Here is a 43653-nt window from a genome sequence, read left to right as displayed (position 1 = left end):
TATACTGTTTGAACGTATTGGCCCAGTTGAACACGAATAGCGATCGAAGTTATCTACAAATTAGCCGCTATTTAAAAGCCGCTTTATGGAAATCCGCAAACATTTGGTTACGCAAAATCAAAGAAAAGTGCGTGCCATAAGGGCTGTAACAATCGTTGTTGGATAAGTCACAGGTTATAGTAAAAAAATGGATGTTTACTACCTTAGTTTTGGTGTTTTCATTTTTTCTTAAAAATATGGAAAATGCAAAACTGAAAATTCAGAACTTATTTATGCGACACTAGTGATTTTTTCTGTATATTATTAATTAGGGCGCCTCAACCTAAAATAATTAAAAATCTCATAAGAAAAGCAAAGGTAGGGTGCCTGTCAGTAGGTAACTTTGTTGTGATAATTCAATATAGTTTTAGTTATATTAATTAATTTTCGGTTCTTTTAACGACTCTCTTTTTATAAGCATAGAATAAATAATTTGGAGCATTCGGGTCCAACAATGCCTCCTTGCTACAATTGACTAGTATTTTGTGATTAACCAACGATTCTTACACCTCGAAACAGCCCTTAGCAAAATTACATATAGCTTGTATTACCAGGAGGATTTCTTTTTTTATGTCTTAGCTTTTACCTGCACTTTCTTTTTTTCTGGTGAATGAAATAACAGCCCAAGTGGCTAACTGATTGAATGGTAGAATTATTCATATATACACCAATCTCAGCAAAGAAAAATCGTAGAAGTATCTCATGGTTAAGTACTATTACCTCACTTTAAGCTTTTGTAACCCTACTCATTTTATTGAACAAGATCATGTCGATGTAATACAAGAATTTTTATTGGCATTTTTAAATTATCATATGTTTTATCATACGGACTCTTACATAAAATTTCAGATGTTTAAATTGGTAATGGCAACATTTTTAATGGCTCTTTGCTGTAAAGCGTCAAAAGGACATGTACATAGAGAAAATCTAGTTCGAACAATTTTCATGCAAACCTGGCATTGTAATAACCTGAATCTAGAACAATTACCTTCGCATTTTTTACAAATTCATTGTTTAAACGATGGACTTGTCAAATCAATATGCGTTACCTTGGCACATTGGCAGCTGTAGCATACGACGCAATAAAAAAGTTATGAAGGAGATCCAATACGATGTTTAGAAAATCTTCCAAATTCATCATGTTGGATGCACAACGTTCATTATTTTTGGCTATTTCTTTCTTTCTTTTCCTCAATCTTCTTCTGTTCTATTTTTAACTTGTTTACACTTTTATCCCATGGGCTTTAAGTCTTTTATCTCATTGACAATCCTTGTTTCACTCACAATAAATCCTTCCTTGTAAATGAATCAAATGTAAACAATGATGATAAAGCCCCTCACATAACGTTGTACCTTGTAGAAATTGCGAAAGAATTTAGAGATAATAGAGTGATTTGGGATTTTTTCTTGTGAAGAGATTCCTACATCTAACAATAGGTTGCACTTTGTACTAATAATTACATGTAAATTGAAATGATAAAAACCTTCTAAATAATGACTCAATAGGATTTTCACTAATGATCAAAGCATCATACGTCATTTCATAGCTCTTTCAATTTTCTACTAATTCTACAATTAAATAGGTGAAGTGCATACAAAAATCGATCGTTTCCATTGATTTCACGAGGGATTTAAATTATATTTTCACATTTTATCCACATATAATATTGTTTTTCAATAGTATGCCTAGGGTATTCTTTCCTATACTATAAAATTCAACTCTATAGATACACCTTCCCCTGTAATAAAGTCTTATTTAAATCATGACATATAATTTCAATCAGTTTCATAATTAATAAAAAAAAGGTTAAAATAATGACTAGATATAGTAATACTATATCTGATTGCCTAGCTTAAGCTTATTATTAGAATGCTAATTCAAACTTAATCATTGATTTTCTAGAAACTGCCAGCTAAATTTCTTTAAAAATCATTGATTTTTGCGTCTAATTTTTGTTTACTTAGATTAGAAGTAAATTCATTATTTATTGAATAGCTATTAGTACCTAACCAAACTTATTGTTCTAGATAATTTTTGTGATGACTTTCTATTTTCTATAGTAAGTTAAAGATTGAAAGTATAAGCTAATTTTTTACCTAGTACAAGTTGTTACAAAAAATTACAATAAATTTAAAAAATACAATAACAGCTAATATTTTTTTTTATTTATGGTATAATGCTATAGGTTAGCATTATTCTTTAATCCTGAAGAAAGACGAAAATCTGATTTCTAACATACCAACAATAAACATACAAACATTATTAATTAATACCGAAAGGAAGTATAGTAAATATGACAGAACTTGCAAGAGCGAACGTTAACAATAGATATCATGTAAGCGAACCTTTTAAAGAAAAAAAGTTTTATAATATATATAAACGAACATTTGACATTTTTGCCTCTATATTAGCTTTAATAATCCTTTTCCCTATATTTTTTATTGTAGCAGTTTTAATAAAGATTGAAGATCCTAAAGGCCCAGTATTCTTCTCGCAAGTGCGTGTTGGAAAAAATGAAAAATTGTTTAACATGTATAAATTTAGATCAATGGTTACTGATGCCGAGGATAAACTTCAGGAATTACTTAAATACAATGAAGTTAATGGTGCTATGTTTAAAATGAAAGATGATCCAAGAATTACAAAAATTGGGAAGTTTATCAGACAAACTAGTATTGATGAGTTTCCTCAATTAATTAACGTCCTCAAAGGTGAAATGAGTTTAATTGGTCCAAGACCACCTCTTGTTAGAGAAGTAGAAGAATATACAATTTTTGATAAACAACGTTTATATATAAAACCTGGTTGTACTGGATTATGGCAAGTTAGCGGAAGAAGTAACTTAAGCTTTAAAGAAATGGTAGAACTTGATTTAATATATATTGAAAAAAGAAGCTTTCTTTTTGACCTAAAAATAATTTTAAAAACCTTTGTTATATTACTGAAAAAGGATGGAGCTTTCTAACATTACTATTTTTTCTCTAAAATAAGTTATATTTCTTAACTGAACACACCTATAAGTAAGCACATGAATATGATAATTTTTCATACTCCCTTAAGGGGAGTATTTTTGCATCAAAAAGAGGCTTTACAACATAATAATCGTTGAATGTAGTAAAATTATCTAAAAAATATTCATGCTTCACTAATACTCTTTATGTAAAGTGATTTTTTTTACTAACTTATTTATTTAGAGAAAGAATGATTATTAATAATATATCAACTACCCATTTTACTTTACACTCTCTTAATTTTTAAGCAAGCATGGAATAGACCCACCCTATTAATTATATGGAACCTAGGTTATTATTTTGTTAACTTTTCAAAAGAAATAAAAAAACTGGTAAAGATATCGACCAAGAAAACTTTTGGTATAGGTCAATCTTATTTATCCAATTAATCTAGAGACTTTTCTAACTTCGCATATAGCCATCTAGGAAGCATAAAATCAGCGCTTCACCACAGAGAATGAAATGGGTTCAGAACTGTCAACTGGTTCTACGGCTGAGTTTGAAGAAGATTGGTCAAATGACCTTTTGTGCGTGAGAGCCCGTCCTATGGCTTACTCCAACTGCCATGGTGCACTATTGACTGTTGGCTCCCTTACTGAAAACACACATGGTAGAGATTATTCCTATCTCTGTACTGCACCAGCCTCCAATAATAATGAGAACCATATAAGGAGGTTTTCGCTAGACATAGTCATAAAAGAGCGTATGGTTTGGATATTCATATGGACAATTTTCTTCATGTATTTTGCCACCAGAAGAAAATGCAGTCAAACGTTTTCTAATAAAACTGTTTTTCTATTTCAAGTTGCTGGACTAGATAAACAACACAGAATAATACCCATCCACGGAGAGCAAGAGTGTTTACTGGAAACCTATTGTGAATATTACTAGAGGCTGAATGTATTGAGTCTTTATAATGCCCAACACATATGAAGAAGTTTCCAGGATGTAAAACAGATGTCAAGGATGCTGAATGAATTGCCAAACTTCTTTGTCATGGGAACTTAAAAGCTAGTTTCACCCCAGATTGGAACCAACGGGGACTCTTTGTACTAGTTCGGTACCTTACTTCATGCAGTATTCCTCCAACATAAATGAATATACTTACTTCTTTTTCTTTAATGGATTCTGTCATTTTTCAATAGCCTCCACTGTTTTTTAAACTGCCTTATATTCTCTAACTTTCTCATCCAGTAGTGAACCTGGATTTAGTTAAGATTATAAAATTTACATCTCTCCTTTTGAGTCTTGTTACTAGATCGGTAATGGATGAATCTTTCTTCCCGATCGATTCTCTTTTGATTTTCTATACATCAAAAGAGAATCCTTAATCTATAATTCAGGGGATTATCGCATTAAGAGAATTTCTTTAATAGATGGAGTGTATTTGACGCTTACAATACTACTTAAAGAAATTTTCTGCGAAAGATGGCTGATTGGGTTTCCTTAAATCAAAACTACTATAGAATCTCATCAAGAACAAATGAAGCAATTAATTACAAAAGTAAAATGGTGTAAGGGAAAATTCAATAAATTTGAGTCTAATAGCGAAAAGACACCTGAAAAGCAACTAGCTTTGAATCTGTTGAATGAAGTAGAACAAGAATCTAATTCACATATTCCCTGAACCAACTTTAGAAATGATTACCTATAAAAGAAAAATGAAACTTGTTTATAGAGAAATAATCCAACAGAACCTGGTTACAGAAACGAATGAATATCGATTGTCTCATGAGGTCCAGGTTTACCTTCAATATCTATTTGGGAAACTTATTTATATCGATATATTACCGATGAAGCAGCTTTCGATAAGTTACTCCCGCGGTCACCAGTACCAGTACCACCTAATTTTTTTAAATCTTTTCATAATAAGTAACTACGTCATAACAAATTCCCGTCTATGTTTTTTACCCTTATGTATATTGTACGATTGTTTGTAAAATCCTGATTCTGGCGCCTTGTAATTGGCTAAATCCTTGTTTAATTAATTTTAATTGCGTATTCCATTTATATTTACCATTGATGAGAAGTACTAAAAAAATCAAAATTTCATTAGAATTTTTAGGTAAAATAAAACAATGTAATTTATTTTTATTATAGTTATTTCATGTGTCTATATATGTAAGATAGCTACTAATTACAAGTTTTCTATAAAAAAAATCCTCAAAATTATATTTTGAGAGATGGTTATCCTTTAATGGGTACGTATTTATTCTTGTCTCTTATAAGATATATTTAGCAATAAAAGATAATATTTATTGCTAAATATAATTAATTTCTTTCTTATTATAGTCTGTCCTTGTTTCCCAAAAATAATGAGATTTAGATATAATAATAACTTACAGATATAAAAATATAAGATACATATCTATTAAGACTAAACTTATTAATTCATTATCCTAAAAGTTGACCAATGAGTATCCAACTCATATAAAATAATTAATTAATTTCCCCTAGTTTGAAAAAGGGTCGAAGTCAACTTTATATTTTTAAGTTTAATAGCAGGTTTTTCAATGATGTGCCAAGAAAATATAGCAAATATTAGAGTTAATGGTAATGCAATAATAAAATTAAAGTAAGGGCTAATCTCATTATTAAATGTCATAGTTATCAATTGTTGTATAGGAAAAGCATAGATGTACAATCCATATGAAAAATCTCCATACTTACTAAAATTATGAAAAACATTAGTATATGAAAAAGCTAAATACATGATCAAATAGGTTCCAAAGACACTAAATGCTATCTGAAAATAATCAAAATATGTTAAAACTATAAGAGAAACTAAACTAATAATTGCACTATAATTATTAATATATATTTTATCCCTAAATAGATAAACTAACATACCAGCAGCATAAAATGCAAACAAATATATAAATCTTACATCTATAGGAAAATACTGTAAAAACAGAGCTACTAAAGTTATTAAATATAATGGTAATACAATTCTCTTTTTCAATAATCTCAATACACCCAGCATAGCTACTACTAAATAAAAAATGAACTCAAAATAGAGTGTCCACAAAGACCCATTAATTCCCCCATGTATATTGTTCTCAAAAACTCCTGGTAGAATATCTCCCCAATATACTAGGGTAATATTCTTAAAATAATTGTAAGTTTCTGGATTATTAAAGTATGCATTTAGTGAATATGATGTAGTTAAAGGTCCTAACACAAATACAGTTAACAAAATAACTACAATCAATCCCGGGAAAATTCTTAGTATTCTTGCTTTTAAATAAGTAAGAGTGTTCTTAGATTTATCATAACTCATGGTAATTAGAAATCCACTTACTATAAAAAAGATGTATACAGCTATTGAACCAAAAGTAGATTGACCATTGGTTAATTTTACAAAAGGTTCATTCATGTCATTACCTAATGTTAAAGGAAAAGCATGAGAAAATATGACTAATGTAGCAGCGAAGAATCTGATTATATCTAGATTATTTTTCCTCCCTTTAAATATTTCATCTATGGAAAAACCTTTATTCCACATTACTATTCCACTCCCGCTGATTATATTGAAGTTTTTTGAAATTAACAAAACGATCACTTACTTTACTAAACTTACTAATAACTAATTTATACCTACATCAAATTAAATGCATAAAATAAGAACCCTAGTTTATATCTCAAATAACAGTTCTGCTTTTATACTTATCCCTTGTCACTTTTCTAATAAAGCATGCGAAATAAAATATTTTATACATGGTAAAAGTCTATACAATCTTTTCATTACATCAATGAAAGGTTGTCACTTATCTATGTGACAACCTTTTAGAGTTATCTATTCTGAGAAGAAGAACTAATAAATGAATTTATTTCTTCCCATGAAGAAACTTCTCTATAAATATCTTCATTAGTAATTTCACTGCCTGTCTGAACTTCAATAATTTCTAGATCAGATAACGCCTTAATTGAATGTCGTGAGTTAGGTGGTAACTTCACAACATCTCCAGCATTAACTATTTCCTTTTTTCCATCCAATATTAAAATACCAGTACCTTGTATAATATTCCACAACTCACTGCGTTTTTTATGATAGTGGTAACTGAGATTTTCTCCCTCAAAAATACAAATTCTTTTTGTAATGACTTCTCTTTCTCGATCATATTTATTGAAGTCCAGTATCTTATACCATCCCCACTTCCGCTCTTCATACATTGGAATTTGATCGTATTCATGAATATAATCTTTTAATCTTGGACTAGCGGACTTATCAGAAACTAAAATTCCATCTGGTGATGCCGCAACAATTATATCTGAACAACCTATAATCGTTACCGGAATATCCAATTCATTAACAAGATGTGTATTTATAGAATCTTCACTAATTTTCCCCTTACCTGTAATTGATGTTGCTACTTCTTCAGTCAGAGTATTCCAAGTACCTAAGTCTTTCCAATAACCTTTGTATGGTAGAGCAACAATCTTTTTAGACTTTTCAACTACTTCATAATCAAAGCTATTTTTTGGTAAAGAGTGATACTGGTTAACTAATTCATCGTATACAGTTGGTAGACCTTGACTTTCAAGTAAGGAAATAATATATCCTAATTTAAATGCAAAGACCCCACAATTCCATAATCCGTTTTCAAGGATAAGTTGCTTGGCTATTTCTTCAGTGGGTTTTTCTCTAAAATGACTCACTTGAAAATACTCTTTGTTATCGTTCGAATCGGTAGGGATAATATACCCATACTTTGATGATGGATATGTGGGTTCTACTCCTATTAAAGCTATTTCAGCATCTGTCTCTTGGAGAACTCTTTCCAGATTACAGACACTTTCAAAAAAACTATTCTCTACATATGAATCTACCGGAAGAATACAAACAACTTCATCTAGGGGTATTTTCTTATTAGAGTATAAATAAACTGCTGATAAAGCAATAGCAGCAAATGTATCTCTTCGTTCAGGTTCTATCACTATAGGAACATTTTCTCCGATTTGATTGTAAATCATATCCACTTGAGACTCACTAGTTGCTATAACAGTATCTTTGTCCAAGTTCAAAGAATTAAGTTGCATAAATACCCTCTGAACCATTGATATACGTTCTTTATTTTCGTTTTCAAGTACTTTTAAGAATTGTTTAGACCTTGAATCATTCGATAGTGGCCATAATCTTTTACCTGATCCACCGGATAATAAAACTATATTCAAATTAATACCTCCTTTTATTCGGCACCAATAATTTTTTCAATATAATTCATCTGACCTTCAATGCTGAAGAGTTCTTTTGCAAATACAAATCCTTCCTTTGCAATAACTTTTGACATATCGTTATCATGAAATACGTCTATACACTTCTGTGCAAACTCCTCATCATTATCAGCAACTAATAAATGTATATTATCTTTTAAATCTGTACCCTCTATTCCCTTCGAAGTTGTAATAATTGTCTTGTTCATTAATAAAGATTCCACTAACTTTATTTTGACACCAGCCCCCTCTAATAAGGGGATAATAATAGTTTGAACTTCATTGAATACTGCTTTTAAATCTTCAACATAACCTAATACTTCAATTTGATCACTTTTGAAATCTTTAAAAGCTTCAGCACCATTTCCTACTATTTTAAGACGAATAACCTTATTTTCTTTTACGATTAATGGCCAGACATTTTTTAAAAACCATAATAAGCCACTTTTATTAATATCTAAAGTGAAATCCCCAAAAGCTAGAAATCCATTATTACTACTTTCTACATTGGGAAGCAATCCAGCCGTCGATATCGGTACACTTGCTGGTAAGAATTCCACTGTATCTTCACCGTATTTTTTAGCGAATTTTTCCTTTTCACTCTCTGAAATGAATAAAAGTTTCTCAAAATAATCATTAAGACTTTTTTCAATTTTGTTTAACCTTTTCGAATCAAAAGTAAATAATACCTTCTTTAAATAGCTTCTCTCTGTCTTAGCAAGTTCCAAATAGTACTCACTTTCTATATTGTGCATTCTCAAATAATTTTTCTTTGACTTAACATTCTTATTTGTCCAAAATGGTAGCATAAATTCAGACTCTGCAAAAGCAATGTCATACTCTCTTTCAGATAAAAAGTAACAGATTTCTTTTTTATATCTATTTGCTGAAGCTATAGGATATTTTAAACTATTTTTTAGATTTGTTCTCTTTTTGTATAAAAATAAGTTAACATTCTCTGGGAGGTTTGACGGTACTTGTAATTGGTCTTCATCATCAATTGCAATAACATCCACAGTATAACCCAAGTAACTTAATGCAATAATTCTTCCTAAAATGTCTTGTGAACCACCAATTTTATTTTTTCTCCATGGGTTTTTCAAGGACATAATTAATATTTTTTTCATACTTTCTCCTTTTTAACAAAACTCTTAAACTTAGCACCTATACTTAAAATCCTTCTTGGGATAGTTTCACCATATTCCTCAAAAAATACAAAGGCCATTGCTATAAATACATAATAATTAGTGACCCTAAATGTATCTATGTTAAAACCAATGAAAAGTAAACCAATTAATACTGTAAGTATAAAAATTAGATCGTACTTCTTTTCAAATTCACTATTATTAAATCTTTTTAACAGATTCCAACCAGTTACGAATAATGATCCCCAAATAGATAACCATAATAGTAATCCGATTAGCCCAGTCTCTGCAAATATTCTTGCATATAAACCATGCACTGGTGGCCAAGGGGATCCTATTTCTTTACTTGCCCATTGTGCGATCTCCGTACTTCTTTCCACAGCATTTTCAGAAACAAAATCTGGCATATAAAATCCATATTGCCCTAATCCTATTCCAGTAATAAAGTTTTGTAACCCCATTTTAATTGCTGCAATTTGGGAAGATAATCTAGCGGTATTTGAAAGATTATTATTATCAAACAAAGATACAATAATTTGAAACGGCTTTATTCCAATCAAAATTAAAATCAGTAGTAATACTAGAAGTAGAATAAATGTAATAGCTTTTCTTTTTTTCATAAAGTTAATAGTTTCATTTATTAACATGTTAAGACTATATTTTTGACTGTTTTTTAAAATTAAGTAAATAAAGAAAATTATCTGTATAAGTATAATAATGTATACTGTTCTAGAAAATGTTAAATACGTAAGGACCAAACTATACGCTAACAAAAATTTATAAATAAGTTTTTTTGTAAAAAAAGAATTTCTAATTAGCCAAGGAATAATAAGTACTAAATAGGTGGCAAACCATGAGGCTTCTCCGGATACTGATCTTATTCTAAATTCATCTTCACTGAGTAGATAGTTCAATATTCCAAATGCATGTATATACTTATCTATTGAGATCAAGAAGTCCGTAACTATTTGAATTTTTAATCCATGAAGAATTTCTAGAAAAGAATATATAAACGGTAATATTAAGGAGATGGATAATACTTTTTTGATTTTACCAATCCCATTTTTTTTCATTAAGTTGTATAAGAAAGTTAATATAATTATCGAAAAAAATATAACTATAATTTGTCCAGCAAATTTAGAAATACCTGTTCTTCCTTTAAAAGTGTTTGAGAGAATATCATCCAAGTTTACTAATCCACCAACTATGACCCAAACTATAAACAGAACAAAAAATATATATGAATAATTTATAGGTATATATAACTTTCTTCTTAATACTAAGGATAAAATTAAATATAGTGGAATGGAAAAAAATAATACATAGAAAGGTCCTTCAAAAGCCATTTCACCGAATATGCCTATTTTATATGGTAAGCCATTAATAGGAATACCTACAAAAATTAAGGCTAAAAGAATAAATTCTAATATAATAATTTTCTTCGAAGAGTCTTTATTTTTCATTAATATCCCCCCCCTCTTCGCTGCTATTTCATATAGGCTGATAGTTTTTGTTTTATGTGATGTGGAAAAATGGTATGTCTTTTACCTAAATTATACGAAATGAACTTAATCCCACTTTCAACTATGCTATATGGTATTAAACTAATTTTTTTATTCTTATAAAGATATTTTATCTGGTTAAAAACCATTTTAATTCCTTCTTTTTCATTAGACGCCATACTCAAAAGATGTTCAGTTTCTTGAAATGCCATTCCTATGTCAAAATATCTTTTGGACTGTTGTTTAAGATTATAATTATGAGAGTGGTACACTTTTGCTTCTGCGTTATAATATACATAGTAGTCATTTAATATTGCCTCAGAAGCTAAAATCATATCTTCGTTTAAAATAATTTTTTCTCGAAACCCCTTAAATTTTGTAAATAAGCTTCTTCTATACATACTGCAGACATTTGAATTGAAAAAGGTTTTAATTCCTAATTCCTTAATTTTCTCTTTGCTTTTTAATATTGATACTGAAGGATAATTGAAATTTCTTGCAAAAACTTCAAGTGGAGCTGCATCTGATTTTGGCAGTTGTCTTGCAAAACTAATCATGACTTTTTCATCTTCAAAAGAGGAGATCAAGTTCTCAATTAGGTACTCATCAGCTGGTATTGCATCTTGCGTCATATATAACAAAAGTTCTCCAGTTGATAAGGTATATAGTGCGTTTCTAGTTCCTCCATGATCAAACTCTTTATTTGGAATAACAATTACCTTTGTCTTTGGAAATTTTGTCTTCACAGTTTCAACTGTATGATCAGTTGAACTTGAGTCAATAATTATTACTTCTAATTCATTTTGTTGTTTTAACTTTTGGTTGTATATTGCCCTTAGTAAATCAATTATATCTGTACCCGCATTATAAGTAGGTATTAGTACTGATACTTTCATAATTCCACACCTTTAATTTCTTATTTATGTTAATTATAACTTTCCAGTTTTCATTATAATCCCATCAAAAAACGCCTTTATTATTAATTTACTTCTATTTATTTTATTGTCCTGTTTTTTAATTAGTATTTTCAAATGACTCTTAATAAGTTTTAAAAACAATAATAATGTAGCAGTTATTATCTTAGCCATCGACTGTGTTCTTCTTATCATAATATATGAATTTCTTATATAATAGTATTCTACGTAAGGAGATAGATTATCTTCACCACCAGATGAAATAGATACTTTGTGATAAACTACTGAGTCTGGAACGTAGACTATTTTCCAATTTTCTTGCTTAGCTCGTATATTCCAATCAGTCTCTTCATAATATAAAAAGTAATCTTCCTGCATTAGTCCTATAGAGTCAATTAACTCTCTTTTAAACAATAAACTACACCCTGTTACATAATCCACTTGAAAAGAACTATTATATTGTCCAATATCTCTTTCTTTATAACCTAAATGCTTGGTTTTCCCCGTCCAAGTATTAATTGTACCGCCTGCATACCAAATCAAATCAGTATCGTAATACAATATTTTTGATCCAACAATACCTGTCTTGGTATCTTTACTAATAGCTTCTACTAATGTACTTAATGAGTTTGCCTCTACAACAGTATCGTTATTTAACATCCAAATGTAGGGATAGCCCATTTCATAAGCTTTTTTAATAGCAACATTATTCCCACCAGCAAACCCTAAGTTAGCACCTGACTGCATGAATGTTATTGGCAAATTAAATTTATTCATCATATAATCTTTTTTTAAATCCTCAAATGAACTGTCTTGTGAATCATTATCAACTATAAAAATGTGATAATCTGGATAATTAAGTTTTTCCAAAGATTCAAGACATTCTACTGTTAATTGATAACTGTTCCAATTAAGAAGAACAATAGCTACAGAACTATTTCCCATCATACTTTTCTCCATTATTTTACTTTCCCCTTATTTCTTAGTAAAGCTTACAGCTGATTTTCCCCTTGTTCTATATTTAAGATATAAATAATACCCTGAAAAATAGAGAAAAACGTAAGCTAATCCCACAACCAATATATATACATAAGGATTATTTATTTTTATAAACTGGCATATTAAAACTGCAATTATAGCAATTACAGCTAAAATAGATATCCTGTCCCACTTAATTTTCCATTTAATAAGCTTTTTTGTTGATTTCCAAACAAGTAAACAGTATATGAAATAGCTTAGAAGAGTAGTCCAAGCTGCACTTTCATATCCAAATTGCGGAACAAGTATAATATTTAACGTAATTTTAACAACCGTCGCGATTCCTAAGAAAACACTCATTTTTTTTGTTTGCTCAAATAGTTCTAAACCTTTATGACCTAGAGTAGAAATATTCATTAGCACTAAGCCTAATACAACTGGAGTAAGTATTTTATAACCTGCTAAATACTCCTCTCCTAATGCAATTGATGCAAATGGTTTTGCAACTAAATAAGTGCCTCCTATAATGCAAATTGCGATTATTGCAAAGATATATGTCATATTTTCTATTGTATCCTCAATTTTATTAATATCTCTATCCTTACTCGCCCATATTTTATAGATAACTGGGAATGCTGCCAATGTTATTGGTGCATTCAATATAGATGAAAATCCTGAAATTAACATATAATTAGCAGTATAAACTCCTACATCATAGCTTCCTAAAAAGAATTGAATAACAAATCGATCTCCTACAACAAGTAATTGAGAGAATAAAAACCAAAACATCATGGGGATACCATATCTAGAAAACCTTTTAATATGACTATTTAAAGTCTTTTTATCAGTTACTTCTTTTTTTATACTTGAACTTAATACCATATTTACTTTCTTATATAAAGGTAGGAAGAATAAAAAAGAGGCTATAGCATCCGCCCATATTAAAAAAACAATATTTTTTTCTAATGTAAATACTAGAATACATGCTAAAATTAACCTAAAACTATTTCTGAGTACTTCAAGACGTCTATAGGAACGCATGTCCATACTAGATGGTAAAATAGGTGTTAATAATAAAGTTAGAGAATTAAAAATTAGATAAACTACAAGAGCCAACACAACTAAAATAAATTTATTAAAAAATAATGCTGTAATTATTATACTCATGAATCCTATCGTTAAAGCTATGATTGAAATTATCTTAGTAATCTTTTTTATTATTTCAAAATATAGACCTGGTTGTTTCTTTTCTATATATTCAGCATAGAAACGACCAATAGGTTGACCTGCCCATTCTACCATCATGGTCATTAATGGCATAATAATTGCAGTTGCTAAACTGTAAATACCATACTCATCAGGTGTAAATACCCTTGTAAATATATACGACCATAATAAAGCAATAAAAGCTGGTATTAGTTTTGAGGGAGCATATCCAATTATATCCTTAACGAATTTCTTATTATCATTACTTTTAATGCTAGTTGTGTCCAAAATAAAATTACACTCCTTAATAAATTAAAAAATTCATCCTACTTTAATAAAAATCATTGTACGCACTTACGAATTATATCAGACAAAATTCAACATTTCACTATAAATTATGTCTATAAATTGCAAATTAGAATTATTACTTTGATTACGGCATAACATTATTTCATTGAAAAAATTGCAATTAAGTAGTACTTATTAGATTATAATATCTATTGGAAAGACTGAAAAAACAACTCGCTTTACTAATTTTCTAAATATCTCTTGACATCTAGTAACTTTCAACTTAACTTGGTAAAGATAGGATAATTTGAGACAAAACTTATCATAATATAATTATCCCTTATAATAGAGAAATTAGTATTTTTCAACTTACATTATACAATAAAGGAGAAACACTATATGAAAGGTATAATCCTAGCTGGTGGAAGCGGAACAAGGCTCTATCCACTAACCCTAGTAACAAGCAAACAATTATTACCAATAAACGACAAACCAATGATTTATTATCCACTTTCCACATTAATGTTAGCTGGTATCAATGATATTCTTATCATTTCTACCCCGGAGGATACTCCTCGGTTTGAAGCATTACTTGGTGACGGTTCACAATTTGGAATCTCCATACAATATAAAGTCCAACCTAATCCAGATGGACTTGCTCAGGCTTTTATTATTGGAGAAGATTTTATTGGTGAAGATTCAGTTGCTATGATTTTAGGAGATAATATATATTATGGAAGCGGCATGCGTAAAATATTACAGCGAGCTGCACAGAAAGAAAAAGGTGCTACAGTATTTGGTTATCATGTACAAGATCCTGAAAGATTCGGTGTTGTTGAATTTAATGAAGATGGAAAAGTTTTAAGTGTAGAAGAAAAGCCAGAAGTTCCAAAATCAAACTATGCCATCACCGGTCTATATTTTTACGATAACCGCGTTGTAGAAATTGCCAAAAACGTTAAACCCTCTCATCGTGGTGAGCTAGAAATCACTTCTATAAATGAGGCATACCTTGAGTTAGATGAATTAGAAGTTGAACTACTTGGAAGAGGATTTACTTGGTTAGATACTGGAACACATCAGAGTTTATTAGATGCTGCTAATTTCGTTCGTACCATTGAAGATCATCAAGGTATTAAAATTGCAGCTCCAGAAGAAATTGGTTATATAAATGGTTGGATCTCAAATGATAAATTAGTGGAACAAGGAAATCTATATTCAAAGACAGGTTACGGTCAATATTTACTGAAAGTAGCTAAAGGAGATATTAAATACTAATATTACATAAACTTGAGGTGTTATTATGAAAATTACAGAAACTTTTATTCAAGGATTAAAAGTTTTAGAGCCTAAAGTATTTGGCGATCATCGTGGTTGGTTTATGGAGACCTATAATGAAGGAACCTTAAAAGAAGCTGGGATTGATATTCAGTTTGTCCAAGATAATCAATCTTTTTCTGCTGCAAAAGGAACACTTCGTGGACTACACTATCAATTAAACCCTAATGCACAAACAAAGTTAGTTCGCTGTACAAAAGGCGCTATTTTTGACGTGGCAGTTGATATCCGAAAAGGAAGCCCCACATTTGGTAAGTGGTTTGGTCTAGAACTATCTGCTGAAAATAAAAAACAATTACTTATTCCACAAGGTTTTGCTCATGGATTTATGACCGTTACAGATAATGTAGAAGTTCAATATAAAGTCGATAACCTATACTCACCTGAGTGTGACCGTGGCATTATATGGAATGATTCTGAAATTGGCATTGAATGGCCTTTAGAAATCACTCCTATTCTTTCTGAGAAAGATGAAAAAGCACCTTTATTAAAAGATGCAGATAATAATTTCACATATGGAGAAGATAAATGAAGATCATTGTAACTGGATTCAGCGGTCAACTAGGACATGATGTAGTTGTTGAAGGAAAAAAACGCGGTTTTGATATAGTTGGTATAGGACAAAAAGAACTGGACATTACGGATGAAAAGAAAGTAACAACTTTTGTTCAGTTGCAAAAGCCTGATGCTATTATCCACTGTGCGGCTTATACTGCTGTTGATAACGCTGAAGATAATAAAGAAGCTTGTTTTGCTGTAAATGTAAAAGGTACAAAATACTTAGCATCTGCAGCGAAAGAAGTAGATGCTAAATTTATTTATATTAGTACCGACTACGTCTTTGAAGGTACAGGTACTGATCCTTTCACAGAAGATGACTCAGCAAATCCAGTTGGCTATTATGGACTAACAAAGTACGAAGGCGAAAAATTAGTGCAAAGTCTAATAGATAATTTTTTCATTATCCGCATATCATGGGTATTTGGAATTAATGGAAATAATTTCATTAAAACAATGCTTAGATTATCAGAAACGCGTGATGAGTTAAGTGTAGTTGGAGATCAATTTGGTTCACCAACCTATACGTTTGACTTAGCTAAACTATTGTTAGATATGGTTGTAACAGAAAAATATGGCATATATCATGCTTCTAATGAAGGGTTTACAAATTGGGCAGAATTTGCTAAGGAAATCTTTAAAGTTGCTGGTAAATCAGTTAGAGTAAATAGTATTTCCACAGAAGAATATCCGACAAAGGCAATTCGTCCAAAGAATTCAAGAATGTCCAAAGATAAGCTTGAAGCAAAAGGGTTTAAACGTCTTCCATCTTGGCAGGATGCTTTGAGCCGTTATGTAGTGGAATTACAAAATGAGGTGAAATAAATGACAAAGAAAAAAGTTTTAGTAACAGGTGGAGCAGGTTTTATTGGAGGTAACTTCGTACAATACATGGTAAATAAGTATCCAGAATATGATATTTACAACTTAGATTTATTAACATACGCTGGTGATTTAACAAAGCATAAGTCAATTGAAGAAAAAGATAATTACCACTTTGTTAAAGCAGATATTGCAGATAGAGAAGCGATCTTTGCTTTATTTGAGAAAGAAAAATTTGACTATGTTACTCATTTTGCAGCAGAAAGCCATGTGGATCGTTCTATTACGAACCCGGAAATCTTTGTAGTTACTAATGTACTTGGAACTCAAGTATTATTAGATGCGTCAAAGCACATTGGCGTTACAAAATTTGTTCATGTTTCAACTGATGAAGTATATGGAGAGTTAGATTTCGATCCATCTACATTCTTTACAGAAGATACTCCTCTTCAACCAAATAGTCCTTATAGTGCAAGTAAAGCATCTTCTGATATGCTTGTTCGTGCATACCATGAAACATTTGGTTTACCAATTAATATTACTCGTTGCTCTAATAACTATGGTCCTTTCCATTTCCCAGAAAAATTGATCCCTTTAACTATCTCTCGTGTGTTAAATGATCAAAAAATTCCTGTTTACGGTGATGGTAAAAATATTCGCGACTGGTTACATGTATTAGATCACTGTGCCGCTATTGATTTAGTTTTACATGAAGGTGCTAATGGCGAAGTTTACAATGTTGGTGGACATAATGAGCGAACGAACTTAGAAGTCGTTAAAACTATTATTAGCACATTAGATAAATCTGAGGAGTTAATTGAGTTTGTTACAGACCGACTTGGTCATGATAAACGCTATGCAATTGATCCTACAAAATTAGAAGCTTTAGGTTGGAAACCAACCTATACTTTTGAATCTGGCATCGCACAAACCATTCAATGGTACTTAGACAACAAAGAATGGTGGGAACAAATAATTAGCGGTGAGTATCAAAACTACTTTGAAAATCAGTATACCTTATAATTTTTTAGAAAAGAAATCAATCATAATTTTGGTTGCTTTCTTTTTTTTATCATTTTTATCTTTCCTCTCCTTTCTGTTAAGATAGAGGAAAGGAAGGGAGATTCTAATATGGAGAATAAAGAAGGCAAATTAGAACAAGAATTAGAGGTATCAGCTAAACATTATTCGGAGGATAAGTTTTGGACAAAATTAAAGAAGTTTGGCAAAAAAGCTGGTTCTTCTGTGGTTTATGCTGTTTTACTTCTATATTACACCCTACAAAAGCCAGAAGTACCGAAAAAAGCGAAAGCGACCATCATTGGAGCTTTGGGATACTTTATCCTTCCAATTGATTTAATTCCCGATTTTGCAGTTGGTATTGGCTTTACAGATGATTTAGGTGCTTTAGGAATTGCACTTATTCAAGTAGCCATATATATTGATGATGAAATAAAGATGAAGGCTAAAAACAAGCTTGCAGAATGGTTTGGCAACAATGTAGATACTTCTCTAATTGATAAAAAGATTAACTGATCAAATCAGTTAATCTTTTTGCAGCACACTATTAGAGAGAGAACTTTTTACTTAAAGCTTTATCAAATAACTCTTCAAGTTGATTCGTTCCTTCTATTTATTTTATAAGTATTCTTTTTCCATATTCACATTACTTCTTACTGTATTTATAGGTCGTACTAATTGTTCAATCTGCTCTCTTTTAGACTCAAAGAAAGGTGGTAAAGACAATTTCTCTCCAAGTGTTTCGTATGGTTCATCTTCCATAAATCCAGGGCCATCTGTTGCTAGTTCAAACAAGATCTGAGGAGCTACATTAGAGTAAAGTGATCCAAAATAAAATCGCTCAACATATCCTGAGTTCGGTAAGCTGAAGCTACTTAACCGTTGTTGCCATTGTTCTAATTCTGCTCGATCCTCTACACGGAATGCAGCATGATGAACAGTGCCAAACCCTTGTCTAGCTTGAGGTAGGGTATTATTATACTCAATAATTACTTGTGCCCCATTGCCTCCCTCTCCCATTTCAAATAAATGAAAATCTCCCTCTTTAGCTAGTTCTTTCATTAAAAATACCTTTTCTAATACTTCCTTAAAATAGTCTAGATAAGAAGTTCGAACAAAGATAGGACCAAGTCCAGTAATAGCATATTCTAAAGGAACTGGGCCATTCTGCCAAGGAGTTCCTGATTCCACTCCATTATTGTTTTCATCCGAGATTAATTGATATTGTTGTTCATCGAAATCAACAAAAGATAATACTTTTTTTCCAAATTGCTCTTGAATACCTTTGTGGTTCACTTCATATTTGTTAAAACGTTTTACCCAATATTCCAATGCTTCATCAGATGGAACTCGAAAGGATGTTTTAGAGATTTCGTTTGTCCCATGTATTCCTTTTGGTATTCCAGGAAAATCAAAAAAGGTCATATCTGTTCCTGGACTTCCTGTGTCATCTGTAAAGTATAGATGGTATGTTTGAATATCATCTTGGTTAACTGTCTTTTTTACTAAACGTAATCCGAGTACATAGGTAAAGAATTGGTAAATTTTCTCTGCACTGCTAGTGATAGCTGTAATATGATGCAATCCTTTTAATTCATTCATTATTGCTTCCTCCTTATATTTCCTGATTTGTTCTTTCATTATATAGGGCAAATTTTTGTATTATACGCATATCGCAGTTAGTATCATTCATTTATTTCGAATTCGAGATAAATGACTAAAAAAGATTTTTCATTTCGAATATCTCAATCTCAAGATAATATTAATTCATTATACACATTCTGTCAACACATTTGAAAAAGATAGTAGGATTCTTCCTACTATCTCAGGCTGTCGAGAAACCCCTCTATGGAGTAAAGGGAGAATATAAAGTTGTATATTAAACACCCTGCTGAATAAGGGATGATTTCCGTTACAGGGGTTCGCTTTCAGTGGGGCTCGCGCTGAGCCGAGGTGTACCTTGGCCTGCAGGGTCTCATCTGTCTCGCAGATCCCACAGGAGTCTCACCCCTTCCACTACAATCATCTGGATAAAAATTCTATTTTATCTTTCTAAATTACTTTTTCTACAAGCTGAGATAGTAGGATTCTTCCTACTATCTTTTATTTTATAAGAACAAGCCAACAATTGTAGCTGTTAAAGTGGATACTAATGTGGCTGATAATAGCATTTTAAAACCAAATTTTGCTACAATTTCTGCCTTTTCTCCATTAATTGCTTGAATGGAACCTGAAATTATTCCAATACTAGAAAAGTTAGCAAAAGAAACTAGGAAAGTGGAAACAATCCCCACTGTTTTTTCTGGTAACTCTGAAATAAGTGGTTGAAATTGCAACATAGCTACAAACTCATTTGCTGCCAATTTTGTTCCCATAACAGAACCTGCTGTTAGAATATCACTACTTGGAATGCCCATGATCCATGCTATTGGAGCAAATATATAGCCTAGAATTTCTGTAAAGCTAATACCTATTATGCCTTCAAAGAAGCCATCAATTAAAGCAAGAAGTCCAACATATGCTACTAACATTGCAGCAACAATTAAGGCAACTCTCCCGCCATCTAATGCTCCAGCAGACAATGCGCCGAAAATGGAGTTAGTATTAGAGACATCATTAATATTGATTGTTTCATCATCATCTTTTTTTATAGGTGCCATAATGGTAGCTATTATTAAGGCAGATAGCGCATTTAAAATCATAGCTGCAAGTACATACTTTGCAGGAAGCATTTCCATATATGAACCCATAATAGAAGCCGACACAGATGCCATAGCAGAAGTACAGACAATAAATAACTTATTAGCATTCATTACATCTAAGTGCCCTTTAATTGCTAAGATAGATTCTGATTGCCCAAAGAAAATAGAGTTAACACTGTTAAATGTGATAACTTTAGACAAGCCTGTAATCTTCGACAGAGCTCCTCCAATATACTTAATGGCTAATGGTAATACCTTAATATGTGTTAATAAAGAAAGTAAGGTGGAAGTAAATATAATAAGCATTAATACATTAATAAAGAAGACACTGCCTCCTTCTGGTACAAGACCTCCTGTAACAAAGCTAACACCTTCATATCCATAACTCAGCACCTTCGTCACACCATTTGAAGTTGCTTCTACTACTTTAAGACCGAAAGTAGTTTTAAACATAATGAGGGCTACAACAAATTCCAGAACAAATAAAATAATAATTGCTTTATAATTAATTCCTTTTTTGTCATTAGATAGTACAAATGCTAGACCCAATACTATTAATAAACCTAATATACCAATTAAAATAGACATATTTCCTCCTCCAAGTTTAATGGAGCTTTTTATCATAAATTATTTTAAAATAATTTTTCGCACCATTAGAAATAATACATATTTTTTGATGTTACCTTATATACTATTGAAAGTCATCCCTAAATTTAGAAATCGCTAAAGTAATAAGATTCTCTTTCTTTTTAAAAATGGCACTAAAATGAATTATACAAATATACTTAATTATTTTAATAGTGGGGTTACTCCTAATCTTTGAGGAAAAGTATACAAAAAACCTTCAAGACTTTTGTCTTGAAGGTTAATGGAACTTTCATTTCATCTAAGCTGCTGTTTTATTCTCTACTTCTATTTCCCCTGTACGTAGAGATGGAAGCATATTAAATAATATATTTAAAAGGATTGCGGTAAAGCTTCCCGCTACTATTCCACTTTGGAAAAGAAGGCGAACACTATCTGGAAGCTGACTAAAGATATCTGGTACTACTGTTACTCCAAGCCCCATTCCAACAGAGCAAGCAAGAATTAATAAGTTCCCCTGCTGATTAAAATCTACCTGACTTAACATTTTGATACCATATGAAACAACCATACCAAACATAGCAAGAGATGCTCCACCTAGAACTGCTGTTGGAATTAGTGTAGTAATAGCAGCTATTTTCGGAATAAATCCTAATACAACCAAAATGATACCTGCTGCATAAATAGCACTCTTCGTTTTTACACCTGTTAATTGAACTAACCCAACATTCTGAGAGTATGCAGTATATGGAAAGGAATTGAACATACCGCCAATGATAGAAGCAAGACCTTCTGCTCTATAGCCATTTGCTAAATCTTTCTCTTTAACCTTTTTATTAGTAATATCGCCTAATGCAAGGTAAACACCTGTCGATTCAATTAAACTTACAATAGCAACTAATGTCATAGTAATGATAGAAGTAAGGTCAAAGGTTGGTGTACCAAAGTAGAATGGTGTTATCCCATGAATCCAGTTAGCTTCACCCACTTCCGCGAAGTTCACCATGCCCATCATAGCAGCAATAATAGTGCCAGCTATAATACCAATAAGAATGGAAATCGTTTTAATAAAGCCTGTCGTATATTTATTTAATAATATAATAATAGCTAACACACCAAATGACAAAATTAAATTTTGTGGATCGCCGAAACTAGCACTTCCTTCTCCACCTGCCATATCTTTAATAGCAACAGGAATTAACGTAAGACCAATAATAGTAACAACAGAGCCTGTTACAATTGGTGGGAAAAACTTAACTAACTTACTAAAGAATGAAGCAATGATGATAACAAAAATTCCTGAAACAATAATAGCACCATAAATGGCAGATACACCTTGCTCTAGTCCAATAGCAATCATTGGGGAAACTGCTGTAAATGTACAGCCTAACATAACTGGTAATCCAATTCCGAAAAACTTATTCTTCCAAACCTGCAATAAGGTAGCAATTCCACATGTTAATAAATCAATTGAGATTAAATAAGTAAGCTGTTCTGGTGTTAGTTGAAGAGCTCCACCAACAATAAGTGGTACAAGAACAGCACCAGCATACATAGCTAGAACATGTTGAAGACCTACAGACCAAGTTTTACCTGTCATTTTTTCCATTCTTTTATCCTCCTATTGAATACCTTCTAGTTGTCTATTTGGAGCAAATGTTACTTTCCCTTCTTCTAAGGAAGCAATTCTTGCTAAAGATTCCACTCGATACCCTTTTGCTAATAACTCATCTGCTCCTTTTTGGAATGACTTTTCAATTAAAATTCCTATTCCACTAACATTTGCTGAAGCTTGTTCTACTATATTTGCTAGACCAAGTGCTGCTTGTCCATTTGCAAGGAAATCATCAATAATTAATACGGAATCTCCTTTTTCTATATACTTAGTAGAAACAGTTATTTCATTGGATTCATTCTTAGTAAAGGAATATACGGTTGCAGTATATAAATCACTTGTTAAAGTAAGAGATTTTCTTTTTCTAGCAAAAATTACTGGCACATCTAATGCAAGACCTGCCATTATGGCTGGAGCTATTCCGGAAGACTCAATCGTTAATATTTTTGTTACTCCTGCTTCCTTAAATAATCTAGCAAATTCCCAACCAATTTCTTTCATAAGGTGAGGGTCCATTTGATGGTTGATAAAAGAGTCTACTTTTAACACCTGTTCACTAAGCACAATACCTTCTTTTTCAATCTTTTTCTTTAATAATTCCATAAAACAAACTCTCCCCTTTTTTGGTTTTCCCTGAATAATAAAACAAAACAGCCGCTTACTCTAACTAAGAGTAAGCGGCTGTTTTGTAAACAAGCAGAATAATAATACTGCTCTATTTATAAAATGAATAGAGGCTTTAACGCCCTATCATTGCTCTATGCGCTTACTCGTAGTCAGACAATTAACGGTTATCTGGTAGAAACTCGCAGGCCATATCCCTGCTATTATACGAGTATAATTTATTATTTTGTAAGATTATTTAACAACATATTGGATTATAACGGATTTTTTCCTAAATGAAAATAGAAAATTTACTAAGGATCATTATTTCTCGTTCTTTTCTTACAAAACTCGCACAAATACATAGGTATTTTATAATATTTATAAATTCCAAAGTAATCACATTTACAAATCGTCAGCATGCATCATTAATGTTTTCGCCATTGCTTGAATTTTCTCCATATAAGTAGAAGTATATTTTATAGCTTCTGCCTGCTCTTCACCTATTGAAGCGATATTCTCTATTAATTCATTAATAGAGGCCGTTGTTTTCCTAATTTGTTCCATTGTATCGGAAATGGTTTTGGTAGAAGATACTGTTTCCCTTGAAAACTTTCTAATTTCATTTGCTACTACTTCAAATCCCTTTCCTTTCTCACCTGCTCTAGCTGCTTCAATCGCTGCATTTAATCCTAATAGATTTGTTTGATCTGCCACTTTTTTAATGATTGATAGAAGATCACTTGTTTTCCCTACATTAACATCTGCATCTTGAGAGTGATGTAAAAGTTGACTTGAAAAATGTACTAGCGATTGCGATCCTTTTGAGATATTGTTTAGTTGATCTTGAGATTGAATTAATGAGTTTAAGATATCATCTATACTGCTTCTTACTTCCGTATGTCTTCTTAACTGAACAGCAATGCCACCAATAACTTCTCCTTTTAAATTCATTATCGGCTCAGCAGTCCCAATAAACTCAAACCCATAGAAGTCGGCTGGAACTTCTGCTTTTAATTTCTCTTTCTTTTTAATTGCAGCAAATAATGGTTCATTTTCTTGCAAGAGCTGATTTTTGACAATCTTTAAGTCCATTGTTAAACCAGGAAAATAAGCAATAAATTTTTCTTTATCACATATAGCAATAGATAAATCCGCTGGGATTGCACTCTTAATAAGCGGAACCATAGCAATAACTTCTTCTAAGGTATTCACTTGATGAAACATATAATCATTCTCCAATCCTTGCTTTGGTAGGGTCTTAAATATAACACACTGTTGATTTCCATTACATGTAAAATCATTTACAGGAAAATGCTATAATTAGATTATAATACTTTATAGTATTTTCCAAAAGTGAGAAATTTAGAGATAAATGTGGTGATAGTATGTTTAAAATCTTATTAATAGAAGATGATGGAACCTTATTACATGCAATTAAAGAGCGTTTAGAGCAGTGGTCTTATCATACCCATGGAATAACTGACTTTAATAAAGTGATGGAAGAGTTCACAGAGCAAAAGCCTCATTTAGTAGTAATTGATATTCAATTGCCTAAATATGATGGATTTCATTGGTGTCGTCTCATACGTAATCATTCCAATGTTCCCATTATCTTTCTTTCTTCACGAGACCATCCAACAGATATTGTTATGTCCATGCAGTTAGGGGCAGATGATTTTATTCAAAAACCATTTCACTTTGATGTATTAATTGCAAAAATCCAAGCAATTCTACGAAGAGTATACAATTATAGTGTAGAGCCCTTACAACTCAAAACATGGCGTGGAGCAACTATTGATTTAGAGAGGAATATGGTAAGTTCGGAACATGGCGAGGTAGAGTTAACTAGAAATGAAATATTTATATTAAAAGTGTTATTAGAAAATAAGAATAAGATTGTAACTAGAGATTACCTGATTAATGAACTTTGGAATGACAAGCGCTTCGTTAGTGATAATACTCTAACTGTTAATGTGAACCGTTTACGAAAGAAGCTAGATGAAGTGTATCTTGGTCAGTATATTGAAACAAAGTTTGGACAAGGATATCAAGCAATTGAAGGAGTTACTTCATGATTACTACATTTTTATTAGAAAGAAAAAGCTGGATTCTATTCTTTATTATCATCCAATTTCTTCAGCTTTTTATTGCTCATTTAGATCCGTCACTTTCGCTAACGTCTATGCTATACATAGGTTTTATTAGTTCTATACTCTTTATCTTTTTTTTATTTTATCGCTATCACAAAGAAACCCATTTTTTTAAAGCCTTATCTGATAGAGAAATCACTATAGATTTAAGCTCACTTCCTGATGCTCATTCGCCGTTTGAAAATATCATAGAGAATAGTATGGTTTCTCAGATAGAACTTCTAAAGAGAGAAAATGAACAAAGCAGTTTACAATTAGAACAAGAAAAAGACGAACTACTCTCTTGGATACATGAAGTAAAAACACCTTTAACTGCTCTCCACTTACTAATTCAACAACTTAGCGTTACTGATTTAAAAGCCCAAATAACCTATGAATGGCTGAGGATTCATCTCCTATTGGATCAACAACTGTATCATAAAAGAATTACCTTTATTGAAAATGATTTATATGTAGAATACATTCATTTAGAAGATCTTTTATATGACGAAATGAAAACCATTCAAACATGGTGTATTCAAAAAGGGATAGGTGTAGAAATAAATTTAGAAGTAAAAGAAGTTCTTACAGATAGTAAGTGGCTAGCCTTCGTCTTAAGGCAACTTCTTACGAATGCCATTAAATACAGTAATAAATCTGATATAATCATTACCTCTTATAAGGAGAATGGACAAGTGCATCTAGCCATTAAGGATGAGGGTATTGGTATTGATATAAAAGATATGCCAAGGATTTTTGAAAAAGGCTTTACCTCTACATCTAAACATCATAATAATTATGCAACCGGCATGGGCTTATACTTAACTAAGAAAGTCACAGATGCTCTGGATATCTTCATAAAAGTAGAATCAAAGCTTCTTCAAGGATCTACTTTTACGCTTATTTTTTCTGAGAAGAATGAATTTGATCAACTATTATAAAAAATTTGAGGCATGGTGACAAAAATGTCACATGCTTCTTTCATTTGTTAGGAAAAGAAAAGGAAGAATTTTTAAGCATTTTTTATAATGAAGATATCAAGTAAAGGAGTTGGTTATTTATGAATATATTAGTAGCATCAAAAATACATAAAAGTTATGGAGATAAATATAATCGTCAAGATGTACTCAAAGGGGTGGATTTAAATATCCATAAAGGAGAATTTGTTAGCATAATGGGAGCATCTGGCTCTGGAAAAACCACCCTGCTGAACGTTCTTTCTTCCATAGATCAGGCAAGCGGCGGAATGATTACCATCAATAATAAAGAAACAACAAGAATGAAAGAAAAGCAGCTAGCAGAGTTTAGAAAGCATCATCTTGGGTTTATCTTTCAAGACTATAATCTACTAGATACCCTTACCGTAAAAGAAAACATACTATTACCCTTGTCTATTACTAAAACACCTAAAGTAGAGGCTCATAGTCGCTTTGACTCCCTTGCAAAAGAATTAGGTATTCAGGACATCAAGGATAAGTATCCAAATGAAATATCTGGGGGACAAAAGCAACGTACATCTGCAGCCAGAGCATTCATTCATGAACCTAACATCATTTTTGCAGATGAGCCAACAGGTGCTCTTGACTCCAAATCAGCCTCAGATCTATTGAATAAACTCAGTCACTTAAATAGAGAAAGAAGTGCTACCATCTTAATGGTTACTCATGACTCAGTTGCTGCTAGCTATTGCCACCGTGTTGTTTTTATTAAGGATGGTCAAGTATATACTCAGCTAAATAAAGGGGAGCAAAATCGACAAGACTTCTTCCAAGCTATTATGAAAACACAAGCTATACTAGGTGGGGTTCATCATGAACATTAATCAGTTAATATTCCGAAGTCTAAAAAAGAATATAAAAAACTATTTTTTATACGTATTTGCTTTAATATTTAGTGTTTCCCTTTATTTTTCTTTCGTCACACTACAGTATGATCCTTCCATGGATATTGCTAAGGGATCCATTAAAGGAGGAGCTGCTATGAAGGCCGCATCCATCCTGTTAGTTGCTATTGTGTCAATTTTTTTGCTATATGCTAATACGCTTTTCATTAAACGGCGTAGTAAAGAAATTGGTTTGTTTCAGTTAATTGGATTGACTAAGAATAAAATATTTCGTATCTTAACTATGGAAAATCTAATTCTCTATTTTAGCTCTCTTCTTTTCGGTATATTTATTGGTTTCTCATTTTCCAAGCTTTTTCTTTTGATACTCATTCATTTAACTGGTGTAAACGACCTTGCCACTCTTCAATTTTCGAAAGAGGCCTTTGTTCAAACAATACTTGTATTTTTCTTTATCTATTTATTCATCATGCTAATCAACTATACCTTTATAAAAAAGCAAACGATATTAGCACTATTTCGGAATACTTCTTCTACGGAAAATAGAAGGAAAAACATTTCAATCTGGGAAATGATTATTGGAATTGCAGGTTTAGCTTCCATTATTGCAGGTTACTTTCTATCATCTAAATTGTTTGATGGAGATTTTACTTCCATAAATGAGTTAGTAATCGCCATGATTTCCATTTTAACTCTAGTTATATTAGGTACTTACTTCTTCTATAAAGGGTCCATCAGCTTTATTGCAAATTTGAATCGAAAAAGAAAGAAAGGCTATTTAAATATTAATGAAGTGTTATCTCTTTCTAGTATTATGTTTCGTATGAAATCTAATTCTATTTTATTAACCATTATTACCACTGTTTCTGCATTAGCAATTGGTTTTTTATGTTTAGTTTATATATCCTATTATTCCATTGAGAAAAAGGCGAACGAAAGTGTTCCTAATCAATTTACCTTTCAAGATGAAGCGAAGGCTTCAATCTTTCTAGAGAAGTTGTCTAAGAAAGAAATAGAATACAATAAAGTAACCATACCCGTTTTACAAGTGGAGATGAACTTAGAGAATATTCTAGAATCAAATTTGGGAGAAGTAGGTTTTGATTTGTCTAAACAACAATTACCAGTAATTAGTGAGAATAGTTTGAAAGGCATTGATATAGCTGAAAATGAAGTGCTATTTACTGGCTATAGTAACATTTTAGAGAAAATAATGAGTTTTAAAGATACAGGAGAGATTACTGTTCAGTTAAATGGTCAAAGTAAATCGCTTTCCTATTTAGGTCTAGAGAATAATACATATATCTCCATACGATTTACTGCTGGAGGGCTGCCGACTGCAGTTGTGGATGACACTCTGTTTCATTTACTAGATGAAAATAAGAATCCAAATATTCAGCTAGACTCTTCGGTTTATATCGGCATTGACATGAAGGATAACGGTGATTGGAAGGCAGCTAATGACTTGTTTATTTCCTTACAAATAAGTGATTCAAACAATGAGTCACGCATGGAATCCATAAAAGATCAAATGGCTAATATGGGAGTAATTATATTTATTGTAGGTTTTCTTGGCCTCACATTTCTTATAACTTCTGGATGTATTCTCTATTTTAAACAAATGGGCGAAGGAGAAGAGGAGAAGTATTATTATACCATCCTACGTAAATTAGGCTTTACGGCGAAGGATTTAGTAGGAGGGATAAAGAAAAAACAACTGTTTAACTTTGGTATTCCTCTCTTAGTTGGATTATTACATAGCTATTTTGCCGTGCGTTCTGGCTGGTTCTTTTTTGGAACAGAGTTATGGACACCAATGTTCTTAGTTATGGGTCTTTATGCTTTGCTATATTCTATTTTCGGCATATTGTCTGTAACGTATTATAAAAAGCTAATTAAAGAAGCATTATAAGGAAGAAGCTCCCAATTTTTGTCTTGGGAGCTTCTTCCTTGTTCATTCAATTGTTTAGTTTGCTTCTTGATTCCATCTGAAATATTCTGCATCGTGATGCTCTGATTTGATGGCAGAATGAAGAAATGGTTTAAGGTCAATCGGTTGATCGCTTTTTTCTGTTAGAGCCTTAATATGCTTCCCCATCTTCTCTTTGTTTTCAGGGGAAACTAACCCAAATGGCATTTCGGCAGCTCTACCAAAATAGATACTAGCTGTTTTATGAGCTAACTGCACCTTTTTACTATTTATTAGATAACGTTGATTTGGAAGAGTATAAATAGTTTCCCAATCACTTACTGTTTTAAATTGTAATTTTGCCAAGTGTTCTCCAGCAACAGAGATAAGGATAACATCTGGCTGTAAATATTCTACCAGTTCATGCCATAGTTGTACCCCTTCTGTTTGAAGGTCTTTTTTTGCTTCTTTCGTTAAACTATCCCAAGTTGGATTAGTAGCAAGTGGTGAGCAAATATCTGTATGCAATACTGTATTTTCTTTATTTCCATAGAAGCTTGCATGTAAACCATTTAATAATGGCTCAAAGGATTGATCGTACCAAGCTTTATATGGGTCTTTATCAAAATACTGATCAAGTGCAGTAATATATTGTTGATTGAATTGATAGTGATGGTCTTGTTTCATAGATTGAAACCTTTGGAAAGGGTCAGGGTCAGGGAAATCACGCCTAGACGGATTTAGACCAACTGTTATGATGCGGATAGGGGAATCGAAATATTTTTTGCTATTTCCAAAATACATAATGGGCATAGAGGGATTAACTAAATACGTCCTCTCTTTTTTACTTTCAAACATGTTCCAATATTTTTTAATTAATTCGGTTTGTACTGCCTGTTGAGTAACAATAAAAATCATCCTTTCGATTTAGTAAAGCAAGTAAAGCATTAGAAAGAGATTGCTGTCTATCTTCCTCTCTATTATATATTATATTTACTATTTTCGTAAAGAATACGCAAACTTTTCAAGAAAATCTTCTAGCATAAAACGACATTTTTCTTGAGGAAAGATGTCGTTTTTTACAGAAAAGATACACATGTAGAAACTACTTTGTCGCACTACCTATTTCTAAGAATCCCCGCAACAATTTTACACTCACAAAAATTTATTAATCATTTCTCTCAACACCAAAGAGAATAGCCCAAATGCTTGTAGCATGGGCTATCCTCTTTATGATATTAAATTAAGTCTGCAAATTCTCTAGCTATTCTCTCTAACGCTTCTTTTATCATTGGTCTTGGTGATGGAATACAAATTCGCTGGAAGGACACCCCTTCTTCTCCAAACTTACTACCATCCTCTAAAATAACATTAGCTTGATGATAGATTCGTTCATGAACTTCTTCAGGTGAAATTTGGTATCCAGAAAAATCCATCCACATAATATAGGTTCCTTCTGGAATAGTTACTTTAACCTTTGGCATATGTTCAGCTAAAAATTCTTTCACCATAATCATAGTACCATCCAAATATTCTTTGAGCTCCTCTAGCCATTCTTCTCCATCATTATAAACAGAAATCAGTGCTGAGATGGTGAATGGAGATGCTAACTGATGTCCCATTGTTTTAATAAATTTAGTCTTAAGCTGTGTATTAGGAATAATCATATTTGTACAATGAAGACCTGCTACGTTAAAGGTTTTATTGATCGCTGTACACGTAATTAGTAACTCACTATTCTCTGCTACCTTAGCCATCGGAGTAAATGTTTGATTGCTACGAATTAAATCTCCATGAATTTCATCAGCAACTATTAATACTTGATATTTAGCACATATATCATATAAACGTTTTAATTCAGAAGGATTAAAAATTCTACCAGTCGGATTATGTGGGTTACATAGGATAAACATCTTTGTCGATTCTTGACTAGCTTTATTCTCGAAATCTTCAAAATCTATTGTATAGTATCCTTCCTCATCTCGCTTCAACGGGTTATTAACAACAACTCTCCCATTATCTTCAATAGCAGAAGTAAATGGAGGATAAACTGGCCGCTGAATGATGATTCCATCTCCTTGTTGTGTGAATGCGCGAACAGCTTGATTAATGGCATATACAGTACCCGGACTAAATACAATAGATTTTCGATCAATTTCCCAGTTATGTCTTTTCTTAAACCAATGTTGAATTGCTTGAAAATACTCATCTGGAAGTATGGAATAACCATAAATTTGGTGATCTACCGTCCGATGTAATGCCTCTACTAAGCTTTTGGGTACAGGTAAATCCATATCTGCTGTAAACAATGGGATTGTTTCTTCATCATAGCGCTTTGTCAACCCAAGCTCTTTTAGAGTATTTCCCCCATCCCATTTAATAGAATATGTATTTCTACGATTCACTATTTCATCAAAGTTATTATTCATATGTCTCACCATCCTTCTTTTATTTATCCCCATTATAGCAAAAAGAAGGATGGTACCCATAAAGGGAAGTTCTGATTATTATTATATTTATCTATTGTAAGGATTGATCTATTTTCGCAAACACCTTTTGACATAAATGATATTGTATGAAACCAGCAACACTAAAGGCGATGAGAATAAACATAGGAATTGCTTTTACTGCTAAAAATAGAAGAAGAAATACCCCAAATAATAGAATGGTTGTTGGAAAATAGGCAATAGACATTGCGAAAGAGTTTTGGATTGTTTTTTTTAGTGATAATTGATAATGAGAAAGGACTGGAAAGATGTATGCTGCTATACATAAAAGCAATAGGGAAACCACTATTAAAGGTACTAGCATCATCATTTTGAGTCCTGTTTGATCTTGATTTAAATAATATAAATTAAAGAATAAGAGAATACTATATCCAATGTATAAGATACCTATGATAAAGCTATATTTGAAATTCTCTTTAAAGTAATAAAAAAAGTTACGTACACTACTTGTATCTTGATGCAATTTCCATTGCCGAACTACACAAAGCATAGCGGAAGTAGCCGGTCCAATTGTTAGAATTGGCAAACTACAGATAAGCCAGAGAGCATTTAATATTAGTAAATTAGCGAACTTTTCAACCACTCCATAAAATTTACTATCTAGTATATTCATCTACTCACTTCCCTTACTCATTATTAAATGGATTCACCTTTTACAAGAAAATATTCTAAATTAGGTGACTCTATATATTCAAGATTCTCTCCCATTTTACTCACCAGGCATTCTACTGCTTTAATTCCTATTGGTTCCACTGGATAATAAATGGTTGTTAAGGTCGGCTGTATGTACTTTAAGACATCAATACAATCAAACCCCATTAAACCTACATCCTTAGGTATTTCTAATTGGTGGCTCTTTAAGTAATTCATCACTTCTAAGGCGTAATAATCACAAGAACAAATAATAGCTGTTCGCGCTTTTTTTATATTCCATTTATCTAGAGCTGAAATATAATCATGCTCTTTAATAATATGTAGCTCTTTTATATTATTAGATTCCAGAGCATCCAAGAAACCACGAAACCTTTCTTCTTGGGTATAAATATTACTTAAGCCCGCTTTTCTTAGAGGTGGACATATGTAAATATAAGAAGAATATCCTTTTTGTAAACAATATTGAACTCCCATTCGCATGGCTTCTCTTTCGTTGATTCCAAAGTGTTGAAAGCTTTCAGATATATAATTAAATATAGTGACAATTGGTATGGATAAACTATGTAAATAGGCTTCAAAATCTTTTCCTTGATTCACTGTAAATAGGATAATTCCATCTACCTTATGATTAACTAAATATTCTATACACTCCTTCTCACTAACTGGATTTTTATTCGTTAGTGTAATGTAGACATAATACCCAAGCTCCTTCGCCCTTCGTTCAACCGCATTTAATAGTTGAGCAATGGAACGATTATATAGATCAAACAAAACAAGCCCTAATGTCATTGATTTACCTTTAACAAGACTTCTTGCTGTAAAATCAGGGCGATAATGTAAGGCTTTTGCTGCTTCTAATATCCGTTTCTTTGTTGCTTCTTTAATGCCAGGACGATTGTTTAACGCTCTATCCACTGTTCCTGCAGATACACCACAGTATTTCGCAATATCCTTCACTGTTATTCTCATTTAAATTCGCCAACCTTTAAAATCACTTTTTCTTCTTTTTTTCTATATATATGAGGAAATAGAAGAGTCATACTACAAACAAGTAGCATCTTCTTCTATCCTCAAATAAACTTGTTCTTATTTATCCTTTCACAGACCCAATCATTACTCCCTTATCAAAGTACTTTTGAATAAAGGGATAAATAATGAGAATAGGAAGGGTTGATACAATAATTACCCCATACTTAATTTGATCTGCATACTTCTGTGCATATCCACCCGCAGCACCACCAGAACCTGCGCCTTCAGAAAACACCTGATTTGATAAGAGAATATCACGCAATACAATTTGCAATGGCTGTAGGCTATAATCTCTTATATAGATCAAACCAGTGAAAAAATCATTCCAGTGGCCAACTAGATAATACAAGCCTATTACAGATATAACAGCCTTTGATAAAGGAAAGGCAATTTTTCCAAAGAACTGAAAATGCGAGCAGCCATCCATTTGTGCAGCTTCAAATAGTTCTTTAGGCAAAGAGCTTTCAAAAAAGGTTCTAGTAATAATCAGATTAAAAACATTAACAGAAAATGGAATGATGAAAACCCACATATTATTGATTAAGTTAATTTCTTTCATTAAAAGGTAGGTAGGAATTAATCCTCCATTAAAGAACATCGTAAAAACAAAGAAAAACATCAGATACCTTCTAGCTTTAAATTCTTTGCGTGACAATACATATGCTGCCGGCAAGGTTAATAACAAGTTAACAGCTGTACCTACAATGGTATAGATTATTGTATTTCTATAACCAATCCATATTCGACTATCTTGGAAAATCTCCGTATAACCAAATAAACTAAATCCTTTAGGATATAATGTAACCTGTCCAGTGGCTACTAAGGTTGAATCACTAACGGAAGCAATGACGATAAAATACAGCGGATAAGCAATGATGAGGACAATAAAGACACAAAGAATAAAAATAACCAAATCAAATATAAAATCAGACGTAGATTTTCCTTTTAAGCTAAGAAGTCTCATTCTACTTCCCTCCCAACACTCACTATTTTATTGTTTACCATAAACTAATATTAGAAGTCTTTTTCGCTATATAGTTCATCATTAGTAAAAAGATAAAGTTGATCAGTGTATTAAACAATCCAATTGCGGCAGAGTAACTAAATTGATTAGAGATAATACCAATCTTATATACATATGTCGCAATTACTTCTGATACAGGTAAATTAAGAGGATTTTGCATTAAGAATATTTTCTCAAAGCCAGTATTTAAAATATTTCCCATACTAAGGATAAACAATATAATCATCGTTGGAACGATAGCTGGTATATCCACATACCGTATCACTTGCCATCTGCTTGCTCCGTCAATTTTAGCAGAATCATACAATTGGGTATCTACACTAGCAAGTGCAGCTAAATAGATAATACTGTTCCAGCCTGCATGCTGCCAAATATCGGATAATACATAAACAGGAACAAATGCACTTTCCGAGGCAAGCAGGTTAATATCAAAACCTAGTGAGCTAGCAATATGTCCTACTACACCAGAGTTAGGAGATAAAAGTACATTAATCATTCCAACCATTACTACTAGAGAAATAAAATGGGGTAGATAAACCGTAGTTTGAATGGCTTTCTTCCATCTTTTCCAGACAACCTGATTAATAATTAATGCTAAAATGATAGGAGCAGGAAAGCCGAAGATAATAGTTGCTAAGCTGATCACAATCGTATTCTTCATTAGATCAGCAAACATATAACTATTGATGAATTCTTTAAAATAATGTAATCCTACCCATTCTCCGCCAGTTAATCCTTTCGTAAAATCATATTCACGAAAGGCAAGCTGTACCCCGTACATAGGAATATAGTTAAATAGAAAGATAACAATTATGGCAGGTAAAATCATAATCCAAAGCTGATAATCTCGTTTTATGGAACGAGTAAAACCCTTTACTTTCTTTGGTTTCGGTGCACTCGAATACTTTAAATCTACTTTTTCTGATTTTGTATTTGTAACAGCCATTGTTCTACCTCCCTTTTTGGAGATGCTAATCCTGTTCTTTTTCTTTAGAGATTAGCATCCCACCTAGTAGTTATTTACTGCTTGCTTTTATAATCATCGTAATATTTTTGCATAATTTCTAGATTTTCAGGCAATCCCGTTTTCTCCGCATTTTCTACATACTCATCCCATTCTTTTTCAATACCGCCTTTTGTAACCCACTGAGAGAATTTTGCCATGGAAAGATTCATTAAGTTTGTATTATTGAGACTTAATTTAGAATTATCTTCTTTACTGTATTTAATAAACATTCCCGGGAATAAGTCATTTTCTTGATCAATTGCTTCAATGCTTGGCATAAATACTTCTGTTTGCTCTCCCACAGATTGCATATCTGTTCCTAATTCAAGTTGTAAGTCATCCGGAATATACATTGGTCCATTGTCCGCAAATGTGGATGTCCATTTCCATGTTCCCGGATCCATTTTTTCATCGGCTGGAGGTAGTACTTTATAGGTTCCATCTCCATTATCTTCAATATTGGTACCTAATGATCCGAATAATACTTGCATACTAACCTCCGAATCATATAAAGCGTTTACAAACTTCAATGCTGCTTCTTTATTTTTTGTCTGTGAAGAGACAGTAATCATGTTCATTCCATAATTTAAATTATTATAATCATATGCCCAGGTTACTGTAGCAGTTGAATCACTAGTAACCTTTAACGGTGCTAATGAAGTATATTGTGGAGAAATCTCATTTCCAAACCTATCCGTTAATTCCCAACCATACGTATAACCAACCTTAGCAATATCCCCTTCTCCACGAGCAACTGATTGATATTTAGTATAATCCTGTGTAAATACCTCTTTATTAATAAGTCCTGCAGCATAGCATTTATTTAAGAATTCAACAAATTCCTTATATCTTTCATCTACTAAATAGCTCTTCACTTCTCCATCTTCTACATAATAACCTTGACCACTTCCATCAGATACATTTATTCCAAAGCTACCTAAAAGAACATTTGGCTGAAAGTAACCAAATCCGCCTGTTCCAACTGGTGAAAAGTCCATTGGAATTTCATCATCTTTATCACCATTACCATTTGCATCTTCCTCTTTAAATGCTTTTAATACTGTATATAATTCATCCCAAGTTGTAGGTTCTTCTAAACCAAGATTATCTAACCATTGTTTATTAATAAATTGCCTTGTAGCAGTTGCTGGCCAAAATCGTTGATATTTTGGGAGTCCATAAATGGTTCCATCTGTTTGTGTTGCCATTGCCTTTGTATCAGGCTTTGCTTCAAACATTCCTTCTACATTAGAAAGTGCATCAAGATCATCGGATAAATCCTCAAATAATCCAGGAAATTGAACAATATCTGCATCTGTTATAGCATTAGGTCCAATAATTAAATCCGGAATATCTCCTCCAGCTAGTAAAGTACCTTTCTTCTGATCCCAATCTGCTGTCACTTCTTGCCATTCTATCTCTATGTTTAATTCATCTTCTAGCTTGTTGAGCCATTCCATTTTAGTCACATCTTGGGTTAAAGGATGTTTGGTGATGATTGCTGTTAGCTTTTGTTTACCATCTTCTGTTACTGTTGTTTCTTCACTATTATCTTTACATCCAGCAAGAATACCTATAACTAGCGAAAAAGATAGTGCACCATATAAATACTTTTTCAACTTACTTACCCCCAATTTAATGTTTATTATTGTCCTTCCCTTCCTTTAATTGCTAAATGGCTCCTTTCTTTACTATTATGTAATTGTGAACGTACACGATTTATGTTTATGTTCACATTAACATGCTCATTTTAACAAGGTTGATATTTTACTAAACAACTAAGTTGATAGAATTTCTATGTAGTTATGCCTGCATTCCTAATTCTAAAAAAACTAAATTAATTAGGCTTTTACCAAGCTTTAAAAGGAGATTTGTTGAAATGAAAGACGTTTACGTACACGAATAAAAGTAATGTGAATCATTCATTACCATTTAATATATGATGATGTTTTTATGAGGATATTTATTGATGAACACAACGTAATGATAGCGCTTTCTTTACTTATAATCAATACTTTCCCCCCTAGATTCCTTCGACAAATTTCTATACAAAAAATGCTATACAGCAAGAGAAATTTCTCCTACTGTATAGCATTTTAGTAATCTTCATTTGTGCTTTTTATGCTTTTTTTCGTCTTTGGATAACAACCAAGCTAATACCTACTACAAGAATGATAGCACCTGCTAGAATCCAATTATAAGTGGAACTTGCAGTATTAGGAAGCTTACTGCCAGATGAACTATTTGTGTTAGTAGATTTAATGGTTTCTCCAGTGTTTGTTTTACCTGTATTACTTGTACTTCCTTTATTTTCAGTCGTACCTGATGACCCATTATTACCTGGTGAGCCAGTTCCTTGATTACTTTCTTCATTAGTTACTGGCAACTCATTAACAACAATGGTTCTTTCTACAGAGGTTTTATTTCCGGAAGAGTCTACAACTGTATATGTGAGCGTATAACCTCCCACATTGTTTGTGTCTACTTCTCCTGAGACTGTTACATTGTTTGTTAAATCTCCATCTACATTATCTTTTGCTAGGTAACCATGCTCTTTATATTCCTCTCCTTTTAGAAGAGTAATAGAATGACTACCCTTAAGAGATAACTCTGGTGCTGTTGTGTCTTGAACTTTAATTGTTCGATTAGCTGTTGCTGTATTACCAGCAGCATCTGTTACTGTATATGTTACTGTGTATGTTCCTACTGCAAATCGAAGATCTCCCGAAACTACTACTTTGTCTGAAATATTACCGTCTACTATATCACTAGCCGTAAAGCCAGGCTCTAAGTAGGCTTGTCCAGACTCTAATGTAATTGTTTCCTCGCCAGAAAGTGTAAGGATTGGAGCAGTTGTATCTTGAACAGTTATCGTTCGTACTACTACTACTTCATTACCACTCGAATCTACCACGATATAATATAACTCGTATTCTCCTGTAGTTGTTGTGTCAACATAACCATAAACTTCTACTGATTCAGTTAAATCACCATCTACTATATCTGAAACCGAATAGCCTTGTTCTACATATTCTGATCCAGCTTCCAATACTACATTTTCTTCTCCATCTAATGTCAATACAGGAGCAGTCGTATCTACTACTATAATGGCACGAGTAACACTATAACTATTATCACTGGAATCTGTGACAGTATAAGTTAATGTATACTCACCTGGTCTAATAATATCAACCTCGCCAGAAACTTGCACTTCCTCTGTTAAATCACCATCAACATTATCTGTGGCTTCAAAACCTGGTTCTACATATTCCGTTCCAGCTTCCACTTCTACTGTTCCATCTGTCAATGTAATATATGGTTTTTCTTCATCCACTACATGAACAGTTCTTTTCACTTCGGCAGAATTTCCAGCTTTATCTGTTACTGCATATGTTAGTACATATTCACCTGGTTTGTTTACATCCAGGGAATCTAAACCATGTACTTCCACTAACTCTGTTATATTCCCATCTATATTATCGGTTGCAGTAAAGCCTGGTTCATTAAAGCTTGTTCCTGCTTGAAGGACAAATGGATTATCTCCACTTAAAGTGATAGAAGGAACATCTGTATCTACATTAAATGCGTTTGAAGTCCACTCTATTTTATTTCCTAATAAGTCTTGTCCTCGAACATGTAGATAGTACATCCCACTATGTCCATCTAACGTCAATGTATCTCCATTTTTAAATGGTTTCCATGCATCTAATTCGGTAACAGAACGTTTCATTCCTTTTGCTGCAAGTAAATCTTTATCAGCAAGATCATTTGATGTAGACCATAGATATTCTAAACTATCCTCTTTTGCATCTGGAACCGAAACTGTTACTGAAACGTTATTTGTCACTTCTTCAGAGCCATTATTTTCTCCTAGGTCAGGAGTAGGTGCCTCATTGTCCACCTTAAACGTCTTGGTACTTGTAGCTCTTACTTCTTCAGGAGTTGCAACTGTAACCTCTAACGTATAGTCTCCAGAAGGCAGATCCTCTGGAAGCATAAGTTTAAACCCTAACTCTTTTTCTTCTAAATCAGAAGTATACTTCTCTTCAGAGGAGACAACTGTCTCATTTTTATCATTTAATACATTAGCTGTTACTGTAATTTCTCTATCTAATGCTTCATCATCACTTGTAACAGATAAATCAAGTGTATTAAATCCTTCATTGCTAGAATAGATATCTTGCAATCCATTCACTTCTACCTTTGGTTCGTGGTCATCATAGGATAACTGAATCTGTGCAACCGTATTATCTTCCGATTGACCAACAACACTAAAGCTCAGACCATATTTAGGTACATTGCGCCCAGCATAGATTAAATCTGGATTAGAATAATCCTTATAATCATTAAATGTTGGAACAGCTGGTTGAGAATCTAATGTAATATTGTATAATCCCATCCCTAAATTCATTGAATCTGTTGAATTTAAAGAGAAAGCAGCATCTTGAATTTGATATCTAGTACTAAATACTGTATTTCCAGTATCTGATCTTTTAGCAGAAGCTTGATGTGCATCTACTACTCCTAGGAATCCATCACCTGGATGATCTCCTACCCAGTTATCCGAATATTTATTGTCTACATACCAAACAACCATACCAGGATCTAAAGTCATGACAGAATCGCCTCTAGCAATACGCCCAAGTGCTGTATCTGCTGCATCCCAGTTTCTCCATTCAATTAAATAATAGTGCTCAGATGTAATTGTACCATCAGACTTCGTAAATCCTTCTGTGTTAAAAGCAGATGTATCAGATTCGGCATCATCGAATACTACGGCTTCTCCATCTACTTCAATTGCAAGATCATCAACGTATAATCCAGGTAATACAGCTGCAACATCTGTCCAATAATTAATCTTCAATTGAATTTCTTTCCCAACATAATCGGAGAGACTAAAGTTAGCTTGAATCCACCCATTTGAATTACCAGTTATCCCAAATCCAGGATTTTGTTCATTTGGATTATAAGTGGTTGTAATTACTTGCCCACTATCATTAACTCCAGGAATGGTTACCCAGCCTGTCCCATCATTTACTTGAACAGATGCATAGTCCCAATCGCTCTCTATATCATAATTCGCTTTAAAAGAAAACTCTGCACTTTCTGCTTCTGATAAGTCAACAGTAGTGATTAAATCATTATTTAAATCATTGCCACTTCCACTAAAATACTCATATTGACCGCTTGGAGGTGTATTGATTTTCGTTACTTTATTAGGCAAAGTAACTTTAATTCCATCAGCATTTGTACCTTTTACACTTGCTTGGTCTAGATTCAGTGTTTTAGTACCATTTTTTATATCTTCTAAACTATATTCAACATCTTTAAACCAGTTAGAATTTGGCCATTTATCTTGAAGAAACTCTTTGTTATGAGGACTAAAACCAGTTGGTTCTGTTCCATTAATCATACCAGCCCAACTACCTGATGACATAATACTCCAGTAATCGGTTGGTGCTCCTACTCCATCTGCTGTATAGTTTGTATCGTATTCATCTGGAAGGCCTAAATCATGTCCAAATTCATGAGCAAATACACCTGTTGCACCATCCTCTGGTTGAATAGTGTAATCGTATGCAGCTAAACCCCCGCCCCAATAAGGAACTTCTGCATCTCCTTCTGTCCCAGGTATAACCGAAGGACTTGCTAAACTCCAGCTATGTGACCAGATGGCATCAGCACCAACTCTACCACCTCCAGCTTCCTCTCCTGTACCAGCATGTACAATCATTAAGTGATCAATAATACCGTCTGGCTCACGATAATCGCCATCACCATCTAGATCATATAGATCTTCTTTATCAAATTGAGATAAATCAATGTTTGGATCGTTTGCAGCATCTTCCAAAGCTTCTTTTACTAGATCTCTCGGTCTGATATCGCTTCCATCCGCAGTTGGATAGTTTGCACCATAATAAGCAGCAGGATGCTTCGCTCTATACCAGTCAGAAACAGCACCATCAATAGTATAACTACCACCAGATTGCTCCTCATAGAAGGCTTTCATGGTAATAAAGTCTTCTCCATTCCCACCTTTGTAAGTGGAGTCACCGAAGACCATATCTTCATAATGCTCTTTTGTATAATCATCATATAAAAGGACTGGATTATCTTCTGCTGTGATACTACTATTAGGGTTATCTGGGAAATCAATCAGTAAAACTAGTACTTCATCTGTAATTACTTCCCCATTCCACCCTTCTTCTTCAATAGATGAAGGGGCCTTAGCATTTGCTGCTACTTTTCCCTGTTTCGATTCTTTCGGGACACCAGCAGCAACTGCTTCAAGTCCAGCTTGTTTTTGGATTTCTGATCGAACTTCCTTTGGATCTTCTTCCATCGTTTTGGCCTTATCAGCACGTACTTTTAGATAAGCATTCAATTGATTCTCTTGCTCTTCTTTAGAAGCACTAGAGTCAATAATGCCCTGCTCTATTAAGGAAGATAATAGTTTTTCTTTGTTTACCATTCCAATATCAAATGGACCACTTGCATGATTAGTCATAAAAGGTAGTGTTGAATCATCATGTGTATGTACTACAGTGTTAGATTTTGCTTCCACCTTGTCTATTTTGCTAGCAAATGGAGCAAATGAACTTACTACTAAACTAGCTGATAAAACCGAAGTTCCCATTATTTTTTTCCAATTTAACATATTTCAAGTCTCCCCATTTTTATTTATGACAGGTATCTTTCTCCCTCCTTCTTCCTGTCACTTTATTTTCTAGTAAAATAGTAATATAATGTAATTTTCAGAGATGTCTGAATATTAATATAGCAAAAAGCAATAAAAATTTGAATATTTATTTCAGAAAATAGTAATAATTCATACTATTTACTCACATACTATTTTTATATCGAAATAATTATTGGTATTAGACTAATCATAGATATTACTATCGCATCATTCTATTTACATTTTTCAACATATTTCGCCTTTAAATTTTAATTTTAAATTTGTAACAAAAGGGGGAATAATAGGAGGTAAATGAAAAGGAGGATTTTGAATGATTTTAAAAAAAGGAGTTTATTTTGCTATTTTTCTCTCGTTAACTGGTTGCTCTTATGAAGAAGGTACGAAATTAGCAAATTCACATTCTGAAAGTGGTGTCGAAAAAGAAGAAGATACTCCGCTTGAGACCTCTATAAGTAATGATGAACCGAGTCTAGAAATAACAGTGCCACCTAAAGAGGATCTGAATAGTAATAAAGGCTCTACTGATGTATTAAGCAATCTAGAAACTTCTATAACTCATGAACAAATTAGTACAGATAATCACTTATATTTTCAAATAAAAAATACTTCTGAGCACTCTTTCACTTTTCACTTTGAGACAACTCAACAGTACCTCTATAAGATTTATAAAGAAGATGGGGAAATAGTGGAAGAACAGGATAACTCCATTATGAAAAAAATACCTTCTACATACTTTTTAAAACCTGGTGGAAGTGTTAACTACAAGGTTTCAACAAAAAAACTCTCTACAGGTACTTATAAAGTCATTTTCACCTTCTTATCGAAAGAAAAAACAATAAAAAAATCATTCAACTTTACCGTTAAATAATTTTAAAATAGGAAACATTACCCTTATCTCCAATCTGTCCTACTTCATTCTTAATAAATCTTCTCCTACTTAGGCGATTTCTGGTAAAATAGATATTAAAAGATACGAGGAGGATAATATATGGTTGAATTCTTTAAGCTCGTTTCTGATATTGTTAATATCTTTCATGAAGTTCTACAGGAATTAGCAAGAAGTCTTGGATTTCAAGCAACAGATAAAGAGTTACACTTATGGATTATTGGACTTATTGGCATCATTTCGTTTTTTTTCGTACAGCTTCTCTTCAAACGACTAGCAAAATGGAGTATCACGAGCATTTCTTTTATCTATACCTTTACCATGATTTTAGTTTTAGTATTTGCCATTGAAATACAACAAGGAATAACTAATAGTGGAAATGTCGAGTTTGCCGATGCAGTAGTAGGAATTTATGGATTTTT

At 32.4% G+C, this 43653-nt stretch carries 32 protein-coding genes, 2 pseudogenes and 1 riboswitch (1 of these 35 cut by a window edge); of the genes and pseudogenes, 13 read left to right on the top strand and 21 right to left on the bottom strand.

What is annotated here, in order from left to right:
* Together F9279_RS13670 and F9279_RS13665 are read left to right on the top strand one after the other, a co-directional pair.
* A pseudogene (locus tag F9279_RS13670) lies at nt 1-140 on the top strand (IS4 family transposase); the annotation flags it as partial.
* A gap of 2193 nt (nt 141-2333) precedes the next feature.
* Nucleotides 2334-3005 (top strand): sugar transferase, encoded by a 672-nt coding sequence (locus F9279_RS13665; RefSeq protein WP_152113914.1) that lies wholly within the window; start codon nt 2334-2336, stop codon nt 3003-3005.
* Between the two features lie 1040 nt (nt 3006-4045).
* Here the strand turns inward: F9279_RS13665 and F9279_RS25210 are convergent.
* The 8 genes from F9279_RS25210 to F9279_RS13630 all read right to left on the bottom strand — a co-directional run bounded on the left by F9279_RS25210 (nt 4046) and on the right by F9279_RS13630 (nt 14298).
* Nucleotides 4046-4186, bottom strand: a complete 141-nt coding sequence (locus tag F9279_RS25210; protein WP_193224571.1) for a hypothetical protein — start codon at nt 4184-4186, stop codon at nt 4046-4048.
* A 1308-nt stretch (nt 4187-5494) separates the two neighbouring features.
* A complete protein-coding gene (locus F9279_RS13660) occupies nt 5495-6556 on the bottom strand; it encodes an acyltransferase family protein (protein WP_152113912.1) in 1062 nt (353 codons plus the stop codon).
* A gap of 287 nt (nt 6557-6843) precedes the next feature.
* Nucleotides 6844-8226: a sugar phosphate nucleotidyltransferase gene (locus tag F9279_RS13655; protein WP_152113910.1), complete on the bottom strand. Its 1383-nt coding sequence runs from the start codon at nt 8224-8226 to the stop codon at nt 6844-6846.
* A 14-nt stretch (nt 8227-8240) separates the two neighbouring features.
* The gene (locus F9279_RS13650) at nt 8241-9392 is read right to left on the bottom strand and encodes a glycosyltransferase family 4 protein (protein WP_152113908.1); all 1152 of its coding nucleotides are present in this window, start codon (nt 9390-9392) and stop codon (nt 8241-8243) included.
* On the bottom strand, nt 9389-10873 hold the full coding sequence (locus F9279_RS13645; RefSeq protein WP_152113906.1) for an O-antigen ligase family protein: 1485 nt from the start codon (nt 10871-10873) through the stop codon (nt 9389-9391). The genes F9279_RS13650 and F9279_RS13645 overlap by 4 nt, the downstream gene beginning before the upstream one ends.
* A gap of 23 nt (nt 10874-10896) precedes the next feature.
* Complete coding sequence (locus F9279_RS13640; protein ID WP_226793498.1) at nt 10897-11808, bottom strand: glycosyltransferase family 2 protein; 912 nt, start codon at nt 11806-11808, stop codon at nt 10897-10899.
* 33 nt (nt 11809-11841) lie between these two features.
* A complete protein-coding gene (locus F9279_RS13635; protein ID WP_152113902.1) occupies nt 11842-12786 on the bottom strand; it encodes a glycosyltransferase family 2 protein in 945 nt (314 codons plus the stop codon).
* Nucleotides 12787-12801: 15 nt separating this feature from the next.
* Nucleotides 12802-14298 carry a lipopolysaccharide biosynthesis protein gene (locus F9279_RS13630; RefSeq protein WP_152113901.1) on the bottom strand — a complete coding sequence of 499 codons (1497 nt, stop codon included), beginning with the start codon at nt 14296-14298 and terminating at the stop codon, nt 12802-12804.
* A 399-nt stretch (nt 14299-14697) separates the two neighbouring features.
* Here F9279_RS13630 and rfbA point away from each other — a divergent pair, with 399 nt between their 5' ends.
* The 5 genes from rfbA (at nt 14698) to F9279_RS13605 (ending at nt 18552) form a co-directional block, all read left to right on the top strand.
* Nucleotides 14698-15576 carry a glucose-1-phosphate thymidylyltransferase RfbA gene (rfbA, locus tag F9279_RS13625; RefSeq protein WP_152113899.1) on the top strand — a complete coding sequence of 293 codons (879 nt, stop codon included), beginning with the start codon at nt 14698-14700 and terminating at the stop codon, nt 15574-15576.
* Nucleotides 15577-15601: 25 nt separating this feature from the next.
* Nucleotides 15602-16168 carry a dTDP-4-dehydrorhamnose 3,5-epimerase gene (gene rfbC / locus F9279_RS13620; RefSeq protein WP_152113897.1) on the top strand — a complete coding sequence of 189 codons (567 nt, stop codon included), beginning with the start codon at nt 15602-15604 and terminating at the stop codon, nt 16166-16168.
* Nucleotides 16165-17019 (top strand): dTDP-4-dehydrorhamnose reductase, encoded by an 855-nt coding sequence (gene rfbD / locus F9279_RS13615; protein WP_152113895.1) that lies wholly within the window; start codon nt 16165-16167, stop codon nt 17017-17019. The genes rfbC and rfbD overlap by 4 nt, the downstream gene beginning before the upstream one ends.
* Nucleotides 17020-18039, top strand: a complete 1020-nt coding sequence (rfbB, locus tag F9279_RS13610; protein WP_152113893.1) for a dTDP-glucose 4,6-dehydratase — start codon at nt 17020-17022, stop codon at nt 18037-18039.
* A gap of 108 nt (nt 18040-18147) precedes the next feature.
* Nucleotides 18148-18552, top strand: a complete 405-nt coding sequence (locus F9279_RS13605) for a YkvA family protein (RefSeq protein ID WP_152113891.1) — start codon at nt 18148-18150, stop codon at nt 18550-18552.
* A 102-nt stretch (nt 18553-18654) separates the two neighbouring features.
* On the opposite strand, the gene F9279_RS13600 is transcribed toward F9279_RS13605, so the two are convergent.
* From F9279_RS13600 to F9279_RS26265, 5 genes and pseudogenes are all read right to left on the bottom strand, one after another.
* On the bottom strand, nt 18655-19638 hold the full coding sequence (locus F9279_RS13600) for a ring-cleaving dioxygenase (protein ID WP_152113889.1): 984 nt from the start codon (nt 19636-19638) through the stop codon (nt 18655-18657).
* A 506-nt stretch (nt 19639-20144) separates the two neighbouring features.
* A complete protein-coding gene (locus F9279_RS13595) occupies nt 20145-21326 on the bottom strand; it encodes a NupC/NupG family nucleoside CNT transporter (RefSeq protein WP_152113887.1) in 1182 nt (393 codons plus the stop codon).
* A gap of 298 nt (nt 21327-21624) precedes the next feature.
* Entirely contained in the window at nt 21625-22932 is a 1308-nt protein-coding gene (locus F9279_RS13590) for a nucleobase:cation symporter-2 family protein (protein ID WP_152113885.1), read from the bottom strand.
* A gap of 12 nt (nt 22933-22944) precedes the next feature.
* Entirely contained in the window at nt 22945-23541 is a 597-nt protein-coding gene (locus F9279_RS13585) for a xanthine phosphoribosyltransferase (RefSeq protein ID WP_152113883.1), read from the bottom strand.
* A gap of 150 nt (nt 23542-23691) precedes the next feature.
* A riboswitch (purine riboswitch) is annotated at nt 23692-23793 on the bottom strand.
* Between the two features lie 153 nt (nt 23794-23946).
* Nucleotides 23947-24276: pseudogene (locus tag F9279_RS26265) on the bottom strand (methyl-accepting chemotaxis protein); the annotation flags it as partial.
* A gap of 653 nt (nt 24277-24929) precedes the next feature.
* Here F9279_RS26265 and F9279_RS13575 point away from each other — a divergent pair.
* From F9279_RS13575 to F9279_RS13560, 4 genes are all read left to right on the top strand, one after another.
* Complete coding sequence (locus tag F9279_RS13575) at nt 24930-25619, top strand: response regulator transcription factor (RefSeq protein WP_152113880.1); 690 nt, start codon at nt 24930-24932, stop codon at nt 25617-25619.
* Complete coding sequence (locus F9279_RS13570; protein WP_152113878.1) at nt 25616-26614, top strand: sensor histidine kinase; 999 nt, start codon at nt 25616-25618, stop codon at nt 26612-26614. The genes F9279_RS13575 and F9279_RS13570 overlap by 4 nt, the downstream gene beginning before the upstream one ends.
* Before the next feature lie 119 nt (nt 26615-26733).
* Nucleotides 26734-27495 (top strand): ABC transporter ATP-binding protein, encoded by a 762-nt coding sequence (locus F9279_RS13565; RefSeq protein WP_152113876.1) that lies wholly within the window; start codon nt 26734-26736, stop codon nt 27493-27495.
* Nucleotides 27485-29428 carry an FtsX-like permease family protein gene (locus F9279_RS13560; RefSeq protein WP_152113874.1) on the top strand — a complete coding sequence of 648 codons (1944 nt, stop codon included), beginning with the start codon at nt 27485-27487 and terminating at the stop codon, nt 29426-29428. The genes F9279_RS13565 and F9279_RS13560 overlap by 11 nt, the downstream gene beginning before the upstream one ends.
* A gap of 54 nt (nt 29429-29482) precedes the next feature.
* Here the strand turns inward: F9279_RS13560 and F9279_RS13555 are convergent, their stop codons facing one another.
* The 8 genes from F9279_RS13555 to F9279_RS13520 all read right to left on the bottom strand — a co-directional run bounded on the left by F9279_RS13555 (nt 29483) and on the right by F9279_RS13520 (nt 42303).
* Complete coding sequence (locus tag F9279_RS13555; RefSeq protein WP_193224570.1) at nt 29483-30238, bottom strand: hypothetical protein; 756 nt, start codon at nt 30236-30238, stop codon at nt 29483-29485.
* A gap of 425 nt (nt 30239-30663) precedes the next feature.
* Entirely contained in the window at nt 30664-31854 is a 1191-nt protein-coding gene (locus F9279_RS13550) for a MalY/PatB family protein (RefSeq protein WP_152113871.1), read from the bottom strand.
* 91 nt (nt 31855-31945) lie between these two features.
* Nucleotides 31946-32545 carry a YesL family protein gene (locus F9279_RS13545; protein ID WP_152113869.1) on the bottom strand — a complete coding sequence of 200 codons (600 nt, stop codon included), beginning with the start codon at nt 32543-32545 and terminating at the stop codon, nt 31946-31948.
* 23 nt (nt 32546-32568) lie between these two features.
* Complete coding sequence (locus F9279_RS13540; protein ID WP_152113867.1) at nt 32569-33555, bottom strand: LacI family DNA-binding transcriptional regulator; 987 nt, start codon at nt 33553-33555, stop codon at nt 32569-32571.
* A gap of 121 nt (nt 33556-33676) precedes the next feature.
* Nucleotides 33677-34579, bottom strand: a complete 903-nt coding sequence (locus F9279_RS13535; RefSeq protein WP_152113865.1) for a carbohydrate ABC transporter permease — start codon at nt 34577-34579, stop codon at nt 33677-33679.
* 34 nt (nt 34580-34613) lie between these two features.
* Nucleotides 34614-35468 carry an ABC transporter permease gene (locus F9279_RS13530; protein ID WP_226793511.1) on the bottom strand — a complete coding sequence of 285 codons (855 nt, stop codon included), beginning with the start codon at nt 35466-35468 and terminating at the stop codon, nt 34614-34616.
* Nucleotides 35469-35659: 191 nt separating this feature from the next.
* Nucleotides 35660-37264, bottom strand: a complete 1605-nt coding sequence (locus tag F9279_RS13525) for an extracellular solute-binding protein (RefSeq protein ID WP_152113861.1) — start codon at nt 37262-37264, stop codon at nt 35660-35662.
* Between the two features lie 500 nt (nt 37265-37764).
* Nucleotides 37765-42303: an immune inhibitor A domain-containing protein gene (locus F9279_RS13520; protein WP_152113859.1), complete on the bottom strand. Its 4539-nt coding sequence runs from the start codon at nt 42301-42303 to the stop codon at nt 37765-37767.
* A gap of 352 nt (nt 42304-42655) precedes the next feature.
* Between F9279_RS13520 and F9279_RS13515 the strand changes: the two genes are divergently transcribed.
* Nucleotides 42656-43213: a BsuPI-related putative proteinase inhibitor gene (locus F9279_RS13515; RefSeq protein WP_152113857.1), complete on the top strand. Its 558-nt coding sequence runs from the start codon at nt 42656-42658 to the stop codon at nt 43211-43213.
* A 120-nt stretch (nt 43214-43333) separates the two neighbouring features.
* On the top strand, nt 43334-43653 hold the 5' portion of the coding sequence (locus F9279_RS13510) for a hypothetical protein (RefSeq protein WP_152113855.1). It continues 154 nt past the right edge of the window; only the first 320 of its 474 coding nucleotides appear in the window; it begins with the start codon at nt 43334-43336; its stop codon lies beyond the right edge, outside the window.

It is taken from the genome of Bacillus sp. B1-b2 (assembly GCF_009183415.1).
Lineage (GTDB): Bacteria > Bacillota > Bacilli > Bacillales > Cytobacillaceae > Niallia.
The sequence above is the reverse complement of the archived record's forward strand: the minus strand, read 5'-3'. Positions and strand labels throughout refer to the sequence as shown.

Bases quoted from the DNA above. Each gene is read 5' to 3' on its own strand.
- F9279_RS13530 (WP_226793511.1), bottom strand. From the start codon at position 35,468: ATGATTTTACCTGCCATAATTGTTATCTTTCTATTTAACTATATTCCT.
- F9279_RS13545 (WP_152113869.1), bottom strand. From the start codon at position 32,545: ATGAATATACTAGATAGTAAATTTTATGGAGTGGTTGAAAAGTTCGCT.
- F9279_RS13585 (WP_152113883.1), bottom strand. From the start codon at position 23,541: ATGGAATTATTAAAGAAAAAGATTGAAAAAGAAGGTATTGTGCTTAGT.
- F9279_RS13555 (WP_193224570.1), bottom strand. From the start codon at position 30,238: ATGCCCATTATGTATTTTGGAAATAGCAAAAAATATTTCGATTCCCCT.
- F9279_RS13515 (WP_152113857.1), top strand. From the start codon at position 42,656: ATGATTTTAAAAAAAGGAGTTTATTTTGCTATTTTTCTCTCGTTAACT.
- F9279_RS13535 (WP_152113865.1), bottom strand. From the start codon at position 34,579: ATGAGACTTCTTAGCTTAAAAGGAAAATCTACGTCTGATTTTATATTT.
- F9279_RS13575 (WP_152113880.1), top strand. From the start codon at position 24,930: ATGTTTAAAATCTTATTAATAGAAGATGATGGAACCTTATTACATGCA.
- F9279_RS13660 (WP_152113912.1), bottom strand. From the start codon at position 6,556: ATGTGGAATAAAGGTTTTTCCATAGATGAAATATTTAAAGGGAGGAAA.
- F9279_RS13665 (WP_152113914.1), top strand. From the start codon at position 2,334: ATGACAGAACTTGCAAGAGCGAACGTTAACAATAGATATCATGTAAGC.
- F9279_RS25210 (WP_193224571.1), bottom strand. From the start codon at position 4,186: ATGACAGAATCCATTAAAGAAAAAGAAGTAAGTATATTCATTTATGTT.
- F9279_RS13605 (WP_152113891.1), top strand. From the start codon at position 18,148: ATGGAGAATAAAGAAGGCAAATTAGAACAAGAATTAGAGGTATCAGCT.
- F9279_RS13565 (WP_152113876.1), top strand. From the start codon at position 26,734: ATGAATATATTAGTAGCATCAAAAATACATAAAAGTTATGGAGATAAA.
- rfbC (WP_152113897.1), top strand. From the start codon at position 15,602: ATGAAAATTACAGAAACTTTTATTCAAGGATTAAAAGTTTTAGAGCCT.
- F9279_RS13550 (WP_152113871.1), bottom strand. From the start codon at position 31,854: ATGAATAATAACTTTGATGAAATAGTGAATCGTAGAAATACATATTCT.
- F9279_RS13600 (WP_152113889.1), bottom strand. From the start codon at position 19,638: ATGAATGAATTAAAAGGATTGCATCATATTACAGCTATCACTAGCAGT.
- F9279_RS13520 (WP_152113859.1), bottom strand. From the start codon at position 42,303: ATGTTAAATTGGAAAAAAATAATGGGAACTTCGGTTTTATCAGCTAGT.
- F9279_RS13635 (WP_152113902.1), bottom strand. From the start codon at position 12,786: ATGGAGAAAAGTATGATGGGAAATAGTTCTGTAGCTATTGTTCTTCTT.
- F9279_RS13595 (WP_152113887.1), bottom strand. From the start codon at position 21,326: ATGTCTATTTTAATTGGTATATTAGGTTTATTAATAGTATTGGGTCTA.
- rfbA (WP_152113899.1), top strand. From the start codon at position 14,698: ATGAAAGGTATAATCCTAGCTGGTGGAAGCGGAACAAGGCTCTATCCA.
- F9279_RS13640 (WP_226793498.1), bottom strand. From the start codon at position 11,808: ATGAAAGTATCAGTACTAATACCTACTTATAATGCGGGTACAGATATA.
- F9279_RS13540 (WP_152113867.1), bottom strand. From the start codon at position 33,555: ATGAGAATAACAGTGAAGGATATTGCGAAATACTGTGGTGTATCTGCA.
- F9279_RS13650 (WP_152113908.1), bottom strand. From the start codon at position 9,392: ATGAAAAAAATATTAATTATGTCCTTGAAAAACCCATGGAGAAAAAAT.
- F9279_RS13560 (WP_152113874.1), top strand. From the start codon at position 27,485: ATGAACATTAATCAGTTAATATTCCGAAGTCTAAAAAAGAATATAAAA.
- F9279_RS13590 (WP_152113885.1), bottom strand. From the start codon at position 22,932: ATGGAAAAAATGACAGGTAAAACTTGGTCTGTAGGTCTTCAACATGTT.
- rfbB (WP_152113893.1), top strand. From the start codon at position 17,020: ATGACAAAGAAAAAAGTTTTAGTAACAGGTGGAGCAGGTTTTATTGGA.
- F9279_RS13570 (WP_152113878.1), top strand. From the start codon at position 25,616: ATGATTACTACATTTTTATTAGAAAGAAAAAGCTGGATTCTATTCTTT.
- rfbD (WP_152113895.1), top strand. From the start codon at position 16,165: ATGAAGATCATTGTAACTGGATTCAGCGGTCAACTAGGACATGATGTA.
- F9279_RS13645 (WP_152113906.1), bottom strand. From the start codon at position 10,873: ATGAAAAATAAAGACTCTTCGAAGAAAATTATTATATTAGAATTTATT.